Raw genomic sequence first — 57671 nt, 5'->3', positions numbered from 1 at the left:
TCACGCCCAGCGACGCGAGGTAGGGGGCCTTGAGTCCGGCGCCCCGGTAGGTGCCGCGGTACGCCGACGCGATCGTGGGGTCGTTCCTGGTCAGTCCGCGCACGTGCACCTCGTACACGATGTCGTCCTTGAATGCCCGGGTGGGTTTGGTGCCGACTCCGCCGGCCGCCGGCTTGAGGACGATGCCCTTGGGGGCGAACGTGCCGGTGTCGACCGCGCGGTTAGCGCCGCTGCGATAGCCGGCCACGTCGGGACGGCTCGGGGTCTGCGGGTCGTGACTGATCTCCCGCGCGTACGGGTCGATCAACAGCTTGTTGGGGTTGAACCGGTTGCCGGCGGCGTCGACGTCGGAGACGAATCCCGCCGTCGATCCCTTCGTCCAGCCGGCGTGCCACGGCCAGTTCGGACCCCAGGCGCGGTAGCCGTAGTAGACCGTGCCGGTGATGCCGAGGCGGTTCAGTTCGGCGACGCTTACCGTCTTGGCGAAGATGCCGCTGTTGCCGGTCAGCACGTAGCTGACCCGTTCCTGCGCGCCGGTGGCGGCGCTGTAGAGGTAGAGCGCGATCCGGGTGGCCGTCGCCGAGCGGACGCGGAAGGTGATGTCGCTGGCGGCCCCGTTGTAGCGCGCGCCCAGCGCCTGCCCGTCGATCGTGGCCTGGGCCGCCGGTGCGGTGATCAGGCCCGAGGACAGTACGCCGGTCAGGCCGACCAGCATCGCGACGAGCAGGGCGAGACGTCGTGGTGCGGGTCGGGTGGTCGTCCTCGGCTCCGTGGCCATGGTGGGCGGCTCGGAGCGCCACTGGGGATTCATGCGAAAGACCTCCTCGCGGGGGCGGGGGTGTGGGGCGAGGAGGTCGGCAGCGGGCCCGTCCACCGACCATCGATCAATGCAAGTCCTTGCAATGTTTCCAGGACGCTACCATTCAGGAACATCAAAGTGAACGGATTCGATGCCCGACGTGTGGGCGGAGCGGGCGGACAAGCGGGGTGCCGTGCCGCCTGCAAGGCGTTGCAGGGCCAGCAAGAAGTCGACCTACCGGGGACGCCCGACCCGATGCTTCAGTCCCACTCGCTGACCGTGATGCCACGCGCCCGCAGCTGTGCGATCTGGTGCTCAGGCAGCAGGGCGAGCGGGGTGACCTTCAGCTCGCGTAGGTTGCGCAGCGCCTCCACGCCCGCCAGCGACCGGATGCGGAACTCGTCAGATTCGCCGTCCCACTGCTGCCACACCATGTGCGCCGTGGCGTGCCCACCCCCGAGCCAGCTGAGAGACTCGACGGTGTCAAGCTCCGCCTGGGGTATCGCGACCGTCATCAGCCGGGCCAGGTTGCCCTCGTCGAACGCGAACTCGTCGAAGAAGTACGTCGGCGGCAGCTCAACCGAGTTCCGCAGCCTGTCGAGCACCGCCAGCTTCAGGATCGGATCACCGAACGGCGCCGCCGCCTCGACCGGGTCGGGCAGGAAGTTGTCCACCTGGACACCGCGCCCAGCCAGCGCCGCGAGCACTTCGTGGCCCGCCGGGTGCAGCACGCCCGCACAGCCGATGCGCACCCGCTTGAGTCGATGGCACGCCAGCAGCGGGGCCAGGTCCGCGTCCGGCGGCACACCGAGCCACAGCAGCTCCAGCTCGGGCAGCGCGGTGAACGGTCCGAGATCACCGACCTCGGACTCGCGCAGGTACAGGTTGCGCAGCCCCGGGAAACCCTCGATGCCCGCCAGCGACCGGATCGTGCCGTCGGCACCGTCCGGCAGCGCGTCCCACAGATCCGCCTCATCGGTCCAACAGGCCCCATCGGCGTCGGCCGAGACCTCCAGCGTGAGCACCTCGGCATAGCGGGCCTTGAGCTCCTCGACCGGACGTTCGCGAATCTCGGCGACCGCGTCGTTGAGGTAGTCGGCCTCAAGCAGGGCCAGGCGCAGGCAGGGATCCACGCGGGCAACCTACCTGACGACCACTCGACACGGGGTGGTGCCCGATACCACGCACCGCCGGTACGTGTCCCCCAAACGCTCCGGGGATTGGCGTCAACCGGTCCTCGATGCACCACGTCAGCGGCACGGTGCGCTACCGCGATACCGGTGGGGCGGGCGGGACTCGAACCCGCGACCGAGGGATTATGAGATCAAGATGGGCGACCCGGCGGCCTGCCCGGTTGGCCTTCTAGCAGCGGAAACGCCTCTCGACATCTCTCACCACTCCCCCGCTGTCCGTCGCCCTCTTGCGGACTAGATGCGGACTGCGCCGCTGGGACTCCACTCCCGGCGATCTAGGCTCGTTTCGTGGTGTCAGTGATCGAGACGGTGAGGCTTGTTGTTGTTGTCGCGATCCTGCTGCCCCTCCTGGTACTCATGGTGATCGCTCTGTTGAAGCTACGAAACTCCCGGTCCGACGACGGGCCTCCTGATTTGCTTCACCCTCCGCCGGACGGGGGCGGTGGCGGCGATGCAGGTGGCGGTGGGAACTAACTTCCAGCGGCCAGCAGAGGCAGCTCGTCAGCTTGGAAGATCGTTCCTGGCCGCTGTTGGTACTGCTTCTGGCCCGTGAATGGCCCCGGCGTTCGGGAGCAGCACCCTACTCACCACGAGCGCCGGCAAGGAGCACGCTCGGCACTTTGACCGCAAGGTCGACGCTGATCGGTGGCACGCGTCAATGAAGACGGCACTCGCTCGCGGTGAGTGGGTCGATCCGGCTCTCCGGCGGGTCACCGTTGGCGACTGGGCTGCCCGGTGGTTCGCCAATCAGGTGCAGCTCAAGCCGTCGACTCGCCATCGGTACGCCAGTCTCTTGCGGAGGCAGGTGCTCCCGGTGTGGGAACGCGTCCCGCTCTCGGCAATCACGCACGCGGACGTTGGCGAGTGGGTGCGCCGCATGACGCAGGCCGGTCTTGCGCCGTCCACCGTTCGGCAAGCTCACCGGGTGTTCTCGCTGCTGCTGGCTCTGGCGGTTCGGGATGGTCGGTTGACCCGTAACGTCGCGGCAGGTGTGCGGCTGCCACGGGTCGGACGCTCCGAGAAGGTGTTCCTGACGCACGGCCAGGTGGGCGAGCTGGCGGCAGCGGCATAGCCGCACGGGCTGATCATCCGGGTGCTGGCCTACACCGGGCTGCGCTGGGGCGAACTAGGGCGCGTCTCGTAAGTGGGTGTTGGCTGGGTGGGGTCACGGCGTGGCGGTGATCGATAACTGAAGAGGTCTCCGGTAAGTGGGTTAGCGACCAAGCAAACCTGAATACCGGAGACCTCGTGGCCAGCCTAGCGGCGGCGGCGCGGCATGACCTGAGCGACATCTAGTGGCAGCACCTGCACCCGCTGCTGCCTGCGGAATCGTCGCGGGGAAGACCGTGCAAGTGGACCAGACGACAGATCATCGACGGCATACGGTGGCGGGTACGCACCGGTGCGCCATGGCGTGACGTGCCCGGGAACTACGCCCCGTGGCAGACGCTGTATCGATGGTTCCGCCGCTGGCAGCGTGATGGCACGTGGGCTCGTGTCCTGGCTGGGCTGCAGGCCGCCGCCGATGCGGCCGGACGCATCGACTGGAGCGTCAGCGTCGACTCCACGATCAGCCGCGCCCATCAACACGCAGCTGGCGCCCGTCGTGACGGCGACCGGCAGAAAGAACCACCCGGCGGAATCCATGCCGAGCCCGCCGATCACGCGCTGGGCCGATCGCGGGGCGGGTGGACCACCAAGACCCATCTTGCCTGTGAACAGGGCCGCAAGGTCCTGGCCACCGTCGTCACGGCCGGACACCGCGGTGACAGCCCGCAATTCATCACGGTCCTCGACCGCATCCGGATCACCCGCTGCGGACCCGGCCGGCCCCGGACCCGCCCGCAGCAAGTCCTCGCGGACCGGGCCTACACGTCCAGGGCCAACCGCGCCTACCTGCGCCGACGAGGAATCAAAGCCTGCATCCCGAGCAAGAGCGACCAAGACGCCCACCGCCTCGCCAAAGGCTCCCGCGGCGGCCGGCCACCTGCCTTCAGTCCTGAAACCTACCGCCAGCGTCACGCCGTGGAGTGCGGCATCAACCAGCTCAAGCAACACCGCGCCATGGCCACCCGCTACGACAAACTAGCCGTGCGCTACGAAGCCACCCTGACCATCGCCGCCATCAACCAGTACCTCCGGGACATATGAAACACGGGCTAGCCGCGCTTCGGGTGCGACGGGTGGACCTGGTGAAGCGCCGGCTGTTGGTCGCGGAGTCGGTGACGGAGGTCAACGGTCGGGCGGTGTTCGGTACGCCGAAGACGCACCAACGGCGGTCGGTGCCGCTCCCCCGGTTCCTGGTCGAGCCGATCGCCGCGCAGATCGCCGGCCGGGCTGGTGACGAGCTGGTGTTCACCTCCCCGGCGGGCGAGGTGTTGCGCAACAACAACTTCCGTCGCCGCGTCTTCGACCGGGCTGCGGAGTCGGTCGGACTTACGGGCCTGACACCCCACGAGCTGCGACACACGGCGGCCAGTCTCGCGGTGGCCGAGGGCGCCAACGTCAAGGCGGTGCAGCGGATGCTCGGGCACGCTTCGGCGGCCATAACGCTGGATGTGTACGCGGACCTCTTCGAGGACGACCTGGACCAGGTGGCGGACCGCCTCGACCGGGCGGCGGGTCGTGCTGCTGCGGACTCAGTGCGGGCTGAGGGTGCGGTCCGGACCTCGACGCGGTGCGTCCGGGTCATCGACAGCATGTCTGACCTGGGAGAATGGCTGGTGGGGCGGGCGGGACTCGAACCCGCGACCGAGGGATTATGAGTCCCCTGCTCTAACCGGCTGAGCTACCGCCCCAATACCGCGCCGGATCTTATCCCGCCCGGTGGATCACCGGCCAGCACGAAACGGCGCCGTCGCTCATCGGCGTCGCCGGCGTAGCAGCACGATGGGCAACGCGAGGATAACAGTGAGCAGCCATCCCACCGCGATGACGCCCCACAGCCAGCCCTCGTCGCTCTCGGCCGTCTCGGTGATGAACATGCCGAGGGTCAGCAGGAAGGTCCCCCCGCCGATCGCCAGCGCGGCGAGGCCGCTGACGACCATCAGCGGGATCTCCCACCAGGAGCGCTTGGCCGGCTCCCGCCGTTCGGTGCCGGCAGCGGCCTGCGGCTGCGGGATGCGGTCCGGGTCGCGGGCCGGCATGGCCACCTGCCGGTCGGCCGGCACCTGGGAGTCGATCACCCGGATCGCCCCGGGGTGCAGGTCGAACATGGTCGGTTCGATCCGCATCGAGATGGCGTCGTCGCCGATGAGCTGCCGGGCGCCGTCGGGCCAGGCGAGCATGAGGGCGCATTCGGCGTACCGCACGGTGAGCGGGCCACCGCGGCCGAGCCAGCTCACCCCGTCCACGCCGACGTGCAGCTCGCCGTCGCCTTCCTTCTCCCGGTAGGGGGTGCCGGCGACCGTGTCGGCCGAGCGGGTGGGCGCTGCGACGAAGCCGGCCCAGTCGGCCCGGTGCCCCTCGGGGACCATCAGCAGCGCCCCGGCCAGCACCTCGCGGGCCACCTCGTGCACGTCGTCCGTGCTGACGTCCTTCAGCTCGGCACGGTGCTCGTCGACCGTGAGGTTGCGCTCCCCGGTGAGCACGTTGAAGGCGTACGACGGCAGCCGCGCCGCGTCCACCTCGGCGGTGCCGAGGAAGTCCTGCCGCTTCGCCACGACGGCGTCGAGGTCGGCCTGTTCGATCCGGCCGACCCGGAGCTTGGCGAGCGTGTCGACGAAGCCGCCGAGCACGGCGTCCTGCTTCTCCGGCAGCGCGTCGGCCAGCGCCCGCAGCGTCGCGTGGCCGTCGCCGCGCGGCTCGTAGCCCGCCGTCGTCTGGTAGGAGAGCCCGGCGTCCTGGCGCAGCGCCCGGTACAGCTCGCGCTCCAGCACCCCGGCGAAGACGCTCGCGGCGGTCCGGCGCCGCACGACGGCGTCCAGCACCACCGCCCGCGAGCCGCCGACGAAGTACGCGGGGGTCTGCGGCAGCGCCGACGACGCCGCCGGCACCGGCTGCCGTACGCCCTGGGGCAGCGTCAGGCGCAGCCCGGCGGGGACGGCCTTCCCCGCGATCCAGAGCACCGCGTTCTCCCGGGTGAACCAGCGGGCCGCCCACTGCCGCAGGTCGTCGGCGGTGAGCGCGGAGAGCCCCCACTCCGGGTAGCTGGTGATGCCGAAGTCGCGGGCGCCGTGGCGCCACAGCGGGATGTCGTCGACGGCGGCCGTGCCCCGGCTGCTGTACTCGGTGCGCAGGATCTCCTTCTCCACGTCGAGCCGACCGGTCGGCAGCTCGGTCAGGTTGGCGCAGACCGAGGTGAGGAAGGTGGCGATGTCCTGCGCGGAGCCCTGCATGTGGAACGTGGTGAACACCGGCGCGGTGGCACCGTTGACGTGGTAGTCGGCCAGCCCGAGGGGGGCCAGCGCGAGGTGTTCCAGCAGGTGGGTGATGCCGCTGCGGGCGAGCGTCTCGTCGGCGGTGCCGACCCGGAAGGTCAGCCCGGCGCGCATCGGCCCGCCGGTGGGGGCGAGCAGCGTGGGCACCCCGTCCACGTCCAGTTCCTGGATCATGACCGCCCACCCTTCGCGTACGCCTTGTCGCGGAACCGCTGGAACTGCTTGGTCGCGTCGCCGTCGATGTAGCCGAACATCGCCTCGTCGCCGAGCGGCCCCATGGCCGCGAACTGCTGTGCCGCCGCCTGGTACTCGTCCAGCAGGCAGAAGGCCATCGCGAAGACGCTGCGCACCCAGACCCAGCCCCAGTCGTTGCGGAACTCGGGGTGCCAGACCGACTGCTGCGCCGCCTGGTGGATCTCGCGCTGCACGTGCGCGCCGCGCAGGTGGGCGCTCGCCTCGCGGAGGTCGTCGTGGTCGAGCGCCTCCTCCAGGTGGGCCTCGACCACCAGCACCGCGTTCGGGGCGCCGGGCGGGGCGGCGTCGGCGCACTCCCGGGCGAAGCCGTGCGCCCGCTCCCAGGTGCCACTCCACTTGGGACAGAACTGTTGCAGCAGCGAGGCCTGGGCCGGCAGGTGGTGCGGGTGGTGCTTGGCGAGCTGGTCGTAGCGGCGGCGGGCCTCCGCCTGGCCGAGCTCCAGCCCGCGCGCGTTGGTGATCCGCTGCGTCCAGGCCGCCGCGTCGTCCGGGTGCCGGGCGGTGACGTCGATCAGCACCTGCTCGGCGCGCCGCAGGTGGGCGTGGAACTGGGCGAACTGCTCCCGGCTGACGTGCTGCGCCCGGTAGGACGAGCGGATCCGCCAGCCGGCGCGGATCAGGTGCGACCCCAGCAGGGCGCCGGCGAGCGCGTCGTCGGGCCGCTGCGCCAGCACCTCACGCAGGAACTCCTCGATGTCCTCGGCCTCGCCGGCCTCGCCGACGAGGAAGGTCCGGCCGTGCGGGTCCTGCCCGTCGACGAGCGCGCGCAGGGTCGGCCAGTCGCGCGCCGCGAGGGCCGCGCGCACCTGACCGACCTGGGGGTACGCCGCCGCGGCGTCGAGGTTGGGCGGCGGAAGGGGTGCGGGCATGGCGAGGAGCATAAGTGATCTTCAACGGGACGTGACCCTCCGTTCAGCCGGTACGCAGCTCCGACAGGACGGCCCCGGCGGCCCGCCAGCCGCTGGCGAGGGCACCCTGGATGGAGGGGCTGTCCCGGTGGTCCCCGGCCACGAACAGGCCCTCCCCCAGCGCCACCGGCTTGCGCAGCCGCCCCTGCGGCGGGGGCGCGGCGGGCAGCGCGTCGGGGATGGACACCGTGGTCAGGTGGGTCCAGTCCGCCGTGGACCGGCCGTAGAGCCGGGTGAGTTCCGCCCGTACCGTCGGCTCGGGCGGGGCCGACGGGCCGACCACCGAGGTGGCGACCAGGTGCCGCCCTGCCGGCGCGTACGTGGGCGCGGCCCTGCTGACCACCACCGTGTTGGCGACGATCTCGCGCCGGTCGCCGTCGAGGAGCAGGATCGGCTCGTCCAGCGGCGGCTCCGGCGCGCTGTGGTAGTAGGTCGTGTAGGCGTGCGTGCGTACCGCCGGCAGACCCGGCAGCAGCGTGGCCGCCGCCGGCGGGTCCACGGCGACCACGACGGCGCGGCAGCGGAGGTCGCCGGCCTGGGTGCGGACCCGGCCGGGCGCGACCTCGGCGACCGGGGTGTCGAGGTCGATCAGCTCCGCCGGGAGCGGGTCGGCGACGGCGCGGGGCAGCGCGGCCATCCCCTCGGCGGGCAGGCCGATCCGGCCCCGGGCGAAGGAGCGCAGCACCATGGCGAGCACGTGGCTGGAGGTCTCCAGTTCGCGGTCGATGAGGACCCCGGACAGGAACGGCCGCAGCAGCTCCTCGACGATCGTGTCGGAGAGGCCGGCGCGGCGCAGCGCGGCCTCGGTGGTGGTCTCCGGGGCGGCGAGCAGCCGTTCCTTCGGCAGGGTGGCGCAGCCCGTGGCGAGCGCGGCGAACCGTAGCCGGTCGAGCAGGGAGCCCACGCCGGCCAGCGCGGTGCCGGGCGCGCCGGTGGGTTCGCGCAGCGGGTTCACCAGACGGGCCAACCGGTCGCCCCTGCGCACCAGCACGCCGGACGTGAAGTGTCCGAGGCGCAGCCGGTCGACGTCGAGCAGGGCGCCGATCCGGGGGTACGCGGTGTTGAGCACCTGGAAGCCCCGGTCCAGCAGGTAGCCGTCTACGGCGTCGGTGGCGACCCGGCCGCCGAGCCGGCCGCCGGCCTCCAGCAGCCGCCACGGCACACCCGCGCGGTGCAGCCGCCGGGCCGCGGCGAGCCCGGCCAGGCCGCCGCCGACCACGACGACATCGGTCTCGGCGAGCATCGCGCACCTCCCGCTCTCCGCCAGTCCGGGACAGCCGGCCCGGCCACTCACCTACCCACGAGTCGACGCACCGATCGACGCAGCGGGAGTCCAGGTCGACAGCGACCATCCTGCCGGGCGAGCGGCCCGGGGGTGGGCGAAACAGGTCGTCCCGCACCTGGCGGGCACGATCTTCGCCACGACGGATCCGGGCGACGGCCGGCAGGCGCGCGACGACCGGCAGACACGGGGCGGGAACGGCGAACGCCCGCCGGCGTGGCCGACGGGCGTCTGGTGTGGAAGCTCCCCCGTTTGGACTCGAACCAAAAACCTGCCGGTTAACAGCCGGCTGCTCTGCCAATTGAGCTACGGGGGACCGCTGTGTCGTCCGGTGCCGATCTCGCTGCGCCGTGCGACGGCACAAGAGTACAGGATTCCGGGGGGTGTTGGTCCAGGGGGTTACCGCTTCGATCGGCGCCCGCGCACACGACAATAAACCCGGACAAATCGTCATCCCGGCACAAGGAGGTATGAGCGGAGAGCAGGATGGGTAGTTAGCTGCAGACAGAGAAGGCAGGCGCGATTTGGTCGCCTCCGGCGGGGTAACCGTCGGTCGACGGCGCGTCAGGTACGGAAGGAGCCGCCATGCGCGGAAAGATGATGTTCCTTGGCGGGCTGGCTGCGGGATTCGTCCTGGGCGCCCGTGCCGGTCGGGAGAAGTACGAGGAGCTGGTGATCCGGGGCCGCAAGGTGCTCGACCACCCGACCGTCCAGGAGGCGGCCGGTGTCGCGCAGGCCCAGGCGACCCGCCTCTACAGCGAGGGCAAGGACAAGCTCGGCCAGTCGAAGCTGGGCGAGAAGCTCAACAGCAACGGCCACAAGCAGGAGCTGACCGCCGCCGACGACGCGTTCGCCGGCACGCCGGCCACGGTCGGCGCGAAGAGCTCCACCGGGTCGTCGAGCACGGCCTCGGCCTCCGGGTCGACGTCGACCACCGCCACGCCCCGTAGCAAGCCGTCCAGCTCGGGCACCAACGGCAGCACCCTCTGATCGCACCTTCGCGCGGGCCGGTCGCCTCCGGGCGACCGGCCCGTTCGTGTGCGGGCCCCGACTTCGGCCCGCCCGGGTGCTACCCCGGGGCGGTCAGTCCTTGCTGGTGAACGCGGCGTCGAAGGCCGCGGCCGGGGCGTCGAAGGCGAGCCGGCGGACGAACTGCAACGCCTCCGGGGCGCCGACGAGGCGGTCCATCCCGGCGTCCTCCCACTCGATCGAGATCGGGCCGGCGTAGCCGATCGCGTTCAGGGCCCGGAAGCAGTCCTCCCAGGGCACGTCGCCGTGGCCGGTGGAGACGAAGTCCCAGCCGCGCCGCATGTCCGCCCACGGCAGGTGCGAGGCGAGCCGGCCCCGCCGCCCGTCCCCGGTGCGCACCTTCGCGTCCTTGCAGTCGACGTGGTAGATCCGGTCGGCGAAGTCGAAGATGAAGTTCACCGGGTCCAGCTCCTGCCAGACGAAGTGCGACGGGTCCCAGTTCAGCCCGAACGCGGGCCGGTGCCCGACCGCCTCCAGCGCCCGCTTCGTCGTCCAGTAGTCGTACGCGATCTCGCTCGGGTGCACCTCGTGGGCGAAGCGCACGCCCACCTCGTCGAAGACGTCCAGGATCGGGTTCCACCGGTCGGCGAAGTCCTGGTAGCCGCGCTCGATCATCGACGGCGGCACCGGCGGGAACATCGCCAGCGTGTGCCAGATCGACGAGCCGGTGAAGCCGACGACGGTGTCCACCCCGAGCTTCGCCGCCGCCCGCGCGGTGTCCTTGATCTCCTCGGCGGCACGGCGGCGTACGCCCTCGGGCTCGCCGTCGCCCCAGATCCGGGCGGGCAGGATGCCCTGGTGCCGCTCGTCGATCGGGTGGTCGCAGACGGCCTGGCCGACCAGGTGGTTGGAGATCGCGAAGACCTTCAGGTTGTGCTTCGCCAGGATCTCGCGCTTCCGCTCGACGTACGAGTCGTCCGCGAGTGCCCTGTCGACCTCGAAGTGGTCGCCCCAGCAGGCGATCTCCAGCCCGTCGTAGCCCCACTCGGAGGCGAGGCGGCAGACCTCGTCGAACGGAAGATCGGCCCACTGGCCGGTGAAGAGCGTGATGGGTCGCGCCATGGTGCTTCTCCCCTGTGGTGATGGGGGATTCCGTGGGTATGTGACCGGGGCGAGGGTGACCGGGCAGGGCCGGTGCGCGGCGGGCCACGGCGGGACACCGGTGGGTACGCGTGCGCACCTGGACCCGCCGGGTTGCGCCTCCCGCCGGTCACCGGCAACCGCCACGGTCGCCGCCCCCCACTCTAGTGCCTCGTCACGCAGCCTTGAACGGGTGATCCATGGCTCCGTGGGGCGGTGGTGGCCGCCGGCGGTCCGCGGGCGAAGGAGTCGTAGGGACGCTGTCGAGCTGAGTCGTCTGTGACATCAGGTGGGGTGACGTCCGGGCCGCGCTGTGCACCGGACGGCGATGAATCGTCTACGACATCAGCTCGACAGCGTTCCGCGTGTGGATCCTCCGCTCGTCAGCGGATGCGGGTGCCGACGGGCGGCAGGGTCCACTTCTGATTGGCGTTGGTGTGACAGGTCCACAGGTGCACGGCCTGACCGTCCGCCGGGTTGTTGCCCGAAACGTCCAGGCACTTGCCGGTCTGCGGGTTCTTCAGGGTGCCGTCCGCCTGGGCCGACCAGTTCTGCGCCCCCGTGCCGTTGCACGTCCACAACTGGATCTTCGTACCGTCGGCCGACGCGCCGCCGGAGACGTCCAGGCACTTGCCCAGCGCCTTCACCGTCGAGTTCGGCGTCACCGTCCACGTCTGCGCGGCGGACCCGTTGCAGCCGTGGATCTGGATCTGGGTGCCGTCGGCCGTGGCGCCGTTGCGCACGTCCAGGCACTTGCCGCCCAGGCCACGGATCGGGCCGGTGCCGGTGCCGCCGCTCCCCTTGACCAGGGTGAAGTCGTCCACGTCGAAGAGCCCCGTGCCCGAGCCGGTGAAGGTCAGGTAGAGCGTGCCGGTGCCGGACGGCACACCGGAGAGGGCGGCCGTGACGTCGGCGAAGGTGTTCCAGCCGCCGGTGTTCGGCACCGCCACCGAGCCGAGGACGGTGCCGGTCGCGGAGCCCGTACGCACCTGGATGGTGCCGCCCGGCCCGCCGGAGACGACCCGCGCCCGCAGCGACGTCGTGCCGGTCAGGTCGAGCCCGGCGTACGCGGCCCAGTCCCCGGGGTCGATGTGGCCGAGGGTCTGCCCGCCGTTCGCGCCGGCCTTGGTGAACGGCGAGACCCCGGAGGCGGAGCTGAACGCCTCGGCCTGGACGGTGTTCCCGACCGGCGGGTTGACGCCGAGTTCCTTGATCCGGATGTTGCGGAACGAGGCGTCGTCGCCGGTGCCGTGGTTCTGGAGCCCGATGTGGCCGGCGAGCGAGCGGACCGGGTCGGTGTTGGTGAAGTCGTTGATCTTCACGCCGTTCAGGAAGACCTGGAGGCGCTCGCCCTCGACGAGCAGCTCGTAGGTGTTCCACTCCCCCGGCGGGTTCAGCGCCGCGTCCCGGGCGGCGATGTCGGCGGACTTGAAGGTGTAGACGGCGCCGGTCGTGCGGTCGGCCGCGTCCGTGGCGTCGATCTGCACCTCGTAGCCGTTGTTCACGGCCGACCAGGGGTCGCTCGACGGCGGAAAGCCGATGAAGACGCCGGAGTTGTCGTCGCCGGCGAGCCGCCAGTCCAGCTTCAGCGAGTAGTTGGTGAACTGCTTCGCGCTGTACCAGTACAGGCCCATCCCGCCGACCGAGGTGAGGGTGGCGTCGGCGTTGCTGAAGCTGCCCGGCCCGGCCTGGGACCAGCCGGTGGTGGAGCCGTTGTAGAGCGGCGTGTAGCCGGTCTCGGGCCGGCAGTCGGCCTTGGCCCGGCCGGCCGCGTACCGGATGCCGCCGAGCAGGTGGGCACGGAAGGCCGGCTCGGCGTACGACGCCTGGGTGTGCCCGCCGCCCGTGTAGAAGGACCGGCCGCCGCTGTAGGTCTTGCACCAGGAGTGCGGGTGGTCGGCGCCCATCGAGCCGCCCGAGTAGGAGGACTCGTCGAGGGTGGCCAGCACCCGGGCCGTGGACCGGGCGTTGGTCTGGTAGTTGTACCACTCGTCGGTGCGGGGCCAGGTCTGCGGCAGGTGCGCGGTCGCCGGGTGCGCCCGGTTCTCCGCCTTCACGTTGGCCTGCTGGATGGCCGGGTGCGAGGCGAAGTACGCCCCGACGAGGTTGCCGTAGAAGGACCAGCCGTACTCGGTGTCGGCGGCGGCGTGCACGCCGACGTACCCGCCGCCGGCGCCGATGTAGGACTCGAAGGCGCTCTGCTGCGTGCCGTCGAGCACGTCGCCGGTGGTGTTGAGGAAGACCACCGCCTCGAAGCGGGACAGGTTGGCGGTCGTGAACTGGGCGGCGTCCTCGGTGGCGGTGACAGTGAAGTTGTTGGCCGCGCCGAGGTCGCGGATCGCCTGGGTGCCGACCGCGATGGAGTCGTGCCGGAAGCCGGCCGTCTTGGAGAAGACCAGCACGTCGTACGGGGCGTCGGCGGCGCTGGCCGGCGTGGCCGGGGTGGTGCAGGCGAGGACGGCGAGGACGGCGGTGGCCGCGCCGAGGAGGGGTCGGAGGAGTCTGCGCATGTCGCTCTCCAATGCCGGGGCTGTCAAGGGCCTGCCGGGGCGGGGAGGGGCGTCGTGCCCCTCCCCGCCTCAGGTCAGGGCAGGGTCCACTTCTGGTTGGCGCCGGTGTGGCAGGTCCACAGGTGCACGGCCTGGCCGTCGGTCGGGGTGTTGCCCGAGACGTCCAGGCACTTGCCGGTCTGCGGGTTCTTCAGGGTGCCGTCCGCCTGGGCCGACCAGTTCTGGGCGCCGGTGCCGTTGCAGCCGTACAGCTGGATCTTCGTGCCGTCGGCGGACCCGCCGCCGGAGATGTCCAGGCACTTGCCCAGCGCCTTCACCGTCGAGTTCGGCGTCACCGTCCACGTCTGCGCGGCGCTGCCGTTGCAGCCGTAGATCTGGATCTGGGTGCCGTCGGCGGTGGCCGCGTTGCGTACGTCCAGGCACTTGCCGCCGAGCCCGACGACCGGGCCGGTGCGGGCCCCCGCCGAGCCGGTGGTGAAGGCGAACGTGTCCACGTCGTAGAGCGCGCCGGTGCCCGTGCCGGCGAACGTGAGGTAGAGCGTGCCGGTGCTGGCCGGCGCCCCGGAGATGCTGCCGCTGACCGTGGTGAACGCGTCCCAGGCGCCGGTGACCGGCACGGTCGCGGAGCCGAGCACGGTGCCCGTCGGCGAGCCGAGCCGCACCTGGAGGGTGCCGCCGGCGCCGGCCGAGGAGACCCGGGCGCTGAACGAGGTCGCGTTGTCGATCCGGTACGGCTCGAACGCGATCCAGTCGCCGTTGTTGATGTCGCCGACGGTCCTGCCGCCCTCGGCGGTGCCCTTGTCGAAGGTGCCGACGCCGGAGGAGGTCTTGAAGTGCTCCGCCTGGCGCTTGCGCGGCTGGAGGGTGTGCTGCTTGTGCGTGGTCAGCCCGCCCGCGTCGGTGTACTCGGCGTCGAAGACGGCGAAGATGTTCGCCGCGTCGTCGTGTTCACCGTCGACGGGGATGGTGATCGAGCCGGAGCAGCCGTTCTTCGAGGTGATCTGGTGGCCGTGGTTGTCGTGGCCCAGCACGTACGTCATCTTGACCTTGGTGCAGTCGATGGCGGCGTCCTCGGGGTCGGTCACCGTGATGCTGAACGGCACGGTGTCGCCGTAGCTGAACAGCTTGCCGTTGGCCGGGCTGTTGATGGTGACCGTGGGCGCGGTGTTGCCGACGCCGATCTGCACGTTCGCCGTGCCGGTGGCGCCCTGGGGGTCGCGTACGGTCAGGGTGACCTGGTAGGTGCCGTTGGCGGTGTACGTCTTGCTGGGGTTGGCCGCCGTCGAGCTGGTGCCGTCGCCGAACGCCCAGGAGTAGGTGAGCGCCCCGCCCTCCGGGTCGCTGGACCCGGCCGAGGAGAAGTTCACGGTCAGCGGGGCCGCTCCGGAGGTCTTGTCGGCCGCGGCGACGGCGGTCGGCGCCCGGTTGCCGCCGGCAATGTAGTCGTAGCGGTAGAGCGCCGAGTTGGCGTCGCCGTTGAAGTACCCGGTGCCGTAGTCGAGGATGTAGAGCGCGCCCTCGGGCCCGAACGCCATGTCCATGATCTGCTTGCCGTTCCACGGGAACGTGTCGATGCCGCCCGGGCTGCCGTCGGCGTTGAGGTGGATCGGCTTGACCCAGCCCCGGCCGAGTTCGCCGGCGAAGAACTGCCCGTCGAAGGACTGCGGGAACTTGGTGGTGGAGTTCAGCGCGGCGTCGTAGCGGTAGACGGGGCCGCCCATCGGCGACTCGGAGCCGCCGCCGAACTCGGGCGGGGTGCCGGCGTCGCCGGCGTACCGGATCCAGGCCGGCTTCGCGCCGGGCAGGGTGGGCAGGCCGGTGTTGCGGAAGGAGTTGTTGGTCGGCCCGCCGGAGCAGTTGTACTTCGCCCCGGCGGTCCCGGCGGCGAAGTCCCACTCGGCGTACGTCTCGGTGGCGGTGTTGGTGCCGGTGCAGTACGGCCAGCCGTAGTTGCCGGGCCCGGTGACCCGGTTGAACTCCACCTGGCCGCTCGGCCCCCGGGCGCTGGTGGTGCCGGCGTCCGGGCCGTAGTCGCCCACGTAGACGATGCCGGTGGCCCGGTCCACGCTCATCCGGAACGGGTTGCGGAAGCCCATGGCGTAGATCTCGGGGCGGGTCCGCGCGTCCGAGTCGACGAACATGTTGCCCGCCGGGATCGAGTACGTGCCGTTGGCGTTCACCTTGATCCGCAGGATCTTGCCGCGCAGGTCGTTGGTGTTGGCCGCGCTGCGCTGCGCGTCGTACGCGGGGTTGCGGTTGGTGCGCTCGTCGATGGGCGCGTACCCGGCCGAGTCGAACGGGTTGGTGTCGTCGCCGGTGGAGAGGTAGAGGTTGCCGGCGGCGTCGAAGTCGATGTCGCCACCGACGTGGCAGCACATGCCCCGGTCGGCGGGCACGTCGAGGATGTCGACCTTGCTGCCGGTGTTGATCGTGAAGTCGGCGTTGAGGGTGAACCGGGAGAGGCGGTTGACGCCCTGCCAGGCCGAGAAGTCGGTGCCGGTCGCCGGCGCGTCGCCGGCCGGGGTGGACAGCGGCGGGGCGTAGTAGAGGTAGATGTGCCGGTTGCTGGCAAAGTTCGGGTCGGCCCCGACGCCCTGCAACCCCTCCTCGTCGTGGGTGTAGACCGGCAGCGTGCCGATCACGGAGGTGGTACCGGCGGAGTCCGTACGCCGGACGGTGCCGTTGCGGGCGGTGTGCAGGACCGACCGGTCCGGCAGCACCGCGATCGTCATGGGCTCGCCCACCTCGGCGACGCCCTTGGCGAGGGTGACCTGCTGGAAGTCGGTGCCGACGATGGGGTGGGCCTGGGCCGGGCCGGGGCCGCCCAGCGTGGCCGGGCCGGCGCCGAGGGCGACCGTGCCGGCGGTGGCGACCAGCAGCAGCGCCGAGGCGGCGGAGAACCGTCGTCGGAGCCGTGGGATGGGGGCGTCCTGGGTGGACATGGGTGTGCCGTCCCTTCCTGACGAGTGACTGCCAGGGCGGGCGCGCGCCGTCGCGCCGGATGCCGTAGCGGGGGATGCGGTCGGCCCGCCGGGGTGCCGTGCCCGGCCAGCCGCGACCCACGAGGGATGGAGTGGACCCCATCGATCGGAGGTCACCAGTCGATGGGTTCCCGCGCCGCCGGTTCACCTCGACGAAACAGATTCGTGATGGCCCGACATTAAATGGCGAGCATCGATGTGTCCATACCTTCCGCCGATTCGGCACCAACTTTCGTCGATCCCGTCAAAAGTCGCCGCCTGCCGGAGCCTCGACTCAGTGGGGACGGTCGACGGCCTGGGCGGCGAGGGCGGTCAGGGCGGCACGGGCCTCGGCGGTCACCGGGGTGGACCCCAGGGCCGCCAGGGCGGCCTCCGCGCGTACCCGGATCATCTCCTCGATCCGCTCGCGGGCCCCGGTGCCTTCGATGATCTTCCGCAGCTCGCCGGCGCCGTCACTGTCGAGCGCCGGGTTGCCGAACAGCTCCCGCAGCCGCGCGGCCTGCGCCCGGTCGGCGGCGCCCCGGGCCAGCGCCATCATCACCGTCGGCTTGCCCTCCCGCAGGTCGTCCAGGATCGACTTGCCGGTGACCGTCGGGTCGCCGAAGACCCCCAGCACGTCGTCGCGCAGTTGGAACGCGTCGCCCAGCGGGTCGCCGAACTCGGCCAGCGCGGCCAGCAGCTCCGGCCCGGCCCCGGCCAGCGTCGCCCCGATCTGCAACGGCCGGGTGACCGTGTAGCGGGCCGCCTTCATCCGGACGACGGTCAGCGCGCTCGCCACCGACCCGTCGCCCACCCCGGAGACCAGGTCCAGGTACTCCCCCGCGATCACCTCGGTGCGCATCAGCGCGTAGACCGCGTACCCCCGGTGCACCCGCCCCGCGTCCAGGCCGCACTCGTGGAACATCTGGTCGGACCAGGCGGCGCAGAGGTCGCCGCAGAGCAGCGCGGTGTTGCGCCCGTACGCCTCGGGGTCGCCGCGCCAGGACGAGCGGGCGTGCAGGTCGGCGAAGAGCCGGTGCACCGACGGCCCGCCCCGGCGGCGGTCGCTGCCGTCCAGGATGTCGTCGTGGATCAGCGCGAACGCGTGGAACAGCTCCAACGCGGCGGCGGCCGTCACGATCGGGGCGCCGTCGGGGCCACCCGCGCCCCGCCATCCCCAGTAGCAGAAGAGCGGGCGCAGCCGCTTGCCGCCGGCCAGCACGAACCGGTGCAGCGCGGTGAAGACGCCCCGGGGCGCGCCGTCCGGCCAGTCCCGGCCCTGCCGATCGAGGAAGGCGGCGAGCGCGGCGTCGAACCGGGCCCGCAGCCCGCTCGTGTCGGTCGGGGCGACGACGGCGGTCACGGCTCCTCCCCGGACGGTCCCGCCGACGCCGGGGTGGGCGACCCGGCCGACGCCGGTGCCAGCCCCGCCAGCTCCAGCAGGAGTGCCTTGACCTCGGTCGCGGCGATTCGGTTCCGGGCGGCGGACGGATCGGAGCAGAGCAGCACCGGCCCGTCCGCCGGGTCGGCCGGGAGCCGGCCGTGCGACCCGCGCACCGCCCGGGCGCCGGCGTCCAGCCCCACCACGCTCATCAGGTAACGCATCCCGAGCTTCTTGCGCGCCAGCGCCACGGCGGCCCGCCGCTTCGCCGCCAACGGTGCGGCCGGGTCGAGAAACAGCTCCGCCGGGTCGTAACCCGGCTTGCGATGAATGTCCACCAGCCGGGCGAAGTCGGGCGCGCGGGCGTCGTCGAGCCAGTAGTAGTAGGTGAACCAGGCGTCCGGCTCGGCGACGAGCACCAGCTCCCCGGCGCGCGGGTGATCCAGCCCGTGCGCGGCCCGGCCGTCGGCGTCGAGCACCTCGGCCACCCCGGGCAGCCCCGCGCAGAGCGCCGCCACCGCCGGCACGTCGGCCGGGTCGCGGACGTGGACGTGCGCCACCTGGTGGTCGGCCACCGCGAAGGCCCGCGAGGTCCACGGGTCGAGGTACTCCATGCCGGCCTGGGTGTGCACCCGCAGCAGCCCCTCGGCGCGCAGCAGCCGGTTGACGTCGACCGGCCGGGAGACGTCGGTGATGCCGTACTCGGAGAGCACCACCACGGTCGCGTCCCGGGCGCGGGCGGCGTCCAGCAGCGGCCCGAGCACCCCGTCCAGCTCGGCCGCCGCCGCGGCGGCCCGGGGCGACGACGGGCCAAAGCGTTGCAGGTCGTAGTCGAGGTGCGGGACGTAGACCAGGGTCAGGTCCGGCGCGTGGTCGGCGAGGATCCGCTCGGCGGCCCGGCAGATCCACGCCGACGACGCCAGCCCCGCGCCCGGCCCCCAGTAGCTGAACAGCGGGAAGGTGCCGAGCCGGTCGGTGAGGGCGTCGTGCAGCTCCGGCGGGTCGGTGTAGCAGTCCGGCTCCTTGCGCCCGTCCGCCCGGTAGACGGGGCGAGGGGTGACCGTCCAGTCCACGTCGGCGCCCATGGCGTACCACCAGCAGACGTTGGCCACAGTGAAGCCCGGCTCGACCCGGCGGGCCGCCTGCCACAGCTTCTCGCCGCCGACCAGGGCGTGGTGCTGGCGCCAGAGCAGCACCTCGCCGAGGTCCCGGAAGTACCAGCCGTTGCCGACGATCCCGTGCCCGGCCGGGAGCTCCCCGGTGAGGAACGTCGACTGCACCGGGCAGGTCAGCGCGGGCAGCACGGTGCCCAGCTCCGCGCGGAAGCCGGCGTCGGCGACCGCGCGCAGCCGGGGCATGTGCGCCAGCAGGCGCGGGGTCAGCCCCACCACGTCCAGCACCACCAGCCGCCGACTCATGCCGGCACCCCCGCGCCGTGTCGACGGTTCGCTCGCTGGCGCCCGCTCATCGCCGTACCTCCGCCGTCGCCGGGGCCGCCCGGCCCGCCGGCGCCAGGCCCAGGGCGACCAGCTCGGCGCGGGCGAAGGCCAGCTCCGCGGCGATGCCGGCGGCCAGCTCCGCGTCGGTGCGCGGGCGCCGCGCGGCCGGCAGCACCCCCCAGGTGTACGTCTCGACGTCGAGGTGGTCGCAGCCCGCCTCCGGCCCGGCGTAGAGCGTGGCCAGCGCGGCGCGCAGCACCGGCAGGGTCGAGCCCAGCGGCGGCTCGGGCGGGGCGTGCAGCGGCACGTGGTAGTGCACCCGCCACGGGCCGGGCAGCCGCGCGGCCAGGGCGGCGTCCAGGTCGTCGGCGGCGTGGGCGGGGTCGGCAGGGTCGGCCGCCCCCGCGCAGCCTGCCGCCCGGGTCTGGTGCAGGAAGCGCGGCTCCACCCAGCGTCGCAGCGCCGGCGTCGCCTCGGCGGGCGCCTCGATGGCGGCCGAGACCTGCACCTTCACCACCGGCAGCCCGGCCGTGCGCAGCCGGCCCAGCGCCTCGGCCGGCGCCTCCCAGGCGCAGGCGAGGTGGGCGAGGTCCAGGCAGACGCCGAGCCGGTCGGTGTCCACGCCGGCCAGGGCCGCGACGGCCTGCCCGGTGCTCTCCACCACGCAGCCCGGCTCCGGCTCGAACCCGACCCGCACGCTCCGGCCGGTCGCCCGCTCGACGGCCGCGAGACCGGCCGCGAGCTGGTCGAGCCGGTGGCGGGCGGCGTCCACGCGGGCGGCGTCCCAGGGCCGCCGCCAGGCCAGCGGCAGGGTGGAGACCGAGCCCCGGGCCGCGTCGTCGGGCAGCAGGTCGGCGAGCACCCGCGCCAGATCCAGGGTGTACGCGAGCCGCGCGGGCGTGGTCCAGTCCGGGTGGTAGACGTCGCCCTTGACCACGGGCGCCTGGAAGGCCGCGTACGGGAAGCCGTTGAGCGTGACCACCTCCAGCCCCCGGGCGGTCAGCGCGGCCCGCAGCCGGCGACGGGCGGCCGGGTCGGCGGCCAGCTCGGCGGCGACCGGGGCGGCCAGCCACAGCCCGAGGCCGAGCAGGTCGGCGCCGAGCGCCTCGCGTACGGGCACGGCGTGGGTGTCCAGCTGGCGCAGGATGCCGGCGAGGTCCTCGGCGGGGTGCACGTTGGTGCAGTAGCCGAGGTGGACGGTGTCGCCGCCGGCGTGCCGCAGCCGCATCAGCTGCCGCCGCGCAGGATCGAGTTGCCCGCCCAGGTGCCGATCGGCGGGTCGGCGGCGGCGTGCTCCAGGTCCGTCAGGTCGAGCCGACCGGACCGGCCGTAGAACTCGACCGGGTTGCGCCACAGCACCCGGTCCACGTCGTCGTCGGTGAAGCCGGCCAGCAGCATCGCCTCCCCGGTGGCCCGGGTGAGCAGCGGATCCGAGCGCCCCCAGTCGGCCGCCGAGTTGACCAGCACCCGCTCCGTCCCGTACGCCCGCAGCAGCTCCACCATGCGCGGCGGCGACATCTTGGTGTCGGGATAGATGGAGAAGCCCAGCCAGCAGCCGGTGTCCCGGACCAGCCCCACCGTCACCTCGTTGAGGTGGTCGAGCACCACCCGGCCCGGCTCGACGCCGGACTCGGCGACCACGGCGAGGCTGCGTTCGACGCCCCGCGCCTTGTCCCGGTGCGGGGTGTGCACCAGGGCCGGCAGGTCGTGGGCCACGGCCAGGGCGAGCTGGGCGGCGAACGCCTCGTCCTCCGCCGGCGTCATCGAGTCGTAGCCGATCTCGCCGACCGCCACCACGGCGTCCTTGTCGAGATAGCGCGGCAGCAGGTCGAGCACCGGGCGGCAGCGCGGGTCGTTGGCCTCCTTCGGGTTCAGCGCGACCGTGGCGTGGTGGCGGATCCCGAACTGCCCGGCCCGGAACGGCTCCCAGCCGACCAGCGAGTCGAAGTAGTCGGCGAAGGAGGCGGGGCTGGTGCGGGGCTGGCCGAGCCAGAACGCCGGCTCCACCACCGCCCGGACCCCGGCGGCGGCCATCCGCTCGTAGTCGTCGGTGGTCCGCGAGGTCATGTGGATGTGCGGGTCGAAGATGCGCATCAGGCCTCCTGGATTTCGCGCAGCCGGGTGAGCAGGTCGGTCGCGTCCGCCGGCATGGCGCGCCCGGCGGCCTGCCGCTCGGCGGCCAGCGACGCGAGCATCGCGGCGAGTTCGCCGTCGGCGCGGGCGTCGAGGTCGTGCACCACGGCCAGCGGCACGCCGGTGAAGACGCACTTGAGCACCGCCTGCCGCCAGGCGTCCGGGTCGAGGTGCCGGGCGTACGGGCCGAGGGCGGCGGCCAGCAGCCGGGTGTCGTTGGTGCGGATCGCGTCGTGCAGCAGTGGCGTCCCGGCCGCACCGACCGGCAGCAGCGGCAGCGCCTTGAGCACGGCCCGCTTCTCGGCGGCGTCGCCCTGCCGGTAGCGGGTCTCGGCGTGGGTCGCGTGGTCGGTCGGCAGCGCGGCCAGCAGCAGGGCCCGGGCCGCCTCGTCGGCGCTCCAGCCGGGTGCCCCGGGCAGCGGTGCCCGGCCGCAGCGCCGCCCGGCGGCAGCGAAGAACCGGTCGATCGTCGCCGGTTCGGCCGCCACCCGCCGCAGCGCCGTGTCGAGCCAGTCGGGTTCGGGTACGCCCCGCAGCGCGGCCCGCAGTGAATCCGGTGTCATCCCGTCTCCTCCCTCGTGCTGCCGACGTGGCCCCGTCACCGTTGCTGGCGTGCCGCCTCCTTCGCGGTGGCACCCGGTCCCGGGCGTGCCGCCTCCTTCGCGGCGGCACTCGTTTCGGGGCGTGCCGCCTCCTTCGCGGCGGCGCGCAGGAAGTCGAGCGAGCGGGCCGCGACGGCGGGGGCGGCGTGCGAGTGCCGGGGCAGCTCCACGGCGACCAGGCCCCGGTAGCCGGCGTCGCCCAGGGCCCGCAGCACGGGCGGGAAGTCGATCTCCCCCGCGCCGAACTCCAGGTGCTCGTGCACGCCCCGGCGCATGTCGTCGATCTGCACGTTGACCAGGTACGCGCCGACCTCGCGTACGCACTCGGGGACCGGCCGCGGCTCCAGGCAGCGGCAGTGCCCGATGTCGAGGGTGATGCCGAAGCGGTCCGGATCGCCGAGCGCGCCGCGCAGCCGGCGCCAGCCGGCGATGTCCTCGACCAGCATGCCCGGCTCCGGCTCGAAGCCGAGCGTCGTGCCGGCCGCCTCGGCGGCGTCGACCACCGTCGCGCAGCCGGCGACCAGCCGGTCCCAGGCGGTCTCCGGTGCGACAGCGTCGGGGCGTACGCCGGACCAGAGGGAGACGGCCTCCGCGCCCAGGTCGGCGCCGATCCGCACGGCCCGGCGCAGGAACTCGACGCGCCGCGCCGGGTCGTCGTGCAGCAGCGTCGGGGCGTGCTTGTGCCACGGGTCGAGCAGGTAACGGGCGCCGGTCTCGACGACCACGGCGAGGTCGAGCGCCGCGAGCCGGCGGGCCACGGCGGCCACCCGGCGGGCCAGCGCGGGCGCGAACGGGTCGAGGTGGTCGTGGTCCAGGGTGAGCGCGACGCCCCGGTAACCCAGGTCGGCGACGACGGCGAGCGCGTCGGTCAGCCGGTGGTTGGCGAACCCGTTGGTGCCGTAGCCGAACCGGAGCCCGCCGTCGGCCGCGCCGGCCACCACCGTGCCCCGGGGGCCCGGCGCGGGGCGGGTCGGGGCGGTCATGTCGGGGAGATCCTTCGGGCGAGCCGGCCGCCGAGCGGCGCGGCCGCCGCCACCGCCAGCCCCAGCAGCCCGGCCCCGGCGCGCGCGGTGAGGGCGCCCTGCAACGCGGGCAGCCCGGTGATGCCGGCTCCCACCGCCGCCCGCACCCGGCCGGCGCGGGGGTCGGCTACCGCCCGGGCCTGGGCCGCGCCGTAGCGGGCCACGTACCAGCCGGCCAGCAGCGCCGGCAGCGCGGCCCGCTCGGGGCGGGGTCGGACGACGGCGCCCGCCGCGACCAGGGCGGTGCCGGCGAGGGTACGCAGCGGCAGCGCGGCGTCGGCGCCGGTGACCTCGCGGCGGGAGAGCGCGGTGACCGTCCACGTGTGCGCGGCCACGGTGACCGCCGCCGGCACCGCCCGCAGCGCCCGTCCGCCGGTGGCGCCGAGCAGCACGTCCAGCCCTCGGCAGGCGGCCATCACGGCCGGCCCGGCGGCCGTCGACTTCGCCGCCAGGTCGTACCCCCAGACGGCGGCGGCGAGCGGGACCGCGACCGTCGCGGCGCGCCGGCCACCGGCGGCGGTGGCCAGCGCGACCCCGGCGGCGGTGAGCCCGGCGGCGAGGCCGAGCGCGGCCCCGGGGGCCACCCGGCCGCTGGGGATGGGCCGCTCGGGGCGTTCGACGGCGTCCAGCCGGCGGTCGGCCCAGTCGTTGGCGGCCATCCCCGCCCAGTAGAGCAGGACGGACGCGGCGGCCAGCGCGGGCGTACGCCGCCCGAGCGTGCCGGCGGCCGCCGCCCCGGCGACGACGTCCCCGGGCACCGAGAGCGCGGCCGGCGCCCGGACCAGTTCGGCGAGGTCAGCGAGGCGCGGCATCGGTGCCTCCCGCGTGCAGCCGGTGGGCGAAGCCGCACAGTCGGGTCCACTGGTCGGCCAGCGAGTGGGTGGGCGTGCCGAGCGGGTCCTTGAAGAAGAAGGCGAGGTCGGTCAGGGGGCCGGCGTGGCCGGCGGCGTGCGCGGCGGCGGTGAGCCGGGCCAGGTCGAGCACGAGGGGCGCGGCCAGGGCGGAGTCGCAGCCGTGCCAGGTGAACTCCATCCGCATCCCGGTGCCGAGGAACCCGGCGAACGTGATCAGGTCCCAGGCGGTCTTGAAGTCGCCCAGCGCCTCGACGTACTCGATGCGGGTGCCGCCCTGCGGCAGGTGGCCGAGGGTCTCGCCGAGCACGCGCTGCTTGCTCTCCACCTTGGCCGCGTTGGCCGCCGGGTCGGCGAGGGTGGCGCCGTCGCCGCCGCCGAGCAGGTTGACCCCGGACCAGGAGCGCACCGCCAGGTGCCGCATCGCGAACATCGGCGCGAGCACGGACTTGACCAGCGTCTCCCCCGTCTTGCCGTCGTGCCCGGCGTACGGGATCCCGCGCTCGGCGGCCAGCGCCACCAGGGCCGGCAGCCGCAGCCCGGTGGACGGGGTGAAGTCGACGTACGGGCAGCCCGCCCGCACCGCCGCGTACGCGTAGAGGGAGCTGGGTGGCAGCACCTCGTCGGGGCCGGCGAGCGCGGCGGCCAGCGCGCCCGGGTCGGCGTGGCCCGGGTGCGGGCGGGCGGCGGGTTCGGTGGCCGAGACGTTGACCACCACCACCCGGTCCAGCCCGTGCCGGCGGCGGAAGTCGGTGAGGTCGCGTACGGTCGCGGCGGCCCGGTCCGCCTGGCTGCCGCCGGCGGGGGCCGGACGCAGCTCGCGTTCGACGGCGGCCAGCTCGTCGGGGAGGGCGGCGACCAGCCGGCCGGGCAGCACGCCGGCGGCGGCCAGGGTCTCGGCCCGCTTCGCCAGCGGAGTGGTGACGACGTCGTGCCCGCCGAGGACCAGGTCGGTGAAGGCCGGCAGGGCGGGCCCGCGCAGGTCGGGCAGCTCGGTGACGCAGCCGGTCGGGCCGGTGAGCCCGGACCGCAGGGCGAGCGCCCCCACGATGCTGGTGGTCGCGACCGAGCCGCGTGCTCCCACCAGCCAAACACCCGTACGCATGGTGCTCCTTCCCGATCAGGAGGAACCAGCCGTGCATTGAGGTATATAGATATCAGAAGTTTGTTCAGAAAGATACGCATCTATGCGGATGGGCCCCGTCCGCCGGCCGCCCCGGGAGGAGCCCACCGGTCCGGTGTCGACGTCGGCGGCGACGACCCCGGTCCGGTTCCCGGCGCGGACACGGACGGACGGGGCTGGCAGGCAGGGCCGGTCGGCGTCCCGTCCCTGCCTCCCCCGCATCCGCCGGTCGGGACGACGGCGCGCGCCGACCGGACGTCGTGGGGGTGACACGGCCCCGGCAACGGTCGCCGGGTGGTGACGGTCCTCCGGTGCGACCGGGGAATCCCGGTCCGGCCGCACCGGACGACCGTTCTGCTCGTGCGTCACCGGGCCACGCCGGCCCGGCCGCACGTCCTCCGGCTCCGACCTCGTCCCGGCCGCGGGGCGCAACCGCGGCCGGTCCCTCGCCGGTCGGCGCCGGAGTCGGCTCAGGCGGCGACCGTGGCCAGGGCCGGCTCCACCTCGGTCCACGAGGAGCCGAGCTCCGCCGACCGGGTCACCGCGTCCAGCACCAACTGGACCTGCAACCCGTCGACGAAGGAGGGCGCCGGGTCGACTCCGGTGGCGACCGCCTCGACGAAGTCCCGCGCCTGGTGGGTGAAGGAGTGCTCGTATCCGATGAGGTGGCCGGGCGGCCACCACGCGGACATGTACGGGTGCTCCCCCTCGGTCACCAGGATGCGGCTGAAACCCTGCTCGGCGGCGGGTCGCGTCGCGTCGTAGAACTCCAACTCGTTGAGGCGCTCCAGGTCGAAGGCCACCGTGCCCAGCGAGCCGTTGATCTCCACCCGGAGGGCGTTCTTGCGTCCCGTGGCGAAGCGGCTCGCCTCGTACGTCGCCAGCACGCCGCCGTCGAGGCGGGCCACGAAGACCGCCGCGTCGTCGACGGTGACCGCCCCGGTGGCCGGGCGGTGGCCGTCGGCGCCGTTGCCGTCGGCCGCCGCCCCGTCCACCGTCGCCGCCAGCCCGCTCGACCCGGCCGGCAGCGGCCGTTCCTTGACGAACGTCTCGGTGACCGCGCTGACCCCGGTGATCCGCCGGCCGGTGACGTACTGGGTCAGGTCGATGATGTGCGCGCCGATGTCGCCGAGCGCGCCGGAGCCGGCCTTGTCCCGCTGCAACCGCCACACCAGGGGGAACTGCGGGTCCACGATCCAGTCCTGCAGGTACGTCGCCCGGACGTGCCGGATCACCCCGAGCCGCCCGTCGGCGACGAGCTGGCGCATCATCGCGACCGCCGGCACCCGCCGGTAGTTGAACCCGCACATCGACCGCACCCCGGCGGCCTGCGCGGTGACCGCCGCGGCGGCCATCGCCCGGGCCTCGGAGACCGTGTTGGCCAACGGCTTCTCGCACAGCACGTGCTTGCCGGCGGCCAGCGCGGCGAGGGCGATCTCGGCGTGGCTGTCCCCGGGCGTGCAGACGTCGACCACGTCGATGTCGTCCCGGGCGATCAGGTCGCGCCAGTCGGTCGTGTGCGCGTCCCAGCCGAGCCGGTCGGCGGCGTCGGCCACCTTCCCGGCGTCCCGGCCGCAGATCAGCGACATCCGGGCCCGCGCCGGCAGGTCGAACACCCGGTTCACGGTGCGCCACGCCTGCGAGTGCGCGGCGCCCATGAACGCGTAGCCGACCATGCCGACCCGCAGTTCTCTGTCTGTCGTGGACAAGGTGGGTCTCCCCCCGTGTATCAGAACCCGAGCTTGAGGTAGCTGCCCGCGTTCTCCTTGGTGATCGTCTCGGAGGCGAGGATGATCTCCTTGGGCACCTGGAGTTCCACCAGGTCGGACATGCCCTTGCCCTGGCCGATCAGCCGGGCCAGGGAGATGGCCGAGGAGGCCATCGAGGGGCTGTAGGTCACCGTCGCCTTCAGCACCGTGTTGTCCGCCTGGATGTCCTCCATCGCCTTCTTCGAGCCGGCGCCGCCGACCATGAAGAACTCCTTGCGGCCGCTCTGGTTGACCGCGGCCAGCACGCCGATGCCCTGGTCGTCGTCGTGGTTCCAGAGCGCGTCGATCTTCGGCAGGGCCTGGAGCAGCTGCGCCGCCTCCTGCTGCCCCGAGTCGGCCGTGAACCGGGCCGCCCGGCGGTTGGCGACCTTGAAGCCGCTCGCCGTCAGGGTGTCGACGAAGCCCTTCGACCGCTCCTGGGTCAGCTCCAGCTCGTCCATGCCGGCGATCTCGCCGATCACCGGGTTGCTGACGCCCTTGGCCTTGAACTGCTCGATCATGTAGGTGGCGGCGGCCACGCCCATGCCGTAGTTGTCGCCCTTGATCTGGAGCCGGTAGGCCCGCGCGTCGGGGAACGCCCGGTCCAGGTTGACCACCGGGACGCCGGCCTTCATCGCCTCCAGCCCGAACGCGTTGAGCTCCTTGCCGTCGTGCGGCAGCAGCACGATCACGTCCGGCTTCTGCGAGATCAGCGTGGACAGCGCCGCCCGCTGGGCCGCCGCGTCCGCGCCGGCCTCGACCGACTTGAACTCCACGTCGGAGTACGCCCCGGCCTGCGCCTTGGCGTTGTTGGTGATGGCGGCGATCCAGCCGTGGTCGGCGGCCGGCGCGGAGAAGCCGATGACGACCCGCTTGCCGGGCTCGTTGTTGCCGCCCGGCGCGGCCGCCGCCTTGGTCTGCGCCTCGGTCGGCTTGGTCTCGTTGCTGGTGCAGCCGGCGAGCAGCACGCCGGCGCCGACGGCGGCCCCGCCGAAGAGCAGCCGGCGGCGCGACATGTCGCGACTGTGCTGGGTCATGACGACCTCCTGGGTTGACGGTGGTGGAGGAAATCTCGCGGTGCGGGACGGAAGAGCGCGTGCGGTGCCCGGCCACCCTCGCTCAGGTGGCCCGGATGCCGCGCGGTCGGTGCGGTGCGGGTCAGGTGGTGGTGAGCCGGTTGCGGCTCAGGAACTGGGTGAGGCTGCGGAACTGGACCTGCTGGACCAGGACGGCTGCGACGATGATGCCGCCCTTGACCATGTTCTGGGCCTCCGTGGAGAGGCCGTTGATGGCGAAGAGGTTGGTGATGGTGGCGAAGATGACCACGCCGAGCAGGGAGCCGATGATGGTGCCCCGCCCGCCGCTGAGCAGCGTGCCGCCGATGATCGCGGCGGCGATCGCGTCCAGCTCGTAGAGGTTCGCCATCGCCGCCTGCGCCGAGTTGGCCTGGGCGGTGAGCATGATGGCGGCGATCCCGCAGCAGAGCCCGGAGAGCGCGTAGAGCAGCACGGTGTGCCGCCGGACGTTGATGCCGGCGAGCCGGGCGGCCTCCGGGTTGCCGCCGACGGCGACCGTACGCCGGCCGAAGGTGGTGCGGTTGAGCAGCACCCAGCCGGCGGCCACCACGGCGGCGAGGATGTAGACCAGCAGCGGGATGCCCAGCAGGCTGTTGCTGGCGAGGCCGTTGATGAAGCCGTTGTCCGACACCTGGGTCTGCTTGTCGGAGATCTCGGCGGCCAGGCCCCGGGCCGCCACCAGCATGGCGAGGGTCGCGATGAACGGCACCAGCCGGCCGTACGAGATGAGCAGCCCGTTGACCAGGCCGACCGCCAGCCCGACGGTGAGCGCGCTGAAGATCATGCCGCCGGCGCCGTAGCTCTGGGTGGCCACCGTGGTGCACCAGACACCGGCCAGCGCGACGATCGCGCCGACGGAGAGGTCGATGCCGCCGCCGATGATCACGAAGGTCATGCCGACGGTGACCACGCCGACCACGGCCGCCAGCTTGAGGATGCTCAGGACGTTGTCCCACACCCAGTCGGGGTTGGAGTAGAGGTCGGAGCGGGTGAGGGCGCCGATCACGACGAGCACGGCCAGCACCCCGATCAGGCCGAGGTTGCGGCGGGCGCCCTCGCCGCCGTCCCCCCGCCACCAGGAGATCCGGCCCGGTGCCGCCACCTTGTCGACGGCCGCCGCGGTCTGCGCCGGGTCCACCGGCGGCGACTGCGCCGGCAGTTGCGCCGCCCGCTCCGGCGCCACGGTGGGAGTAGGACCCTCGGTCATGCCGGTGCGCCTTCCATCAGGGACCCCGCCATGACGAGGTCGAGCACGGTGTTCTCGTCGAGTTCGCGGGCCGGGGCCTCGTGGACGACCCGCCCCTCCCGCATCACCAGCACCCGGTCGGCCAGGCCGAGCACCTCGGGGACCTCGCTGGAGACCAACAGCACCCCGACGCCGCGCGCGGCCAGCCCCCGGATCACCTGGTAGAGCTCCGCCCGGGCGCCGACGTCGACGCCCCGGGTCGGCTCGTCGAGCAGCAGCAGCCGGGTGTCGCCGAGCAGCCAGCGGCCGACCACCACCTTCTGCTGGTTGCCGCCGGAGAGGGTGCGCACCGGCCGGCGTACGTCGCGGGGGCGCAGCTCCAGGCTCTCGGCGATCCGGTCCGCCTCGGCCCGTTCCCGCCCAGCGTCGGTGAATCCGGCGCGGGCGTAGCGGGCGAAGGTCGCCAGGGTCACGTTGCGGTAGATCGGCTCGCCCAGCAGCAGCGCCTGGCTCTTGCGCTCCTCGGGGGCCATCCCCATCCCGGCCCGCACCGCCGCGCCGACGCTGCCGGGGCGCAGCGCCCGGCCGGCCATCCGCACCGAGCCGGCATCGGCACGGCGCGCGCCGTAGATGGTCTCCAGCAGCTCGGAACGACCCGAGCCGACCAGCCCGGCGATGCCGACGATCTCACCGGCCCGGACGCCGAGCGAGACGTCGGCGAACTCGCCGGCCCGGGTCAGCCCCTCGACCGTGAGCAGCTCCGCGCCGCTGGCCACGCCGGCCGGGCGGTCCGGGAAGACGTACTCGATGGTGCGGCCGGTCATGCGGCTGACCAGGTCGCGGGTCGGGGTGTCGCGGGCCGACAGGTTCGCCGCGGTGGTCCGGCCGTCCTTGAGTACGGTGACCCGGTCGCCGATCTCGCGGATCTCCTCCAGCCGGTGCGAGATGTAGATGACGGCGATGCCCTGCGCGGTCAACTCCCGGATGATCCGGAACAGGTTGCCCACCTCGTCGTGGGCCAGTACGGCGCTCGGCTCGTCCATGATGATCAGCCGTGCCTCGTGGGAGAGCGCGCGGGCCATGCTGACGATCTGCTTGCCGGCGGCGGGCAACGCGCGCACCATCCGCCCGGGCGGGATCTCGGCGTGGCCGAGCCGGCCGAGGATCTGCCGGGTGTGCCGGGCCATGGCGCCCCGCCGGACGAAGCCGAGCCGGCGCGGCTCGTGGCCGAGGAAGGCGTTCTCCGCGACCGAGAGGTCCTCGACCAGGTCGAGTTCCTGGTAGATGGTGGCGATGCCGGCGCGCATGGCGGCCTGCGGGTTGGCGAAGGTGGTCGGCTCGCCCCGCCACTCGACGAGCCCCGAGTCGGGCCGGTGCACCCCTGCCAGGACCTTGATCAGGGTGGACTTGCCGGCGCCGTTCTGCCCGAGCAGGCAGTGCACCTCGCCAGCGCGCACCTCCAGCTGCACCCCGTCCAGGGCCCGTACGCCCGGGAAGGTCTTGACCACGTCGGTGAGGCGCAGCACCACCTCGCCCGCGACGGCGTCGGCGGGTGTCCCGACCAGTTGCTCACTCATGATGCCTCCGCGAAGGCCACGTCGCTGGCCAGCACGGCGGCACCGGCGACGCCGGCGCGCGGGCCCAGCTCGGACAGGACGACGGGCAGGTTGCCGGTGGCCAGCGGCAGCGACCGGCGGTAGACGACGCTGCGGATCTCGGCGAGGAGGATGTGCCCGAGCTGGGCGAGCCCGCCGCCGATCACGATCATCGACGGATTGGTGAAGCTGACCAGCCCGGCCAGGACCCCACCCACCCGCCGACCCCCGTCGCGGATCAGCTGGATGCACGTCACGTCCCCCTCGACGGCGCCCCCGGCGACGTCCAGCGCGGTCACCGCGCCGCGTGCGGCGAGCCGTTCGGCCAGCGCCGGCGACACCCCGCTGCGCGCGGCGGCGGTCGCGTCCTTGGCCAGCGCGGCCCCGCTGAACAGGGCCTCCAGGCAGCCGATGTTGCCGCAGGAACACATCGGGCCCTGCGCGTCGACCTGGATGTGGCCGATGTCCCCGGCGCAGCCGTCGGTGCCCCGGTAGACCTCGCCGCTGAGGTAGATCCCGCACCCTATTCCGGTGCCGATCTTCACGAAGAGGAAGTCGTCCACGGAGTGGGCGACCCCGCCGTGCCGCTCCCCGATGGCCATGATGTTGACGTCGTTGTCGACCACCGCCGGGCAGCCGTGCTCGCGGGTGAGCAGCTCGCGCACCGGGAACCGGTCCCACCCGGGCATGATCGGCGGGGAGACCGGCACGCCGTCGCGGAAGCTGACCGGGCCGGGCACCCCGATGCCGACGGCGTCGAGCCGCTCGTAGGCGCCGTCCACCCGGGCCTTGTGCAGCAGCTCGTTGACCCGCTGGAGGATCACCTTCGGGCCGGTGCGGATGTCGGCCGCCTCGGCGTACGCGGCGACCGGCTCCAGCCGGCCGTTGACCACCTCGACGTCGATGGAGCTGGCGCCGAGGTCGACGGCGGCGAAGCGCAGGCGCGGGCTCAGCTCGACCAGGGTGGAACGGCGACCGCCCCGGGAGGCCGCCAGCCCCGCCTCGGCGACGTAGCCGAGGGCGACGAGCCGTTCCAGCTCCGCCAGCAGCCGGGGACGGGGCATCTGCAACCGGTCGCCCAGCTCGGCCCGGGACACCGCGCCCTCGTCACGGAGCAGCCGCAGCAGCCGTACGTGCAGGGGGTCGACCGTCCGCACCGGACTCACCTCTTCGCGGGCTCGTTCACATCGACGTGATGCCGAGGTGTCGTGCCGACACAGTAGGAGTGTTCCGTGTCACGTGTCCAGAGCTTCGGCCGATTTGACGCGAACTTTTGTCCGATCGAACAAAAGCATCGGAAGGATCAGGAAAAGCGCGGGGCCCTGAGCTGGCGGGAGCACGCCGCCGCCCCGCCACCGGGGACGGTGGCGGGGCGGCGGGTGCGGACGGGCGACCCGGTCAGCTGCGGTTGGCGGCGTTGCGCTTCTTCTTGAGCTTGCGGTCGTCGCGCAGCTCGACGTACGGCTCCTCGTCCGGGGAGTGGCCCGCCTCGATGGCGCGGCTGCGCTCCAGCTCGGCGTCGAACTCCGCGCCGAGGAGGATCGCGATGTTGCTCAGCCACAGCCAGATCAGGAAGACGATCACACCGGCGAGCGCCCCGTACGTCTTGTTGTACGAGCCGAAGTTGCTGACGTAGAGCGCGAACAGGCCCGAGATCACCAACCAGATGACCACCGCCAGCACGCCTCCGGGGCTGACCCAGCGGAAGCCGCCGTGCCGCGCGTTCGGCGACGCCCAGTAGAGGATCGCGAACATCAGGCTCACCAGGAGCAGCAGCACCGGCCACTTGGCGATGTTCCACACGGTCACCGCCGTGGAGCCCAGCCCGATCGCCTCCCCGACCTGCTCGGCGAGGCCGCCGGTGAAGACCACGATCACCGCGCTGGCCAGCAGCATCACGCCGATCACCGCGGTCACCCCGACGCGGATCGGCAGCGTCTTCCAGATCGGCCGCCCCTCCGGCACGTCGTAGATGGTGTTGGAGGCGCGCATGAACGCGGCGACGTAACCCGACGCCGACCAGAACGCGGCGAGCAGACCGAGGATCGCGGCGAAGCCGGCGAAGCCGCCGCTCTGCTGCGCCTGGTCGATCGCCCCCTCGACGATCTGCCGGATGCTGTCCTGCGGGACGACGTCGTTGACCGTCTCCTTGACGCCCTCCGTGGCCCGTGGGCCGAGCAGGCCGAGGATCGAGACCAGCACCAGCAGGCCGGGGAAGATGGAGAGCACCCCGTAGTACGTCAGCGCCGCCGCCCAGTCGGTCAGGCTGTCGTCCTGGAACTCCCGCACCGTGCGACGCAGCGCGGCCTTCCAACCGGCGCCCGGCAGCCCGGTCGGGCTGTCGGGACCCTCGTCGGGCCCGACCGGGCCGCGACCCGGGCGGTGCCGCTCGGCACGAACGGGGTCGGATCCCCGGTCCGCGCGGCCCGTCCGGCGGTCGCCCACCCGGCCGGCCGCCCCGGAATCGTCGCGGTCGCGTCCGCTGCGGGTGGAGGACTCGTCGGAGGCCATCGCCCCTCCTCGTGGTCGGTGTCAGTCCCCCTCGACATGCCCAGGCAGCGGCCACCGTTAACCACTAGCCGTAGAGCAACCTGCCCATCCGGCGCGAGGCGACCAGCAGCCCCAGGACCATCGCCGCGACCAGGTAGAGCACGTCGAGCACCCACTCCCAGCCGGCCGCGCCCACCGAGACGCCGCGGATGAGGTGCACCGCGCGGTAGAGCGGCGTCACCTCCACCGCCCAGCGCAGCGCGGCCGGGTAGGCCTCGGCGGGGACGAACGTGCCGGAGAAGAGGAAGAGGGTGAACTGGGCCGCCGACATCAGGTCGAAGTCGTGCCAGCTGCGCATGAAGGTGGTGATCGCCATGCCCAGCGCGCCGAAGGCGAAGCCGACCAGCACGGCCGCCGGGAAGGCGACCAGCGCCCGCGCCGCGGTGGTCAACTCCATCACCACCATCACCACCAGGAAGGCGGCCGAGTATGCGCTGCCGCGCAGCATCGCCCAGAGCAGCTCCCCCAGCGCGATCTCGAACGGCTGCACCGGGGTGGCGATCACCCCGTCGTACAGCTTCATCTGCTTCATCTTGCCGAAGAAGTTGAAGGTCGTCTCCGACAGCGCGCCGGACATGGCCGACGACGCGAGCATGGCCGGCGCGACGAACGCCGCGTAGGTGACGACCTCGCCGCCGGGCAGCGTGAGGTCGCCGACCAGCGTGCCGACCCCGACGCCGATGGAGAGCAGGTAGAGCAGCGGCTCCACGAACCCGGAGACGAGCAGCAGCCAGTAGACGGCCTTCAGGGCCGCGACGTTGCGCTCGGCCACGGAGACCGACCGGCGGGACGCGGCGGCCAGCCGGGGCAGGACGAGAGCGACCACTGCGACTCCTCCTAGACGACCAGCCTGCGACGGAACGCGCGCCGGGCCAGCAGCCAGCCGCCGACCGCCCAGGCCGCGAGGTAGAGCAGGTGGCCGGCGACCGACCACTGCGGAGCGACGCCGAGCGCCGCCGCCCGGCACAGGTCGACGCCGTGCCAGAGCGGGGTCGCGTACGCCAGCCAGCGCAGCGCCAGGGGCAGCGACTCGACGGGGAAGAACACGCCGGCGAAGAGCGTCATCGGGATCACCGCGAAGCGGAGCAGCATCGCGAGCCAACTGTCGACGGAGACCACCGACGCGTACGCGAAGGTCGGCGCGGCGACCGCCAGCCCGAGCAGCGCCGTCGCCGGCAGCGCGGCGAGCGCCCACGGAGAGCTCAGCGCCCCGAACAGGGCCGTCACCAGCAGGAACGCCGCGACGGTGGTGACCACCCGGAACACCACGAAGGCCAGGTGCCCGCCGAGGATGTCGCCCACCCGCAGCGGCGCCGCGCTCTGCGCGAAATAGGTCCTGACCCACTGGAAGTTACCGAACACGGGCCACGTCGACTCGCTGACGGCCGTCTGCAACGCGGTCGACGCGATCAGGCCGGGCACGATCCAGTCGAGGTAGCTCACCCCGTCGATGCCCTGGTCGATGTAGGAGCCGACGCCGACGCCGAAGCCGAGGACGGTCAGCACCGGCAACAGGAACGACGAGAAGATCCCCGCCCGCCAGGTGCGCCGGTAGCCGACGAGGTGGTGCGCCAGCACCGCGAGCGCCGGCACCCGCGGCAACCTCGGGCGCGCGCGTTCCCGCGCCGACTGCGCCACGCTCACGCGACCACCCCCGTCTCGCTCCGCGTCCACCACGGCCTTCCTACCTCGCGGGTACGACAGGCCGGCGACTCCGTCGCCCCGTCAGCGCTTACGGGCCGCGCGCAGCAGCGCCTGCACCGCGTAGGCGAGCAGCAGCAGCCCGGTGCCGGTGCCGACGACGAGCCCCGCCGGCACCGCCGAGACGAGCGCGGTGACCAGCCCGGCCACGGCGACGGCGCACACCGCCACCCCGAGCGGCCACAGCAGCGGGTCGCGCAGCACCGGGACGAGGGGGAAGAAGTGCAGCCCCACGACGGCGCCGACCAGCACCGGGATGAACTCCGACCAGCCGACGAGGGCGAGCACGACGGCGCCGAGCCCGGCGGCGGCGAACTCGGCCAGGACGATCAGGAGGTAGCGGCGGTCGGCGGCAGGGTCGTGGGTGACGCCCCCGGCTACCCGGCTGCGGGCCACGACGACGGCGCCGATCACCGCCGTGACCAGGGCCGCGCCGCTCGCGACCACCAGCAGGGCGCGCAGCGGCTGCTCGGCGGCCGGCACGCTGAACCAGATCGTCGCGAAGACGCCCAGGTAGAGCGCGGCGAGCCCGGCCTGGCGGCGGGACTGGAACTCCAACTCCGACATGACACCCCCGTGTGCGTCGCCGGGCGGTCGACGTGGCGCCGGCCCGCCGATGCTACGTAACGGCCGGCCCGCCGCACCCACCCGGTCGCGCCGGACGACCGGCACCGGATCGCGAACCACCGACGACGAGCGACCGGACGCCCCTGTCAGTCGACCAGGGTGCGGCCGGTGAGGTGGAGGAAGACGTCCTCCAGGCTGCTGCGCCGGACCAGCACGTTGGCCGGGTGCAGCCCCCGCTCGCCGACCTCGGCGACGGCCGCGTCGCCGTCGGGCACGTAGAGCAGGATCCGGTCGGGCAGCACCTCGACCCGCTCCCCCAGCCCGTCGAGCTTGCCGGCGAACGCCTCCTGTGACTCGGCGGCGAACCGCAGCTCGACGACCTCCCGGGTGGAGTGCCGGTCGATCAGCGCCCGGGGCGAGCCCTCGGCGACGATCCGCCCGCCGTCCATGACGACCAGGCGGTCGCAGAGCTGCTCCGCCTCGTCCATGTAGTGCGTGGTGAGGACCAACGTGACGCCCTGCTGCTTGAGCCGGAACAGCCGCTCCCACACCAGGTGCCGGGCCTGCGGGTCGAGGCCGGTCGTCGGCTCGTCGAGCAGGACGATCTCGGGCTCGTTGACCAGCGCGCGGGCGATGGTCAGCCGCCGCTTCATGCCGCCGGAGAGCGGCTCCACCCTGCTGTCGGCCCGCTCGGTGAGCTGGACGAAGTCGAGCAGCTCGGCGGCGCGCGCCCGGGCCACCCGGCGGGAGATGCCGAAGTAGCGCGCGTAGGTGGTCAGGTTCTCCTGGACGGTCAGCTCGGGATCCAGGTTGTCGAGCTGCGGGCAGACGCCGAGGCGGGCCCGGATCGCCGGCCCGTCGCGCACCGGGTCCATGCCGAGGATGCGCAGCTCGCCGCCGCTGGGCGGGGAGGTGCAGCCGATCATCCGCATGGTGGAGGACTTGCCGGCGCCATTGGGCCCGAGGAAGCCGAACGCCTCGCCGGCCCGCACCTCGACGTCGATGCCGTCGACGGCGGTGAAGTCGCCGAACCGCTTCACCAGCGCCCGCGCCTGGATGAGTGGTGGAGCCGTGGTCATCGCCCGACCCTAACCTCCGGATCCGACACCTCCCACCGAGCGGTTCCGACACCCCACCGGGTCCGGGCGGGTCCGTCGCCGGGGTGATAGGGGCCGGGGCGGTAGGGGTACAGGCGCCCTGGTCAGGGCCCATCCGGCAACGGAGAGCGACGAAAACTACCCTGCGTCATGGCCTGGTGCGGTGCCGACGGCACGGCGACGGCCACGCGAGGGCGGGACGGAAACGCGTTGCTACCGGACCAGAGTGGACGCATCGGATACGACCCGCTCCCGGCTTGCCGCATTCTTACCAATCAGGGCGCGCATCCTTCCGCATATCCGGACCCAATTACAGTCTCTCTGCGTAATCGCGAGTCCCAATTAATTACTGGCTGCAATCATGATCAGCAATGTTCCGCCCGGTATCTAATTCGCGTATCGTGCCCCCTCGTGCCACCAGTGCGTTCCTCCGGCGAACCCGCCCCGCAGCCGTCCACCGTGGGCCCCGAGTCCACCCCGGATGGCGGTCCGGTCCCGTTGCCGCCCGAGACCGACAATCGGTCCGATCCGGACGGTGCCGCGCCCGATCCACGGGAACTCGCCGCGCAGTTCGAGGACGAAAAGCCCGGGCGGGAACTCTCCGGGCCGATCGGCGTGCTGGTCACCGGAACGACGTTGGCGATCGCGCTGCTCGCCCTCTGGCAGGTGTTCTACCCGCTGCCGCAGGGGAGCAAGTTCTACCTGGTCATCTTCCTGGCCGGCATCCTGCCGATGGTCTTCCTGGCGTACCCGGCGGATCTGCGCCTGCCCCGGCGGCTGCGCCGCACCGGCGCGACCGGGCCGGACGACGCGGTTCCGGCGGAGCGCCCCGGGCGCCGGCGCCCCACCCTGCCGGACTGGATCCTGGCCGGCGCGGCGCTGGTCAGCTGCCTCTACCCGGTGCTGCCCGTCGACCTGGGCGACGGCGGCGGCGGGTACGACGCCTTCCTCGACCGGCAGGGCCTGCTCGTCGGCATGGACGTGGCGATGGGCACCGTCCTGCTGCTCCTGCTGCTGGAGGCGTGCCGGCGCACCACCGGCTGGATCCTGCCGGCCGTCTGCGTGGTCTTCCTCGGCTACGGCTACTACGGCGGGCTGCTGCCCCAGTCCTGGCCGGTGGCCCACGCCGGCCTCGACTTCGGGCAGATCGTCGACGGCCTCTACAACTCCGACAGCGGCTTCTACGGCACCCCGCTCGACGTCGCGGCGACGTACATCGTGCTGTTCACCATCTACGGCGCGGTGCTGGACCTCTCCGGGGCCGGCCGGTTCTTCGTGGAGCTCTCCGCCGCCGCCTTCCGGCGCTCGCGCACGGCCGCCGGGCGCACCGCCGTCGCCTCCGGGTTCCTGCTCGGCACCGTCTCCGGCTCCGGCGCGGCGACGACCGTCAGCATCGGCGCGGTCACCTGGCCCGTGCTGCGCCGCGCCGGCTACCCGCCGGAGCGGGCGGGCGGCATGCTCGCCGCGGCCGGCGTCGGGGCGATCCTCTCCCCGCCCACCCTCGGCGCGGCGGCCTTCATCATCGCCGAGTACCTCGGCGTGTCGTACCTCCAGGTGCTCGGCTGGGCGACCGTCCCGACGGTGCTCTACTACCTCGGCATCCTCCTCGCGGTCGAGATCGACGCCCGCCGCTCGGGCGTGCGGCCGGTGGTCATCGACACGACCTCCGCCGGCCGGCTGCTGGCCCGGTTCGGCTACCACTTCCTCTCGCTCTTCGCGATCGTCGGGCTGCTGGCCGTCGGCTTCTCCGCGACGAAGGCCGTGGTGCTGGCCACCATCCTGGCCGCCGTGCTGTCCTTCCTCGACCGTCGGCACCGGCTCACCCCGGCCCGCCTGCTCGCCGCGCTCAGCGCCGGGGTACGCGGGGTCCTCGCGGTGAGCGCGGTCTGCGCCGCCGCGGGCATCATCACCGCCACCACCACCAAGACCGGCCTCGGCCCCCAGGCGGCGGCGCTGCTGGTCAGCGGGGCCCAGGCCGTCAGCTCCGAGCCGGCCGTGGTGCTGGCGCTCACCGCGCTGCTCGCCGCCGTCGCCCTCACCCTGCTCGGGCTGGCCGTGCCGGTCACCGCGTCGTTCGTGATCGGCTGGGTGATCATCGGCCCGGCCCTGCTGGACCTGGGCGTCACCGCGCCCGCCGCGGCGATGTTCGTCTTCTACTTCGCGGTGCTGTCCGAGGCGTCCCCGCCGACCGCGCTCGCCGCGGTCGCCGCCGCCGCGGTGACCGGCGGCCGGCTGGTGCCGACCATGTGGCAGACCCTGCGGTACGCCCTGCCGGCCTACCTCATCCCGCTCGCCTTCGTGGTCACCCCGACCGGCCTCGGGCTGCTCGGCATCGGGGGCCCGCAGCGGATAGCCGTCGCCGCGACGGTCGCCGCCCTCAGCGTCGCCGTGCTCGCGGTCGCGGCGGGCGGCTGGCTGCCCGGCGTCGGCCCGGCTGGCGCGCCGGAGCGGATCGTCGGCGCGCTCGCCGGGCTCACGCTGCTCTGGCTCGAACCCGTGCCCGTCGCGATCGGCGCCGCCCTGGCTGCCGTCATGGTGGCGGGCGTGCTCGTCAGACGCGGATCCGCCGGCCGGAACGGCGGGCCGTCAGCAGTACCAACGGTGAACCATGGGGAGGAAAAACAGTGAGACGGATCAACATGCGGCTCGCCGCGGGGGTTGGCGCGCTGGCCCTCGTCGCCGCGGGCACCGCCGGCTGCGGAGGCCGTCAGGACGGCGCGACCAAGGACGACGCCGCCAGTGAGATCACCTGCAAGGTCACCGACAGCACCCGCGTCGGCATCGCCACCGGCAACGCCACCGGGGTCTACTACGTGGTCGGCAACGCCCTGGCCGGTCAGCTCTCCGGGGCGACCGAGGGCAAGCTGACCGGCACCGCCGCCGAGACCGGCGCCTCGGTGCAGAACATCGAACAGCTCGTCGGCGGGCAGTACGACGTCGCCTTCTCGCTGTTCGACACGGCGGTCAACGCGGTGCAGGGCAAGGGCAGCTTCACGGCCCCGCAGCCCGTCGAGGCGCTCGCCCGGATCTACGACAACTACACGCAGGTCGTCGTCCGGGCCGACTCGGGGATCAACTCGGTCGCCGACATGAAGGGCAAGAAGATCTCCACCGGCTCCCCGAAGTCCGGCACCGAGGTCATCGCCAACCGGCTGCTGGAGGCCGCCGGCCTCGACGCGGCCAAGGACGTCCAGGCGCAGCGGCTCGACCTGACCAAGAGCGTCGAGGGCGTCAAGGACGGCAGCGTCGACGGCCTGTTCTGGTCGGGCGGGGTGCCCACGGGCGGGCTGACCGACCTGTTCACCACCGCCGGGGACAAGGTGAAGTTCATCGACATCACCCCGCTGCTGCCCAAGATGACCGAGCTCAACCCGGCGTACCAGGCCGGGACCATCGGCGCGGACGTCTACAAGACCGCCGCGGACACCCCGACCATCGTGGTGCCGAACGTGCTGCTGGTCCGCAAGGACCTCAACGCGAACGTGGCCTGCGCGATCACCCGGACGGTGTTCGACAAGAAGGACGCCCTGGCCCAGGCGAACCCGGCCGCCAAGGGCATCAGCCTGGACAACGCCCGCAAGACCGACCCCGTACCGCTGCACCGCGGCGCGGACAAGGCGTTGCAGGACCTCGGCGCACGCTGATCCCCGGCGCCGGGTCCGGGCCTCGCGCCCGGGCCCGGCGCCCCCGACCCTGAGCCCGGAGGGCCCGAGTGTCGCTCCCCACCCCCGGCCGCGTACGCCGGCACCACCGGCCCGCCGACCACACCGACCGGCTGTGGTCGGTACGCACCCAGCTGCTCGCGCCCATCCTGGTGGCCACGGTCGGCCTGGTGGTGCTGGGGGCGGCCCAGACCGCCACCGCCCTGGACGCCTCCGACGACGCGGACCGCGCCCGGGTGCTGGCCGGCACCGCGACGGCCACCGTGCGCCTGGTGCACGAGCTGGAACGGGAACTCGGCGAGACGGCGGCCCTGCGCCAGCGGGGCGGCAGCAGCGGACGGCCCCTCGTCGACGCGCAGCGACGACGGGTCGACGCGTCCGTCGAGCGCTACCGCGGCGCCAGCCGGGACGCCCGCCGCGCCGCCCCCGACCTGCGCCAGGTGCTCGACGGCGCGGACGCGCAGCTCGGCCAGCTCGAACCGGCCCGCGGGTCCGCGCTGGGCGGCACCACCGCCGACCCGGCCTACCTCTCGCTTGTCGAGTCGCTGCTCGCCGTCGCCGACGCGCTGCCGGCCCAGCTGCGCGACCGCGAGCTGGCCAACGGGGCCCGGGAGGTGGCGGCCGTGGCCGCCCAGGAACACCTCGCCGCCGTGGAACGCGACCTGCTCCGCGCCGTCTTCGTGCGGGGCACGCTGGTGAACGGGGAACTGGTCCGCCTCGGCCAGTTGCGGGGCGCGCAGGAGCAGCGTCAGGCCGAGTTCTCCCGGATCGCCGGCCGGCCGGCGGCGGACGCGTACACCCGGCTGGTGGCCGGGACCGACGTCTCCACCGCCCGCCGGATGCGCGACAGCGCGCTCAACGTGGAGTCCGAGCCCGCCGGGCTGAGGACCGACGGCGACGCCTGGTACGTGGCCCAGAGCGGGGCCATCCGGCGGTACAACCTGCTCGGCCGGGAACTCTCCGAGGAGCTCGACCGCAAGGCCGCCGGGCTGGCCCGCGACGCCCAGCGGCGGGCCCTGGTCACCGGAGGCGCGACCACCGCCGTCGCGCTGGCGTCGTTGACCGCCGCCGTGCTGCTCGCCGTCCGCACCAGCCGTCGCCTGCGCCGGCTGCGGGTCGCGGCGCTCGCCATGGCGCACCGCGAGCTGCCGGAGCGGATCACCGCCATCGCCTCCGGTGACGGCGCGCCGACCGACGGCGCGGCCACCCGGCTGACCGCCGGCATCGGGCAGGGCCGGGACGAGATCGCGCAGGTCGCCCAGGCCTTCGACACGGTGAACCGGGCCGCCCTGCGTCTGGCCGGTGAACAGGCCGAGGTGCGGATGGACGTGACCCGGATGGCCGAGGCCCTGGCCCGGCGCATCCGTACCCTGATCACCCGCCAGCTGCGGCTGCTCGACGAGTTCGAACGCGAGGAGACCGACCCGGACGCGCTGGCCCGGCTCTTCGCGCTGGACCACCTCGCCGCCCGCATGCGGCGCAACGGCGAGAACCTCCTCGTCCTCGCCGGCGGGGAGCCCGGCCGTACGCACGACGGCGCCCACCTCCTCGCCGACGTGGTGCGGGCGGCCGCCTCGGAGATCGAGGACTACCCGCGGGTGGAGGTCGACGTGCCGACCGCCGCGGTGCACGGGGCCGCCGTGGGCAACCTGGTCCACCTCCTCGCCGAGCTGCTGGAGAACGCCACCGTCTACTCCCCGCCGAACTCCCCGGTGCACGTCGACGGCCGGCGCACGATCGACGGCCTCACGTTGCGCGTACACGACCAGGGCATCGGCATCAGCGACAGCCGCCTCGCCTCGATCAACGAGCGGCTGCTCGCCCCCGCGATGCTCTCCAGCGCCTCCGCCGGCAGCATGGGCCTGCACGTGGTGGCCCACCTGGCGGCCCGGCACGGGGTGCGGGTGCAGCTGCACAACAGCGGCGCGGGCACCGTCGCGCAGGTGGAGATCCCCGAGTCGGCGCTGACCCGCGTCGAGGACGTCGCCCCGCGCTCCGCCCCGGAGGGACGCGCTCCCGCGCAGGCCGCCCCGCAGGTGCGCGCACCTGCGGGGCCCGTCCGGACGGTGCCCGCGCAGGCGCCGCCGCCCGTGCGTACGCACGCGCCGGTCGTTCCCGCCCAGACCGCCTGGTTCCGGCCCCGGACCGGGGCCGGTGGTCCCGCCACCCTGCCGGACCTGACCAGCGTCCACCACGCGCCGACGATCACGCTCCCGGTGCTCGGCGCGCGCCCGACCGGGTCGGGTGGCGGCGCCGCGATGCCGCCGTCCCGTCCCGCGTCGGCCCCGCCCGCACCGCCTCCGCTCACCGGGGCCGGGCTGCCGCGCCGCACCCGGGGCGGCCAACTGCCGGCCGCGCTGCACGAGGCCCCGACGGCGCGGCCGGCGGGCGACCTGCTCGACCCCGAGGTCGTGCGGTCCCGGCTGTCCTCGCTCGCCGAGGGAGTGGCCGCGGCGACCCGACGTACCCAGACGACACCCCCCAGGAGAATCCCATGACCCCATCCGAGAGCGCCGGCCTGGACTGGCTCCTGGCCAACTTCGCCGAACAGGTGCCGGACGTGTCGCACGCCCTCGCGGTCTCCGGCGACGGGCTGCGGCTGGCGGCCTCGCCCCACCTCGCGCCCGACCAGGTGGACCAGCTCTCCGCCGTGATCAGCGGCCTGGCCAGCCTGACCGTCGGTGCCGCCCGGCTGATGTCGGCCGGCCGCGTACGCCAGCAGATCGTCGACATGGACGGCGGGGTGATGCTGGTGATGGCGGTCGGCGAGCGCGCGCTCGTCGGGGTGCTCGCCGCGCCCGGCTGCGACCTCGGCCAGATCGGCTACGAGACCGCCATGCTGGTCCAGCGGGTGGCGGAGGCCCTGGAGCCGGCGGTCCGGGCGTGATCGGACGGTCCTCCCGGTTGCTGGCGGCCCTGCTGGCGGCCGTGCTCGCCACCGGTTGCGGCGCGGCCGAGGCCGGGCCGCAACCCTGGCACGGTGGCCGGATCTTCCTCGCCACCGGCAACACCACAGGCGTCTACTACCAGCTCGGCGGCGGCTACGCGGACGTGATCAGCCGGCACCTGCCCGGCTACGAGGCACGGGCCGAGCCGACCGGCGCGTCGGTGGAGAACGTCAACCGGCTGGCCAGCGGCGACATGGAGATCGCCTTCAGCCTCGCCGACACGGCGGCCGACGCCGTCGCGGGGCGCGGGGCCTTCGAGGGCCAGCCGCAGCCGGTGCGGGCGTTGGCCCGGGTCTACAGCAACTACACCCACGTCATCGTCCGCGCCGACGCGAAGGTCACCAAGCTGTCGGGCCTGCGCGGGAAGCGGGTCTCCACCGGCTCGCCGAGGTCCGGCACGGACATCATCGCCGGGCGTCTGCTGACCGCCGCCGGCCTAGACCCGGACCGGGACGTCGTCCGGGCCACGCTCTCCCTGCCGGAGACCGTGAAGCGGATGCGGGCCGGCACGCTCGACGCGATGTTCTTCTCCGGCGGCCTGCCCACGCCGGGCATCGCCGACCTGCTGGCCAGCGCGCCCGGCAGGTACGCGCTGCTGCCGATCGTCGACCTGATGGAGCCGCTCACCGCGCGCCACGGCTCGGTCTACACCACGGCGGAGCTGCCGAAGGAGGCCTACAAGACGAGGAGCGGCACGCCGACGGTCACGGTGGCGAACGTCATCCTGGTCAGCGCCGACATGCCCGACCAGCTGGCGTACGACCTGACCCGGCTGCTCTTCGCCTACCAGGCCGACCTGGTGAAGGTGCACCCCGAGGCCGGCAACTTCACCCAGCAGAGCGCCTCGGGCACCGACCCGATCCCGCTGCACCCCGGGGCCGCGCGGTTCTACCAGCGCGGGTGACCCGCGCCGGTCAGACGTCCGCCGGGGCGGTGGCGGCGCGGGCCTCCGCCACGAGGCGGTCGGTCTCGGCGAGCACCTCGGGGTCGTCGGCCGGGGTGCCGGGGTCGAGACGGACCGTCCACGTGAGGCCGTCCACCCCCGGCACCCGGCGCGCCGCGACCCGGCCGGCGCCGCCGGGCACCGGGCGGTGCTGCGTGTACGCCACCGACCGGGTGACCCGCTCCCGCACCTGGTGCGGCAGCTCACCCGGGTCGAGCAGCAGGTGGCTCTCGGTTGGGCCGTCGGCCACCACCAGGTAACCGTCGCGCTCGGCGGACAACTCGGCCGGGGTCACCGTGAGCTGCCGGCCGGACCAGACCGCCTTGAGGATGTCGTGCCAGCCCAGCCTCTCCGCCCGGCCGGGCAGCCAGAGGCCGAGGTTGCTGGCCACGACGACCCCGTCGCCCTGGCCGTCGCCGACGGCGGCCCAGGCGAGCACCCGCTCCTCGGCGGCGAGCGGCGGCCGCTGGGCCGCGGGCAGCTTCGGCTTGCGGCGGAACAGTCCCATCTACAGCCCTCCCGCGGCCTGCTCGCGCAACGCCCGGGCGTGCTGTTCCAGCGACAGCAGCTCCCCGAAGGCGGCGAAGTACTCGTCCTTGTTGTTGACCGGGTTGATCCGCTGGATCCGGGACTTGAGATCCCTGATCCGGCTGGTCACCGAGCCAAACTGCAACCGGGCCATGGTGACCGAGACGTAGCGCGGGTCGGGCTCGCCGTCGATGCGCAGCGGCTCCACCGCCAGTTCGCCGACGAGCGCCCGGGCGGCCAGGTCCTCGCAGGCGTCGCGGACCGACTCGATCCAGACCGCGCCGCCGGTGGCCGTGGCGATCCCGCCGACCGCCGCGACGGCCGCCCGCACCGCCACGTGCACGGGGTGCCGGTACTCCGACGCCTCGACCGCGTCGAACATCGGCCCGGCCAGCACCGGCTCCTGGAGGGCGAGCTTCAGCGCCTCCCGCTCGACCATCGACTGCGGGTTGTCGACGATCGGCTCCGCCGGGGCGGGCCGGGGCGCGGGCGGGGCGTCCCGGCCGGGTGCGGCCGAGGCGGCGGCGAGCACGGCCCGCTGCACCGGCTCGATCTCCATGCCGAGGTCGCCGGCGAGCTTGCGCACGTACTCCGGGCGCTTCTCCCGGTCCTTGAGCTTGGCGACCAGCGGCGCGGCCCGGCGCATCGCCTCGACCCGGCCGTCGACGGTGTCGAGGTCGAAGCGGTTGATCACGTGCCGCAGCGCGAAGTCGACAAGCGGCTCGCGGCGGGCGACCAGGTCGCGGACGGCCAGGTCGCCCTTGGCCAGGCGCAGGTCGCAGGGGTCCATGTTGTCGGGGCTGACCGCGATGAACGTACGCCCGACGAAGCGCTGGTCGTCCTCGAAGGCACGCAGGGCGGCCTTCTGGCCGGCGGCGTCTCCGTCGAAGGTGAAGATGATCTCGCCGGCCACGTCGTCGGTGTCCATCAGCAGCCGGCGCAGCACCCCGATGTGGTCCCCGCCGAACGCCGTGCCGCAGGTCGCCACGGCCGTCGGGACCCCGGCCAGGTGGCAGGCCATCACGTCGGTGTAGCCCTCGACCACGACCACCTTGCCCTGTTTGGCGATCTCCCGCTTGGCCTGGTCGATCCCGTAGAGGACGTGCGACTTCTTGTAGATCGGCGTCTCGGGGGTGTTCAGGTACTTCGGGCCGTCGTCGTCGTCGAAGAGCTTGCGGGCGCCGAAGCCGATCACGTCGCCGGTCAGGTCGCGGATCGGCCACATCAGCCGGCGGCGGAACCGGTCGATCAGCGTGCCGGAACGCGACGGGCGGGACAGCCCGGCGGTGACCAGCTCGTCGTGGCTGAAGCCCTGCTGGCGCAGGTGCTTGGTGAGCAGGTCCCAGGCGTCGGGTGCGAAGCCGCAGCCGTAGCGCTCGGCGGCGGCCCGGTCGAAGCCGCGCCGGGCCAGGAACTCCCGGGCGGGACGCGCGCCGGCGGTGGTGAGCTGGCCGCGGTAGAACTCGACGGCGGCGGCGTGCGCGGCGACGAGGCGCTGCCGCTGCCCCTGCTGCGGGCGCGGGCGCGGCGCGGCCGAGTCGTTCTCGACGTAGCGCAGCTGGAGGCCGGCGCGGTCGGCGAGCCGCTCGACCGACTCGACGAAGCTGAGGTGCTCGGCGTCCATCAGGAACTTGATCGCGTCGCCGCCGGCGCCGCAGCCGAAGCAGTACCAGACGTTGCGGGCGGGCGAGACGTTGAACGACGGGCTCTTCTCGTCGTGGAACGGGCACAGCCCCTTGAGGTTGCCGCTGCCGGCCGACCTCAGGGTCACCGTCTCGGAGATGACGTCGGCGATCGAGCTGCGTTCCCGGACCAGCGCGATGTCCTCGTCCCGGATCCGCCCAGCCATGTCCGCCACCCCCTCGGCGTACATCCTGCCCTGCCGCACCGACGCCGCGCCGCCGGGGGACGCCGCGTGTGGCGACCACCGCCGTCACCTCGGCGCCCGCGCCCGCGACGGCCGCCCCCGCCCGGCCGGGTCACGGCCACCCGGCGCGGTGCCACGCCGGGTCAGCGCGGGCGCCGCAGGTAGCGCCGCACCGGCGGCGGGTCCTCCTCGTCGTACGACCGGGCGGCCCGGACGGCGGCGGCCAGGCCGGAGCGGCGGACCCGCGGCGGCGGGTTGACCGCCGGGTCCCGGGCCATGTCCCGGACCAGCGCGACGGCCAGGCCGAGCATCACCACGACGAAGGGCAGGGCGACGAGGATGGTCGCCTGTTGCAGCGCGTCCAGCCCGCCCACCAGCAGCAGTACGGCGGCGACCGCGCCGATCAGCACGCCCCAGACCACCACCAGCGCGCGGTGCGGGCGCAGCGCGCCCCGGGAGGTCAGCGAGCCGAGCACCAGCGACGCCGAGTCGGCGCTGGTGACGAAGTAGAGGGCGATCAGCACCATGGCCAGCACGCTGGTCAGCGTCGCCAGCGGCAGTGCCCCCAGCAGGCCGAAGAGGGCCTGCTCGGTGCCCGCCCCGACGTCGGCGACCAGGTCCCGGGCGCCGGTGGCCTGCGCCCGCAGCCCGCTCCCGCCCATCACCGCGAACCAGACCGCGCTGGCTCCGCTCGGCACCAGCAGCACCCCGACGACGAACTGCCGGACCGTACGGCCTCGGGAGATGCGGGCGATGAAGGTGCCCACGAAGGGCGCCCAGGAGATCCACCACGCCCAGTAGAAGATCGTCCAGGAGCCGAGCCACGACGGATCGGAGAAGGCGCCCGTGCGGGTCGACATGAAGACCAGGTTGCTGAGATAGTCGCCCACTGCGGCCGGCAGGACCTCCAGCGTGTAGATGGTCGGCCCGACCACGAAGACGAAGAGCATCAGCAGCACCGCCAGCAGCACGTTGGTGGTGGAGAGCCACTTGATGCCCCGGTGCAGCCCGGAGAAGGCGGAGATGACGAACGCCAGGGTGAGCGCGCCGATCACCACCAGTTCCACCGCGGTCGTGTCCGGAACACCCGCCACCAGGTCGAGACCGGCGGCGACCTGGAGCGCGCCGAGGCCGAGGCTCGTCGCCGAGCCGAACACGGTGGCGAAGACGGCCAGCAGGTCGATCGCCCGCCCGGCCGCGCCGTCGGCACGGTCCCCGAGCAGGGGGTGGAAGGCCGCCGAGATCCGGTTCTCCCGGCCCCTGCGGAAGGTCGAGTACGCCAGCGCGAGCGCGACGACGGCGTAGATCCCCCAGGGGTGCAGCGTCCAGTGGAAGAGGGTGTACTGCATCGCCGTGGCACCGGCCGCGCCGGTCTGCGGTGCGACGCCGGTGGCCGGCGGAGGCATGGCGTAGTGCTGGATGGGCTCGGCGACGGCGAAGAAGACCAGGCCGATCCCCATCCCGGCGCTGAACATCATGGCCACCCAGGCCAGCGTGCTGAACTCCGGTTCGTCGTCGTCGGCACCGAGCCGGATCCGGCCGAACCTCGTCGTCGCGATGATCACCGAGAGCACCAGGAAGGCGTCGGCGGCCACCACGAAGAACCAGCCGAAGGTGTCGATGACCCAGGCCAGGCCCGACTCGCCGAAGCCGGCCAGGGAGCCCCGGGCCAGCACGCCCCACGTCACCACGGCCAGTACGCCGCCGACGCTGAGCGCCAACACCGTCCGGTCGATCCGGCCCACGGCCTGCGCCCGGTCCCGTACCTGCCCGCTCATGGCCACCCCCTGCCCATCCTGCTGGGCAGGGAGGCGGCACACGGCGATATCGGGCGAACCTGCCCGGCAGTGGTTGGTCAGGCGGGGACGGCGGCGGCCTCCTCGGCCTCCACCTGCCGCTTCCAGTCGGACTTGCTGGCCCGCCAACCCTCGTCGTCCATGCCCCGGCGCCAGTAGCCGGAGATGGAGAGCCGCTCGCGGGGAACGGCGTGCTCGACGCGGAGCAGGCGCCGCAGCTCCTTGACGAAGGTGGCCTCGCCGTGCACGAAGGCCTGCACGTCCCCGGGCGGGAACTCCAGGGCGCGGACGGCCGCGACCAGGGCCTCCCCGACCGGGCGGTCGCCCCGGTGCAGCCAGGTCAGGCGCACCGCGCCCGGGCTGGCCAGCGGCTGCTCCTCGGTCGGGTCGGCGACCTCGACGAAGACGGTGGCCGGGGCGCCGGCGGGCAGCCGCTCCAGGGCGGCGGCGATGGCCGGCAGCGCGCTCTCGTCGCCCACCAGCAGGTGCCAGTCGGCGTCGGGGCTGGGGGCGTACTCCCCGCCGGGGCCGACGAAGGGCACCGGGTCGCCGGGGCGCAGCGCGGCCGCCCACGGCCCGCCCAGCCCCACGTCACCGTGGTGCACGATGTCGACGGTCAGCTCGCCGGCCGACGCGTCCCAGGCCCGCACGGTGTACGCGCGCAGCCGGGGCCACTGCTCCCGGGGCAGGTCGCGGCGGAGCGCGTTGAGATCCGCCGGGATCGGGTACCGCGTCCCCGGCGCCGGGAAGACGATCTTGATGTAGTGGTCGGTGAACTCGCCCACCGGCAGGCCGGTCAGCTCCTCACCCCCGAGCACCAGCCGGACGACGTGGGGGGTGGGCCGCTCGGTGCGCAGTACCCGGGCGGTGGTGACCTTGATGGGGCGCTCCGTCATGCCGGTTAGGCTAGCCTAAGTTCGCGCGCCTGCCCATCCCTGATCTCCCGCCGGCGGGTGCCCGCGCCCACCGCGCACCACCCGCGCGTGCCAGGCGACAGCCGCCGGGTCGGTCAGCGAGGCCACCTGGTCGACCACCACCCGGAGCCGGGCCGCGTCGTCCGGCGCGGCCGACCAGAGCGGGGCGAAGACGGGATCCAGCCCGTCCGGCGCCCGGTCGGCCAGGGCGTGCACCAACTCGGCCAGCACCTCCCGCTGCCGCCGGTAGCGGTCCCCCGCGCCGGGGCGACGCATCACGTACCGCAGGGCGATGCCCTTGAGCAGCGCGCACTGCGCCCCGATCCGCCGGGGCACCACCAGGTCGGCGGCGTAGCGGCGGTGCGGGCCGTGGCCGTACCGCTCCTGCGTGGCCGCCACCACCGTCGAGACGAAGCGGCCGGTCAGCACGCTGGTGGTGGCCTTCAGCGCCGCCTGCGCGCGGTGGCTGCCGTCGTAACCGGCCAGCGGGGCGAGCACCGGGTCGCCGAGCAGCTCCAGCAGCACGTCGCCGAGGTCGGCCGGGGACTCGCCCGAGTAGGTGGCGGCGACGTCGGCGCAGAGCGCGGCCCGCTCGTCGGGGTCGCGCAGCAGCGTGCGCAGCGCCACGTACCCGCCGTGGATGCCGTCCTCGACGTCGTGCACCGAGTACGCGACGTCGTCGGCCCAGTCCATCACCTGCGCCTCCAGGCAGCGCCGGTCGTCACCCGGGCCGCCCGTACGCAGCCAGGCGAAGAGCGGGAGGTCGTCGTCGTACACCCCGAACTTGCGCTGCTCTTGGCGGCGGGGCCACGGGTACTTGCTGACCGCGTCGAGCGATGCCCGGGTCAGGTTGAGGCCGGCGGACCGCCCGTCCGGGGCCACCACCTTGGCCTCCAGGCGGGTCAGCACCCGCAGCGTCTGCGCGTTGCCCTCGAAGCCGCCGCACCCGGCCGCGAGGTCGTCCAGCGCGTCCTCGCCGTTGTGCCCGAACGGCGGGTGACCGAGATCGTGGGCGAGCCCCGCGGTGTCGACCACGTCCGGGTCGCAGCCCAGCCGGGCCCCCATCTCGCGGGCGATCTGCGCGACCTCCAGCGAGTGGGTCAGCCGGGTACGCAGGAAGTCGTCGGTGCCGGCCGTGTGCACCTGGGTCTTCGCGGCCAGCCGCCGGAACGCCGCCGAGTGCAGCACCCGGGCGCGGTCCCGCTCGTACGCCGACCGCCCGTGACCGGTGTCCTTCGGCGGCTCGGCGACCCAGCGGGCGACGTTCGGATCGTCCGGCCCGGGAGGCTCAGTCCTCACGCTGCCGCAGCACGCAGAACTCGTTGCCCTCCGGATCGGCCAGCACGGTCCACCCGCCGTCGCCCTGCCCCACGTCGACGTGCCGGGCCCCCATGTCGACCAGCCGCTCGACCTCGGCCTCCTGGTCGTCGGGACGCAGGTCGATGTGCAGCCGGTTCTTGGTCGTCTTGTCGTCGGTCACCGGCACGAAGACGATGCCCGGCAGCCGGTCGGCGGACCGGCGGATCTCCACCTCGTCCGGCTGCTCGGTGACCACCTGGTAGCCCAGCGCCTCGGCCCACCAGCGGGCGAGCCGGGCGGGGTCCCGGGCGTCGACGGTCAGGCTCTCCCAGGCGCTGCTCATGTCGATCAGGTTACGCCCGCGCGCCGCGAACGGCGCGCCGCCGGCGCGCGCCCGACGGCTACGCAACCTCCGAACAGTCGAGAGTTGTCGACCGATCGCCGTCGGTTACGGGATCGCGGTCCGGCATGGCCGCCGGTAGCGTTCCCAGCGCGGAACGTGACCAGACTGAGGGCCCGACGGTGGGGAGACGCCCGTGAACGCGGACACGATGATGGGAACGGAACTGTCGGAGCTGCGCCGGCGCCGCCCGGAGGTGGCGGGCACGGTGCTGGCCGGGACCGACGGCCTGCTGATCTCCAGCGACCTGCCGACGACGGACGCCACCCACCTGGCGGCGCTCGCGGCGGCGAGCTTCGGCCTCGGTCACCGGGTGGCCGACACCGTGCGGCACGGCGAGTTCCGGGAATCGGTGGTCCGCACCTCGACCGGCGCCGTCGTCACCTATCCCGCCGGGCGCAACGCCCTGTTGACGCTGGTCGCCGACGCCAGCGCCGACCTGGACGAGCTGCACGCCGACGCGCGGGCGGTGGCCCGGCGCACCGGCTCGGTGCTGGACACCAGCCGCCTGATCGGGGCGGCGACGGTGCCCGAGGCACACGCCCGGCTCGCGGCCCGCACCTCGGGCGGCAGGCTGCCCCGGCGCGTCACCCCCCACGCCTGGCGCCGCCCGCCGGTCTGAGCAACCCCCGGGAGTCGGTCCGCGACCGACTCCCGACCCACGGTGCGGTCGCGCCGGCACGGGCCGCCCGCACGGCAGCGGCGGCGGACCCGCTCCCCCGGGTCCGCCGCCGGCCTGTCGTCCTCGCGCGTCAGCGGCTGTCGGAGCCGTCCGTCTCCACCGCCGCGCGGCCGGCCTCCAGCCGGGCGACGGGCACCCGGAAGGGGGAGCAGGACACGTAGTCCAGGCCGACCTCGTGGAAGAAGTGCACCGACTCCGGGTCGCCCCCGTGCTCGCCGCAGACGCCGAGCTTCAGCTCCGGCCGGGCCGCCCGGCCCTCCTCCGCGGCGATGCGCACCAGCCGGCCCACGCCGTCGCGGTCGATCGACTCGAACGGCGAGATGCCGAAGATGCCCAGCTCCAGGTAGCGCCAGAAGAACGCGCCCTCGACGTCGTCGCGGGAGAACCCCCAGCCCATCTGGGTCAGGTCGTTGGTGCCGAAGGAGAAGAACTGCGCCGCCTCGGCGATCTGGCCGGCGGTCAGCGCCGCCCGGGGCACCTCGATCATCGTGCCGATCAGCACCTCGACGCCGCTGTCCCCGACCACCTCGGCGATGATCTTCTCGGCCTCGGCGCGGACCGTCTCCAGCTCCTGCACCGCGCCGACCAGGGGGACCATGATCTCCGGCCTGGCCACCGCGCCGCTGCGGGTGACGGTGACCGCGGCCTCCGCGATCGCCCGGACCTGCATGGCGAACAGACCGGGGATGACCAGGCCGAGGCGGACGCCACGCAGGCCCAGCATCGGGTTCTCCTCGTGCATCCGCCGGACGGCGGCGAGCAGCGCCTCCTCCTGCGCCACGTCCTCGCCGCGCTCCTGGGCGACCGCCACGTTGACCGCGAGCTGCTCCAGCGGGGGCAGGAACTCGTGCAGCGGCGGGTCGATCAGCCGGACGGTGACGGGCATCCCGTCCATCTCCCGGAAGATCTCCTCGAAGTCGGCCCGCTGCAACGGGAGCAGCGCCGCCAGCGCGGCCTCGCGCTCGGTGTTGTCGCGGGCCAGGATCAGCCGCTCGACCAGCTCGCGCCGGTCGCCGAGGAACATGTGCTCGGTGCGGCACAGCCCGATGCCCTCCGCGCCGAAGCGCCGGGCCCGGGCGGCGTCCGCGCCGGTGTCGGCGTTCGTGCGGACGGCCAGCCGCCGCCTGGCGTCGGCGTGCGACATGATCCGGTGTACGGCCCGGACCAGCGGATTGTCGACGTGCTCGGGGTCGAGGCTGCCCTCGAAGTACTGCACCACCTCCGACGGCATGACCGGCACCTCGCCGAGGTAGACCTTGCCGGTGGTGCCGTCGATGGAGACGACGTCGCCCTCGACGACGGTCTGCCCGCCGACGACGAACCGGCGCTGCGGGACGTTGACCTCGATCTCGTCGGCGCCGGAGACGCAGGTCTTGCCCATCCCCCGCGCCACCACGGCGGCGTGGCTGGTCTTGCCGCCGCGCGAGGTGAGGATGCCCTGGGCGGCGATCATGCCGTTGAGGTCGTCGGGGTTGGTCTCGCGCCGGACCAGGATCACCGACTCCCCCTCGGCGGCCAGTTCGACCGCGCGGGCGGAGGTGAAGACCACCTTGCCCGACGCCGCGCCCGGCGACGCCCCGATGCCCTTCGCCACCGGCTGGAACTCGTGGTCGAGCCGGAACCGGGGGAACATCAGCTGGGCGAGCTGCGCGCCGTTGACCCGGTGCAGCGCCTCGTCGAGGTCGATCAGGCCCTCGTCGACGAGCTGCCCGGCGATGACGAACGCCGCGGCGGCGGTGCGCTTGCCGACGCGCGTCTGGAGCATCCAGAGCTTGCCGCGCTCGATGGTGAACTCGATGTCGCAGAGGTCCCTGTAGTGACCCTCCAGCCGGGCCATGATGCCGAGCAGTTCGTCGTAGGACTTCTTGTCCAGCCGCTCCAGCTCCTGCAACGGCACGGTGTTGCGGATGCCCGCGACCACGTCCTCGCCCTGGGCGTTGGCCAGGTAGTCGCCGTAGATGCCCTGGGCGCCGCTGGCGGGGTCGCGGGTGAACGCGACGCCGGTGCCGGAGTCCGGGCCGAGGTTGCCGAAGACCATCGCCACCACGTTGACCGCCGTGCCCAGGTCGGCCGGGATCCGCTCCTGGCGGCGGTAGAGCACCGCGCGCTCGGCGTTCCACGACTCGAAGACCGCGCGGATGGCCAGGTCGAGCTGCTCGCGCGGCTCCTGCGGGAACTCCCGGCCGGTGTGCTTGAAGAAGATCTTCTTGTACGCGTCGACCAGCCCCCGCAGGTCGTCGGCGTCGAGGTCGAGGTCGTCGTGGGTGCCCTTGGCCCGCTTGGCGTCGTCGAGCGCGTGCTCGAACTCCTCGCCCGGCACCTCGCACACCGTCTTGCCGAACATCTGGATCAGGCGGCGGTAGGAGTCCCAGGCGAACCGGTCCGCGCCGCCGGAGGTCTGCGCGTGCGCGCCGCTGGCCTGTCGCGCGAGCCCCTGGACGCTGCGGTCGTTGAGGCCGACGTTGAGGACGGTCTCCATCATGCCGGGCATGGAGAACTTGGCGCCGGAACGGACGGACACCAGCAGCGGGTCCTCCGGGTCACCGAGGCGCTTGCCCATCGCCTGCTCCAGCGACGCGAGGTGCGCGGCGATCTGGTCGGCCAGGCCGTCCGGCTCCTCCCTGGTGGCGAGATACGCCTTGCAGGCCTCCGTGGTGATCGTGAAGCCCGGTGGGACCGGCAGGCCGAGATTGGTCATCTCGGCCAGGTTGGCCCCCTTGCCACCGAGCAGTTCCTTGAGATCCTTGTTGCCCTCGGCGAAGGCGTACACGTACTTGTGTTCCACCGTCTCCTGCTTTGCCACCAGAGCCCTCCCACGCGCGCCGGTCCGACACTTAACGAAGGTTCAGTCGCTCTCATACCCCGGGACGGACCACCGGCAATCCCGGTGCCGAGCCGGCCGGTGGGCGAAGGCTAAGCGAACTTCGCGTGGCCCGGGACCGTTCGGTGACAATAGGCACAGCTATCACGACTATCCGCGTTCGTACCGGTTTTTGGGAACGCTTCCACGCGCACGATCACGCATTTCCGGCTCCGCCTCGTATTCTTGGCCGCACGCTTTTCGGTGAACCTCACCTTTGCCATAACCGCCGCAAATACACCCCTCGGAGCCGACGCCGTGCCAGCCGTTCCCACCGCCGCCCCGGAGCCGCTCGACCCGTCCCGCGCCGCCGGGGTGGACGAGCGGGAGCCCGGCCACCGCGCCCTACCGATCCACGAACCGGCCGCCGCCGAGCTGGCCCGGGCGGCGACCCGGGCCGCCGACGACCTGCTCACCCCGCCGCCCGGGACCGCCGACGACCTGCCCGTCACGCCGGCCCGGGTCCGGCTGGGCGACGTCGTGCCCGCCCCGGAGCGGGTCGCGCCGGCGCTGGGCGCCGACTTCGTCCTCACTCCCGACGCGGCGATCCGGGTGAACGGCGACGACGACGCCCGCGCCGTCGCCGGTCAGCTGGCCGCCCTGCTCCGGCCGGCCACCGGCTACCCGCTGCCGGTGACCGACGCCACCCGACCGGAGCCGGCCGGCGGCATCACCCTGACGCTGGCCGCCTCCGCCGACCTCGGCCCGGAGGGCTACCGGCTCGACGTGACGCCCGACGGCGTACGGATCGAGGCCGCCACCCCGGCCGGGCTCTTCCACGGCGTGCAGACGCTGCGGCAGCTCCTGCCCGCCGCCATCGAGAGCCCGGTGCCGGTAGCCGAGCACTGGGCGCTGCCCGGCGGTTCGATCACCGACCGGCCCCGCTTCCCCTACCGGGGGGCGATGCTCGACGTGGCCCGGCACTTCTTCGGCGTACCGGACGTGCTGCGGGTGATCGACCACCTGGCCCGCTACAAGCTCAACCACCTGCACCTGCACCTCACCGACGACCAGGGCTGGCGGATCGCGATCGACTCCTGGCCCCGGCTCGCGGAGGTCGGCGGGGCGGTCGAGGTGGGCGGCGGCCCGGGCGGGCACTACACGCGCGACGACTACCGGCGGATCGTCGCCTACGCCGCCGAGCGGCACGTCACCGTGGTGCCGGAGATCGACCTGCCGGGGCACACCAACGCCGCGCTGACCGCGTACGGCGAGCTGGCCCCGGACGGCACCGCGCCGCCGCCGTACACCGGCACCGAGGTCGGCTTCAGCTACGTCGACCCCACCAACGAGCGGACGTACGAGTTCGTCGCCGACGTGCTGGGCGAGATCGCGGCGCTCACCGCCGGGCCGTGGCTGCACATCGGGGGCGACGAGGCGTTCAAGGTACGTCCCGACGCGTACGCGGCCTTCGTCGAGCGGACCCAGCGCATCGTCGCCGCAACCGGCAAGACGGTGGTGGGCTGGCACCAGATCGCGCCCGTCGCGCACGCCGAGGGACGGGTGCTCCAGTGGTGGGGCACCAAGGGCGAGGACCCGGTCACGGCGGACGCCGTCCACCGGGGCGCGCGACTCGTCCTCTCCCCCGGCAACCACGCCTACCTCGACATGAAGTACGCCCCGGACACCCCCATCGGGCACGACTGGGCCGGCCTGATCGACGTGCGGCGGGCGTACGACTGGGATCCCGGCACCCACGTGGCCGGCGTGCCGGCCGACGCGGTGCTGGGCGTGGAGGCGCCGCTGTGGACCGAGTCGGTCACCTCGCGGGCCGAGGTCGAGTTCATGCTCTTCCCGCGCCTGCCCGCGATCGCCGAGCTGGGCTGGTCGCCCCGCGCGACGCACGACTGGGCCGGGTTCCGCGACCGGCTGGCAGGGCACGGCCCGCGCTGGGCCGAGGCCGGCATGGCCTTCCACCGCTCACCCGAGATCCCCTGGCCCGCCGAGCGGCCAGCTCCCGCCAAGCGGCAGGCGGCGATCCCCACCCAGGCCGCTCACCCGACTCCCACCGCGCCACACACGACGATCCCCACCCAGACCGACCAACCAACTCCCACCGGGCCGCGCACGGCGGCCCCCATCCAAACCAACCCCGAGGAGGCCTCCGCGCCAGGCCCGTCCGCCTGACGCCCGCGCCCGACGCCCCCATCCCCGCCGCGGTGGCGGTCGCCGCCGCCATCGCGGTCGTCACCGGGTCACCTGGCTCACCCCGGTTACCGGATCACCCGGGTTCACGGGTCACCCAGGTCCACGGATCAACGGATCAACGGATCAACGGATCAACGGATCAACGGTGGAGATCTTGGTACGAGATGGCCCCTGGAGGGGCGGTTTCTAACCAAGATCTCCGGTAGAAGCCCAGCGGACGGACGCGAGAGTGGGCACCGACGGGGTGTGGCCCGCCGTGCCCGGCGCAGGGACGGGGCGGTGGCGGTCGCCGCTGCCGTCGCGGTCGCGGTCACCGTGGCGGTCACGGGTGCCGTGACGGTCACGGGTGCCGTCGCCATCGCCGTCGCGGATGCCTCTCGATCTCGGGGTCAGGGCGGTTTCGCCTGACGCGTCACGCAGGGCACGTACCGCCGGTTGCCGGGGTGCCCGTTGCTGGCGGGCACGCGGACAGGCGGCACGGATGCGCTCCTCGGGGCGCTGTCGAGCTGATGTCGTAGACGATTCAGCGGTGCCGTCAGTCCCGGGCCGGAGAGGCGTGGGGATTGGGCGCGGAAAGAAGTCGCGGTTCGTGCCGTCGGGGCAGCGTGAGTCGTTTACGACATCAGCTCGACAGCGCGCTCGCCGCCCCATGCTGCACCCGACGACCGACGGCGGCGGACTGCAACGGGCTGCGGCGGGCTGCGGCGGGCTGCGGCGGGCTGCGGAGTCGTGGGAGTTTTGTCCGCTTCGCGGTGTCGGAGTCCGTGCCTGGATGTCCGTCGCCGTCCGGTGCGTCCCGTGGCCGGCGCCACCTCAGCGGCGGAATCGTGGGCCGGTGCGGGTCGTTGAACATGGCATACCCACGGCGCCTCCCCCGCGCCACGGTGGCCCGACCGGCCGGCGGAATGACTGGCCGACCCGGGTCGTTGAGACATCCCGGACGCCCGAGCAGGTCCCCCACCGCCGGAGCGATCCGTTCTGACTTCCCCCTCGCGGCACGCCGCTCCCCCGCGCGTCCGCGTACCCCCGATCGAAAGGTGCTGCCATCATGCGTACCGACATCCTGCGTAAGACCGCTCTGACCGCTGCCGGGCTCGCCTTCACCGGCGGCGCCATCGCCGGCCCCGTCACCACCGCCCTCGCCGCCCCCACCACCCC

General features: G+C 73.4%; 43 protein-coding genes, 2 tRNA genes and 1 pseudogene (1 of these 46 running past the window's edge). 11 read left to right on the top strand and 35 right to left on the bottom strand.

All coding sequences use genetic code 11. The features are described from left to right. Together ABZ573_RS06380 and ABZ573_RS06375 are read right to left on the bottom strand one after the other, a co-directional pair. A protein-coding gene (locus ABZ573_RS06380) for an isoamylase (RefSeq protein WP_358116254.1) crosses the window boundary here: on the bottom strand, positions 1 to 811 show its 5' portion. 1559 nt of this gene lie to the left of the window's left edge; 811 of the gene's 2370 nt are visible here — the first part of the coding sequence; its start codon is at positions 809 to 811; its stop codon lies off the left edge, out of view. A 248-nt stretch (positions 812 to 1059) separates the two neighbouring features. Beyond that, positions 1060 to 1932, bottom strand: a complete 873-nt coding sequence (locus ABZ573_RS06375; RefSeq protein ID WP_358116250.1) for a hypothetical protein — start codon at positions 1930 to 1932, stop codon at positions 1060 to 1062. Positions 1933 to 2650: 718 nt separating this feature from the next. Here ABZ573_RS06375 and ABZ573_RS06370 point away from each other — a divergent pair. The 3 genes from ABZ573_RS06370 (at position 2651) to ABZ573_RS06360 (ending at position 4757) form a co-directional block, all read left to right on the top strand. Further along, positions 2651 to 3064 (top strand): hypothetical protein, encoded by a 414-nt coding sequence (locus tag ABZ573_RS06370; protein ID WP_358116247.1) that lies wholly within the window; start codon positions 2651 to 2653, stop codon positions 3062 to 3064. 233 nt (positions 3065 to 3297) lie between these two features. Continuing rightward, positions 3298 to 4143, top strand: coding sequence for an IS5 family transposase (locus tag ABZ573_RS06365; RefSeq protein WP_358116743.1), 846 nt, complete (start codon positions 3298 to 3300; stop codon positions 4141 to 4143). Continuing rightward, the gene (locus ABZ573_RS06360; protein WP_358116740.1) at positions 4140 to 4757 is read left to right on the top strand and encodes a site-specific integrase; all 618 of its coding nucleotides are present in this window, start codon (positions 4140 to 4142) and stop codon (positions 4755 to 4757) included. The genes ABZ573_RS06365 and ABZ573_RS06360 overlap by 4 nt, the downstream gene beginning before the upstream one ends. Here ABZ573_RS06360 and ABZ573_RS06355 read toward each other — a convergent pair. From ABZ573_RS06355 to ABZ573_RS06335, 5 genes are all read right to left on the bottom strand, one after another. After that, positions 4714 to 4790, bottom strand: a tRNA-Ile gene (locus ABZ573_RS06355). The genes ABZ573_RS06360 and ABZ573_RS06355 overlap by 44 nt on opposite strands. Positions 4791 to 4853: 63 nt before the next feature. Next, positions 4854 to 6545: an insulinase family protein gene (locus tag ABZ573_RS06350; protein WP_358116244.1), complete on the bottom strand. Its 1692-nt coding sequence runs from the start codon at positions 6543 to 6545 to the stop codon at positions 4854 to 4856. Next, a complete protein-coding gene (locus tag ABZ573_RS06345; RefSeq protein ID WP_358116241.1) occupies positions 6542 to 7495 on the bottom strand; it encodes a hypothetical protein in 954 nt (317 codons plus the stop codon). The genes ABZ573_RS06350 and ABZ573_RS06345 overlap by 4 nt, the downstream gene beginning before the upstream one ends. Before the next feature lie 43 nt (positions 7496 to 7538). Next, positions 7539 to 8777: an NAD(P)/FAD-dependent oxidoreductase gene (locus ABZ573_RS06340; RefSeq protein ID WP_358116238.1), complete on the bottom strand. Its 1239-nt coding sequence runs from the start codon at positions 8775 to 8777 to the stop codon at positions 7539 to 7541. A gap of 282 nt (positions 8778 to 9059) precedes the next feature. Then, positions 9060 to 9132 (bottom strand) — tRNA-Asn (locus tag ABZ573_RS06335). 269 nt (positions 9133 to 9401) lie between these two features. Here ABZ573_RS06335 and ABZ573_RS06330 point away from each other — a divergent pair. Then, complete coding sequence (locus ABZ573_RS06330; RefSeq protein ID WP_151455396.1) at positions 9402 to 9806, top strand: hypothetical protein; 405 nt, start codon at positions 9402 to 9404, stop codon at positions 9804 to 9806. Between the two features lie 93 nt (positions 9807 to 9899). Here ABZ573_RS06330 and ABZ573_RS06325 read toward each other — a convergent pair whose 3' ends face one another. From ABZ573_RS06325 to ABZ573_RS06225, 21 genes are all read right to left on the bottom strand, one after another. Then, entirely contained in the window at positions 9900 to 10907 is a 1008-nt protein-coding gene (locus ABZ573_RS06325) for a sugar phosphate isomerase/epimerase family protein (RefSeq protein WP_358116235.1), read from the bottom strand. A 401-nt stretch (positions 10908 to 11308) separates the two neighbouring features. Beyond that, positions 11309 to 13435 (bottom strand): ThuA domain-containing protein, encoded by a 2127-nt coding sequence (locus ABZ573_RS06320; protein ID WP_358116232.1) that lies wholly within the window; start codon positions 13433 to 13435, stop codon positions 11309 to 11311. A gap of 74 nt (positions 13436 to 13509) precedes the next feature. Beyond that, entirely contained in the window at positions 13510 to 16377 is a 2868-nt protein-coding gene (locus ABZ573_RS06315) for a PQQ-dependent sugar dehydrogenase (protein WP_358116229.1), read from the bottom strand. Positions 16378 to 16690: 313 nt separating this feature from the next. Next, the gene (locus ABZ573_RS06310) at positions 16691 to 17758 is read right to left on the bottom strand and encodes a polyprenyl synthetase family protein (protein ID WP_151455400.1); all 1068 of its coding nucleotides are present in this window, start codon (positions 17756 to 17758) and stop codon (positions 16691 to 16693) included. Continuing rightward, the gene (locus ABZ573_RS06305; protein WP_358116226.1) at positions 17755 to 19194 is read right to left on the bottom strand and encodes a nucleotide pyrophosphatase/phosphodiesterase family protein; all 1440 of its coding nucleotides are present in this window, start codon (positions 19192 to 19194) and stop codon (positions 17755 to 17757) included. Before ABZ573_RS06305 ends, ABZ573_RS06310 begins: the two co-directional genes overlap by 4 nt. Positions 19195 to 19240: 46 nt before the next feature. Then, positions 19241 to 20443 carry a metabolite traffic protein EboE gene (gene eboE / locus ABZ573_RS06300; RefSeq protein ID WP_151455401.1) on the bottom strand — a complete coding sequence of 401 codons (1203 nt, stop codon included), beginning with the start codon at positions 20441 to 20443 and terminating at the stop codon, positions 19241 to 19243. Then, complete coding sequence (locus ABZ573_RS06295) at positions 20443 to 21309, bottom strand: TatD family hydrolase (RefSeq protein WP_151455402.1); 867 nt, start codon at positions 21307 to 21309, stop codon at positions 20443 to 20445. The genes eboE and ABZ573_RS06295 overlap by 1 nt, the downstream gene beginning before the upstream one ends. After that, positions 21309 to 21911 (bottom strand): EboA domain-containing protein, encoded by a 603-nt coding sequence (locus ABZ573_RS06290; RefSeq protein WP_151455403.1) that lies wholly within the window; start codon positions 21909 to 21911, stop codon positions 21309 to 21311. Before ABZ573_RS06290 ends, ABZ573_RS06295 begins: the two co-directional genes overlap by 1 nt. Before the next feature lie 35 nt (positions 21912 to 21946). Continuing rightward, positions 21947 to 22933 (bottom strand): sugar phosphate isomerase/epimerase family protein, encoded by a 987-nt coding sequence (locus tag ABZ573_RS06285; protein WP_327029294.1) that lies wholly within the window; start codon positions 22931 to 22933, stop codon positions 21947 to 21949. Continuing rightward, a complete protein-coding gene (locus ABZ573_RS06280) occupies positions 22930 to 23784 on the bottom strand; it encodes an SCO3242 family prenyltransferase (protein WP_327029295.1) in 855 nt (284 codons plus the stop codon). The genes ABZ573_RS06285 and ABZ573_RS06280 overlap by 4 nt, the downstream gene beginning before the upstream one ends. Next, positions 23768 to 24928, bottom strand: coding sequence for an inositol-3-phosphate synthase (locus ABZ573_RS06275; protein WP_151456160.1), 1161 nt, complete (start codon positions 24926 to 24928; stop codon positions 23768 to 23770). The genes ABZ573_RS06280 and ABZ573_RS06275 overlap by 17 nt, the downstream gene beginning before the upstream one ends. 488 nt (positions 24929 to 25416) lie before the next feature. After that, positions 25417 to 26655: a Gfo/Idh/MocA family oxidoreductase gene (locus ABZ573_RS06270; protein ID WP_327029297.1), complete on the bottom strand. Its 1239-nt coding sequence runs from the start codon at positions 26653 to 26655 to the stop codon at positions 25417 to 25419. Positions 26656 to 26675: 20 nt separating this feature from the next. Further along, positions 26676 to 27731 carry a substrate-binding domain-containing protein gene (locus ABZ573_RS06265; protein WP_151456162.1) on the bottom strand — a complete coding sequence of 352 codons (1056 nt, stop codon included), beginning with the start codon at positions 27729 to 27731 and terminating at the stop codon, positions 26676 to 26678. Positions 27732 to 27852: 121 nt separating this feature from the next. Further along, positions 27853 to 28977 carry an ABC transporter permease gene (locus tag ABZ573_RS06260; RefSeq protein WP_358116217.1) on the bottom strand — a complete coding sequence of 375 codons (1125 nt, stop codon included), beginning with the start codon at positions 28975 to 28977 and terminating at the stop codon, positions 27853 to 27855. Further along, positions 28974 to 30533 (bottom strand): sugar ABC transporter ATP-binding protein, encoded by a 1560-nt coding sequence (locus tag ABZ573_RS06255; protein ID WP_358116214.1) that lies wholly within the window; start codon positions 30531 to 30533, stop codon positions 28974 to 28976. Before ABZ573_RS06255 ends, ABZ573_RS06260 begins: the two co-directional genes overlap by 4 nt. Beyond that, on the bottom strand, positions 30530 to 31708 hold the full coding sequence (locus ABZ573_RS06250) for an ROK family protein (protein ID WP_151456164.1): 1179 nt from the start codon (positions 31706 to 31708) through the stop codon (positions 30530 to 30532). Before ABZ573_RS06250 ends, ABZ573_RS06255 begins: the two co-directional genes overlap by 4 nt. A gap of 241 nt (positions 31709 to 31949) precedes the next feature. Continuing rightward, positions 31950 to 33062, bottom strand: coding sequence for a YihY/virulence factor BrkB family protein (locus ABZ573_RS06245; RefSeq protein ID WP_151456165.1), 1113 nt, complete (start codon positions 33060 to 33062; stop codon positions 31950 to 31952). A gap of 64 nt (positions 33063 to 33126) precedes the next feature. Continuing rightward, entirely contained in the window at positions 33127 to 33927 is an 801-nt protein-coding gene (locus ABZ573_RS06240) for an ABC transporter permease (protein WP_151456166.1), read from the bottom strand. Positions 33928 to 33938: 11 nt separating this feature from the next. After that, positions 33939 to 34739, bottom strand: a complete 801-nt coding sequence (locus tag ABZ573_RS06235; RefSeq protein WP_358116738.1) for an ABC transporter permease — start codon at positions 34737 to 34739, stop codon at positions 33939 to 33941. A gap of 87 nt (positions 34740 to 34826) precedes the next feature. Continuing rightward, positions 34827 to 35369, bottom strand: coding sequence for a hypothetical protein (locus tag ABZ573_RS06230; RefSeq protein WP_358116210.1), 543 nt, complete (start codon positions 35367 to 35369; stop codon positions 34827 to 34829). 146 nt (positions 35370 to 35515) lie between these two features. After that, entirely contained in the window at positions 35516 to 36448 is a 933-nt protein-coding gene (locus ABZ573_RS06225) for an ABC transporter ATP-binding protein (protein WP_132236952.1), read from the bottom strand. A 516-nt stretch (positions 36449 to 36964) separates the two neighbouring features. On the opposite strand from ABZ573_RS06225, the gene ABZ573_RS06220 reads away from it, so the two are divergent. The 5 genes from ABZ573_RS06220 to ABZ573_RS06200 all read left to right on the top strand — a co-directional run bounded on the left by ABZ573_RS06220 (position 36965) and on the right by ABZ573_RS06200 (position 43980). Next, positions 36965 to 39094: a TRAP transporter fused permease subunit gene (locus tag ABZ573_RS06220; protein WP_358116735.1), complete on the top strand. Its 2130-nt coding sequence runs from the start codon at positions 36965 to 36967 to the stop codon at positions 39092 to 39094. Further along, the gene (locus ABZ573_RS06215; RefSeq protein ID WP_151456933.1) at positions 39091 to 40110 is read left to right on the top strand and encodes a TAXI family TRAP transporter solute-binding subunit; all 1020 of its coding nucleotides are present in this window, start codon (positions 39091 to 39093) and stop codon (positions 40108 to 40110) included. The genes ABZ573_RS06220 and ABZ573_RS06215 overlap by 4 nt, the downstream gene beginning before the upstream one ends. A 68-nt stretch (positions 40111 to 40178) precedes the next feature. After that, positions 40179 to 42626, top strand: coding sequence for a sensor histidine kinase (locus ABZ573_RS06210; RefSeq protein WP_358116206.1), 2448 nt, complete (start codon positions 40179 to 40181; stop codon positions 42624 to 42626). Next, on the top strand, positions 42623 to 43015 hold the full coding sequence (locus ABZ573_RS06205) for a roadblock/LC7 domain-containing protein (RefSeq protein WP_088998933.1): 393 nt from the start codon (positions 42623 to 42625) through the stop codon (positions 43013 to 43015). Before ABZ573_RS06210 ends, ABZ573_RS06205 begins: the two co-directional genes overlap by 4 nt. Continuing rightward, a complete protein-coding gene (locus tag ABZ573_RS06200; protein WP_358116203.1) occupies positions 43012 to 43980 on the top strand; it encodes a TAXI family TRAP transporter solute-binding subunit in 969 nt (322 codons plus the stop codon). The genes ABZ573_RS06205 and ABZ573_RS06200 overlap by 4 nt, the downstream gene beginning before the upstream one ends. A 10-nt stretch (positions 43981 to 43990) precedes the next feature. Here ABZ573_RS06200 and ABZ573_RS06195 read toward each other — a convergent pair whose 3' ends face one another. The 6 genes from ABZ573_RS06195 to ABZ573_RS06170 all read right to left on the bottom strand — a co-directional run bounded on the left by ABZ573_RS06195 (position 43991) and on the right by ABZ573_RS06170 (position 50766). Continuing rightward, positions 43991 to 44527 (bottom strand): hypothetical protein, encoded by a 537-nt coding sequence (locus ABZ573_RS06195; protein WP_358116199.1) that lies wholly within the window; start codon positions 44525 to 44527, stop codon positions 43991 to 43993. Beyond that, positions 44528 to 46420 carry a DNA primase gene (gene dnaG, locus ABZ573_RS06190; protein WP_358116732.1) on the bottom strand — a complete coding sequence of 631 codons (1893 nt, stop codon included), beginning with the start codon at positions 46418 to 46420 and terminating at the stop codon, positions 44528 to 44530. A 137-nt stretch (positions 46421 to 46557) separates the two neighbouring features. Beyond that, on the bottom strand, positions 46558 to 48192 hold the full coding sequence (locus ABZ573_RS06185) for a BCCT family transporter (protein ID WP_358116196.1): 1635 nt from the start codon (positions 48190 to 48192) through the stop codon (positions 46558 to 46560). 77 nt (positions 48193 to 48269) lie between these two features. Beyond that, entirely contained in the window at positions 48270 to 49106 is an 837-nt protein-coding gene (locus ABZ573_RS06180; RefSeq protein ID WP_358116193.1) for a siderophore-interacting protein, read from the bottom strand. Positions 49107 to 49121: 15 nt separating this feature from the next. Continuing rightward, complete coding sequence (locus ABZ573_RS06175; RefSeq protein WP_151456295.1) at positions 49122 to 50423, bottom strand: deoxyguanosinetriphosphate triphosphohydrolase; 1302 nt, start codon at positions 50421 to 50423, stop codon at positions 49122 to 49124. Continuing rightward, positions 50413 to 50766 carry a VOC family protein gene (locus ABZ573_RS06170; RefSeq protein ID WP_327029308.1) on the bottom strand — a complete coding sequence of 118 codons (354 nt, stop codon included), beginning with the start codon at positions 50764 to 50766 and terminating at the stop codon, positions 50413 to 50415. Before ABZ573_RS06170 ends, ABZ573_RS06175 begins: the two co-directional genes overlap by 11 nt. 193 nt (positions 50767 to 50959) lie before the next feature. Between ABZ573_RS06170 and ABZ573_RS06165 the strand changes: the two genes are divergently transcribed. After that, positions 50960 to 51445: a roadblock/LC7 domain-containing protein gene (locus ABZ573_RS06165; RefSeq protein ID WP_151456293.1), complete on the top strand. Its 486-nt coding sequence runs from the start codon at positions 50960 to 50962 to the stop codon at positions 51443 to 51445. A 130-nt stretch (positions 51446 to 51575) separates the two neighbouring features. Here ABZ573_RS06165 and ppdK read toward each other — a convergent pair whose 3' ends face one another. Continuing rightward, positions 51576 to 54308 (bottom strand): pyruvate, phosphate dikinase, encoded by a 2733-nt coding sequence (gene ppdK, locus ABZ573_RS06160; RefSeq protein WP_358116188.1) that lies wholly within the window; start codon positions 54306 to 54308, stop codon positions 51576 to 51578. Positions 54309 to 54680: 372 nt separating this feature from the next. Between ppdK and ABZ573_RS06155 the strand changes: the two are divergent. Beyond that, positions 54681 to 56387, top strand: a pseudogene (locus ABZ573_RS06155) (beta-N-acetylhexosaminidase); the annotation flags it as partial. Between the last annotated feature and the right edge of the window lie 1284 nt (positions 56388 to 57671).

It is taken from the genome of Micromonospora sp. NPDC007220 (assembly GCF_040634035.1).
Lineage (GTDB): Bacteria > Actinomycetota > Actinomycetes > Mycobacteriales > Micromonosporaceae > Micromonospora > Micromonospora reichwaldensis.
The sequence above is the reverse complement of the archived record's forward strand: the minus strand, read 5'-3'. Positions and strand labels throughout refer to the sequence as shown.

Coding starts and splice junctions, on each gene's coding strand:
- ABZ573_RS06340 (WP_358116238.1), bottom strand. CDS start 8,777: ATGCTCGCCGAGACCGATGTCGTCGTGGTCGGCGGCGGCCTGGCCGGG.
- ABZ573_RS06265 (WP_151456162.1), bottom strand. CDS start 27,731: ATGACCCAGCACAGTCGCGACATGTCGCGCCGCCGGCTGCTCTTCGGC.
- ABZ573_RS06260 (WP_358116217.1), bottom strand. CDS start 28,977: ATGACCGAGGGTCCTACTCCCACCGTGGCGCCGGAGCGGGCGGCGCAA.
- ABZ573_RS06320 (WP_358116232.1), bottom strand. CDS start 13,435: ATGCGCAGACTCCTCCGACCCCTCCTCGGCGCGGCCACCGCCGTCCTC.
- ABZ573_RS06275 (WP_151456160.1), bottom strand. CDS start 24,928: ATGCGTACGGGTGTTTGGCTGGTGGGAGCACGCGGCTCGGTCGCGACC.
- ABZ573_RS06315 (WP_358116229.1), bottom strand. CDS start 16,377: ATGTCCACCCAGGACGCCCCCATCCCACGGCTCCGACGACGGTTCTCC.
- ABZ573_RS06370 (WP_358116247.1), top strand. CDS start 2,651: ATGAAGACGGCACTCGCTCGCGGTGAGTGGGTCGATCCGGCTCTCCGG.
- ABZ573_RS06195 (WP_358116199.1), bottom strand. CDS start 44,527: ATGGGACTGTTCCGCCGCAAGCCGAAGCTGCCCGCGGCCCAGCGGCCG.
- ABZ573_RS06360 (WP_358116740.1), top strand. CDS start 4,140: ATGAAACACGGGCTAGCCGCGCTTCGGGTGCGACGGGTGGACCTGGTG.
- ABZ573_RS06330 (WP_151455396.1), top strand. CDS start 9,402: ATGCGCGGAAAGATGATGTTCCTTGGCGGGCTGGCTGCGGGATTCGTC.
- ABZ573_RS06185 (WP_358116196.1), bottom strand. CDS start 48,192: ATGAGCGGGCAGGTACGGGACCGGGCGCAGGCCGTGGGCCGGATCGAC.
- ABZ573_RS06290 (WP_151455403.1), bottom strand. CDS start 21,911: ATGACACCGGATTCACTGCGGGCCGCGCTGCGGGGCGTACCCGAACCC.
- ABZ573_RS06230 (WP_358116210.1), bottom strand. CDS start 35,369: ATGTCGGAGTTGGAGTTCCAGTCCCGCCGCCAGGCCGGGCTCGCCGCG.
- ABZ573_RS06305 (WP_358116226.1), bottom strand. CDS start 19,194: ATGAGTCGGCGGCTGGTGGTGCTGGACGTGGTGGGGCTGACCCCGCGC.
- dnaG (WP_358116732.1), bottom strand. CDS start 46,420: ATGTACGCCGAGGGGGTGGCGGACATGGCTGGGCGGATCCGGGACGAG.
- ABZ573_RS06350 (WP_358116244.1), bottom strand. CDS start 6,545: ATGATCCAGGAACTGGACGTGGACGGGGTGCCCACGCTGCTCGCCCCC.
- ABZ573_RS06285 (WP_327029294.1), bottom strand. CDS start 22,933: ATGACCGCCCCGACCCGCCCCGCGCCGGGCCCCCGGGGCACGGTGGTG.
- ABZ573_RS06345 (WP_358116241.1), bottom strand. CDS start 7,495: ATGCCCGCACCCCTTCCGCCGCCCAACCTCGACGCCGCGGCGGCGTAC.
- ABZ573_RS06245 (WP_151456165.1), bottom strand. CDS start 33,062: ATGGCCTCCGACGAGTCCTCCACCCGCAGCGGACGCGACCGCGACGAT.
- ABZ573_RS06170 (WP_327029308.1), bottom strand. CDS start 50,766: ATGAGCAGCGCCTGGGAGAGCCTGACCGTCGACGCCCGGGACCCCGCC.
- ABZ573_RS06180 (WP_358116193.1), bottom strand. CDS start 49,106: ATGACGGAGCGCCCCATCAAGGTCACCACCGCCCGGGTACTGCGCACC.
- ABZ573_RS06205 (WP_088998933.1), top strand. CDS start 42,623: ATGACCCCATCCGAGAGCGCCGGCCTGGACTGGCTCCTGGCCAACTTC.
- ABZ573_RS06255 (WP_358116214.1), bottom strand. CDS start 30,533: ATGAGTGAGCAACTGGTCGGGACACCCGCCGACGCCGTCGCGGGCGAG.
- ABZ573_RS06280 (WP_327029295.1), bottom strand. CDS start 23,784: ATGCCGCGCCTCGCTGACCTCGCCGAACTGGTCCGGGCGCCGGCCGCG.
- ABZ573_RS06295 (WP_151455402.1), bottom strand. CDS start 21,309: ATGCGCATCTTCGACCCGCACATCCACATGACCTCGCGGACCACCGAC.
- ABZ573_RS06225 (WP_132236952.1), bottom strand. CDS start 36,448: ATGACCACGGCTCCACCACTCATCCAGGCGCGGGCGCTGGTGAAGCGG.
- ABZ573_RS06325 (WP_358116235.1), bottom strand. CDS start 10,907: ATGGCGCGACCCATCACGCTCTTCACCGGCCAGTGGGCCGATCTTCCG.
- eboE (WP_151455401.1), bottom strand. CDS start 20,443: ATGCGGCTGCGGCACGCCGGCGGCGACACCGTCCACCTCGGCTACTGC.